This window comes from Aurantibacter sp. UH7 (assembly GCF_056839165.1).
Genome location: NZ_CM166388.1, coordinates 2,306,858 through 2,364,528, shown reverse-complemented (window position 1 = coordinate 2,364,528; position 57,671 = coordinate 2,306,858). Strand labels below are relative to the sequence as shown.

Sequence of the window (57,671 nt, the reverse complement as noted above, 5' to 3'; positions counted from 1 at the left end):
CCTGCAATCACAATCACGAAATGATTGAATTAAAACCATTTTGCGATTTATGCGGATGCGCAACAAGCAGCGGGAGTTCTGGATTTGGCACACTTTCTAATTCCAATTTTATTGGATTACGATACACGCACCAAAGTTTTGATTCGAGAGATGGAATTTTCACAAACTCACCAAGTAGTCATGAATATTTGAACACCTATCAGCTTTGGGCACAAATACCATTATCTCAAAAATTTTATGCTACTGCAAGCTTACCATTTCAAGATTTAAATAGAACATTTGATAGTGGAGCTGCAGACGAAGCCTTAAATGGAATAGGCGATGCTAGTGTTGTCGGGTGGTTTAAATGGCAATTTTATAAGAAGGAAACCAACGACTCTATACCATACCCCGTTACAAAACCACTCTCTAAGCACTCCATACAAATTGGAATAGGCGCAAAATTACCTACTGGCGAATTTGAAGAAAGACTAACAGATCGCGTTAATCCCGGATTCCAAGTAGGCACTGGAAGTCTCGATGGTATTTTCTCATTAGGTTATAATTATGGTGGAGAAAAAATAGGCTTTAGTTCAATTTTTACATATTACCTAAAAGGTGAAAATAAAAATGATTACCGTTATGGAAATCAGTTTAACTATTCGGGTAATGCCTATTTTAGAATACCGTTTACGCGCTCAGCGCTAATGCCATTTATTGGTTTTTCAGGGGATATTTATGAAGAAATAGAACAATATGGTGAAGCTCAAATAGATACCGACGGTCGCATTTTAAATGGAACTTTTGGAGCCGAATATGCAATAGGCAAATTCATTTTAGGTGCAAATGCTGCCATACCAATTTCTCAAGATTTATTTGGTGGCAATGTAAATGCAAACAAGCGCTATGGCTTATATGTCAATTTTGCTTTGTGATAATTATAAACTAAAGATTTTATAATCTAACAGCTTTTGGCTGAAGTTCTATTTTCTGTTTCTTTCTAAAAACCTTAGGAGTTATGCCAACTGCTTTTTTAAAGGTTTTTGTAAAATAGGAATTGTCATAGAAATTAAAGAAGTGAGCTATTTCTTCACTACTCATATCAGTATATACTAAATACCGTTTTATTTCAATAATAAGCTTTTCATGAATAAGCTCACTAACACTTTTGCCAATAGCCTTTTTTGTAATACGATTTAGGTGTTGTGGTGTCATATAAAGTTGTGATGCATACTCAACAACACTTCTATTATTTTTATACTGCTTGTTAATTAAAGACTCTAAATTTTGTATATGCTGAGCATCCACACTAATTTTCTCTCCTTTGGATTTTTCATAAAGCCTAGATAGCTTAACTAACATAATAGTTAAATACGCCTCTAAAGCATCATATTTTAAAATAGCATCGCTATGATATTCGTTATCCATTTCGTTTAATAATCCGTATAATAAAGGCTTATCTTTTTCCAAAATATCGACCATTGGTATACTATGAAACCGGTGAAAAACAGGCAATGACTGTATCCATTGCTGCGCACCTAGTTTTAACATAAAATCCTTCTGAAAAACAATACCAAAACCTTTTTCAAAATCACCCTTCGCAGAAACAACTTGCCCAGGACTTAGAAAATAAACAGCATTCCCACTAGGCTTGTAGGTGTTAAAATCAACGCTTATTTCGCCATCACCCTCTGTAAAAAAACAAATGCCATAATCCAGATTCCTAAATGGGTTTCCGCTTTTCATATAATCAGAGACATTTTCTGCTTTAAAAATTGAAAATCCAGGATGACCTTGTCCTTCCTTAATCCCAGTTTCTTTATGAAGCTCAGGTAATCCAAAAAGTGGTATGTTTTCCATATATTTATGGTATATTTTTATTAAAAATACTATTTTTTTGAATAAATATCATCATATATAAGTAAAATGTTCAAATTATACCATAATTAAACAGATTCATACCATTATTAAGCTTCCCTACTGACTTAGTTTTGCACTCTTAAAATTGAACAACCTAAATATGATACTTAAATCTAAATCAATTATGAAAGATAAACACCTGTGGTTTACACTAAAAAGTGTTTCTGTTGTTTTGCTATTTCTTGTTGCCGTTAGCTGTGGTGGTGGTGAGAAGACTACCGCCCCAAAAGTAATTAAGGTACGCGTTATGAATGTTGGTAGCAGTACCACTAATTCTGATGCAAATATAGAGTACAACGGTACTATAGAATCTGATGTATCTATCAATGCCAGTTTTCAGGTTTCGGGAACGGTTTTGAATATCCCTGTACAAATAGGAGATTTTGTAAAGAAAAATCAATTGATCGCTCAAATAGACGGCACTGTTTACTCTAGTCAATATGAACAGCAATTGGCGCAAGAACGTTTGGCTAAAGAAAACTTTGAACGTATTAACAAGGTGTTTCAAAAGGGAAGTATTGCTGAAATTAGAATGTTAGAAGCACGTTCGCAATATGAGCAAGCTCAGGCAGCGGCAAAAATGACCTACCAGAATGTACGTCATGCCAAGATTTATGCGCCAATGGATGGTTACATCAGTAACAAGATGATGGATGCTGGCGATTTAGCACAACCGGGTCAGCCTGTAGTTGAGTTGGTAAATATCAATACAGTAAAAGCTGCACTTCCTATTCCAGATAGTGAAATCAATAATATTACTAAAGGCGATACTGCAACGGTAAATATTCCTGCCTTAAGAGATATGAATATTTCTGGTACTGTTGATGAGGTTTCAATTCAATCTAATCAGGGATCACCAGTGTACACTGCATATGTGAAACTGGGTAATTCGGATAAGAAAATAAAGCCGGGAATGACTTGTGTTGTAAACTTTAAACAGACTGTTGTTGGCACTACCAATGACGTCCAAACTATCATTATTCCTTCAGAAAGTGTTGCCGTTATGGAAGATGGAAAACATTTTGTGTACATCGTTAATGGTACCAATGCCGAAAGACGCTATGTAGATATAGGGCAGCTTTTTGATAATGGTATTGCTATTACAAAAGGATTGAGTAAAGGAGACCAACTCATTGTTTCTGGCTACCATAAGCTTACGCAGAGTACAGCGGTTGAAGTAATTAATGATTCCAAATAGCACAGTAGATGAAGAACAAAAAAAGCGGAATCATAAATTGGGCATTTAAACATGCTACCTTTCCTTTTGTACTTGTAATGTCGTTAGTTTTGATGGGTATTTATGGGCTTTTGAATATGCCCAGAAACGAATTCCCAGACTTTACCATACGTCAAGGCTTAATTATTGGGTCGTACCCAGGGGCTTCTTCTGAAAAGGTGGCTCATGAATTGACCTCAAAAGTAGAGGAGTTTCTATTTGGTTATAACGAAGTAGATAAAACAAAAACCTACTCGTATTCAAAAGATGGACTCATGTTCATCTATGTAGAGGTATCTGATAAGATTAGCCATGATGCAACAGAGCAGTTCTGGAACAAATTAAAAGCTGAAATCTTAATCTTTCAGCAGTTAAGTTTACCTCGCGATGTACAAGGGGTAATGGTAAATAGTGATTTTGGCAGTACTGCTGCTTTAGTGTTAGGTGTAGAGTCGGCAACAAGACCCTATAAAGACATTCAGCGTCATGTAGAAGATATTGAAGACGCGTTTAGACAGATAGATAATTTGGCTAAAATATCGCACTCTGGCGGACTTACAGAGCAGATTGCCGTATATGTAAATCAAGATAAATTGGCTAGTTATGGTATAACGCCACAGGCTATTACCATGAGCTTACAAAACCAAGGTGCTGTAGTTGGTTCTGGAACCTTGGAAAGCGACAAGAAGGAAAGACCTATATATCTTGAAACTACTTTAAAGTCTGAAGCTGATATCGCTCGTCAAGTAATTAAAACAGATACAAACGGTAACATTATTAGAGTTAGAGATGTTGCCCGTGTAGTTCGTGAATATGATGATCCAGACTCTTATTTGACCATTAATGGTACCAAGGGTATGATCATTACCCTAGAAATGGCTAAAAAGGGAAATATTGTTCAGTTTGGTGATGAGATAGATGAACGTTTGGATAAGATCATTAGCGAAATGCCTGCTGATATTAAAATCACCAAAATTGCAAATCAGCCAGAAGTAGTAGACCATTCCATAAGTCACTTCATGAAAGAATTCGGCTTTGCCCTAATTGGGGTTATTCTGGTTACGTTGCTATTGTTGCCATTTAGGGTAGCGTCTGTAGCCGCCGCAACGATACCAATTACAATTGCTTCTACTTTATGTGTTATGTTCTTTTTGGGTATAGAATTGAACACAGTAACCTTGGCTGCTTTAATTGTAGTATTGGGTATTGTGGTAGATGATCCTATTGTAATTATAGATAACTATGTAGAGAAGTTAGATGAAGGTATGTCTATACCTGAGGCAGCAGTAAGTAGTGCCAAAGAACTGTTCCCATCTGTATTTACGGCTACCTTGGCTATTTCCGCTACTTTTTATCCGTTGTTGTTCTTTATGGAAGGTGTAGCATCAGATTTTATTAGTGCATTCCCATATGTAATTATCATAGCATTGACTTTATCATTATTGATATCGATTCTTATTGTTCCGATGATCAATTCCATATTTATAAAAAAGGGTCTTCATGACGATCCTGCGAATAAAAACAAGGATGGAAAAAAATCGATGTTGGATCGCTTGCAAACGTTCTTTAATAAGTCGGTGAACAAAGCCATGGCTCATTATAAGATTACCATATTTTCTGGTGTTGCTGCGATAGTTATTGGCGTATTGTTGTTTAGCGGTGTTAGTCAGCAGTTGTTTCCGAAGGTAGAACGTAATCAGTTCGCCATAGAAATAAGTGTAGCTCCGGGCAATAGCTTAAAAGAAACAGCGAAAATTGTTACTGAGTTTGAAAAGATCTTGAGTGTTGATGAGCGCATAGAAAACTATACTAGCTTTATTGGTACAAGCTCGCCACGTTTTCATACGTTATATGCACCAAATCTTCCTGCTAAAAATTATGCTCAGATTTTAGTAACAACTATTGATGATGATACCACCGTTGAGGTTTTGAAAGAGTATGATGAGAAGTATGCAGATATGTATCCGCAGGCATACCTTAGAATGAAGCAATTAGACATGGCTGGTGTTAAAGCGCCCATAGAGGTTCGCTTATACGGTACCAATGTTGATGAATTAAAGAAATACGGAGATTCCATTATCAATTTTGCCCGCGCTACACCAAAAACTATTTGGAGTAGAACCGATTACGGTGATATGAAAGAGGCAGTAACCATGGACATTAAGTTTAATGAAGCTGCTCGTTTAGGTTTAAACAATAGAGCTATTGCAAATGCCGTAGCGGTTAATACTACAGGTTTAAAAGCTACCGAGATATGGGATAAAGATTATGCTATTGATGTGAAAATTTTGAGTGAGAACCAAAACCATCAAAATGTATCTGACCTTCAGCAATTATCAATTATCTCTCCGCAGAAAGGTGCTGTAATTCCGTTACGTCAAGTAGCCAATATTGCATCAGAATGGTCACAAGAAACGATTGTGAACAGAAATGGATTACGTTGTCTAACCGTACGTGTAGATATTACCAAAGATGCAGTTGCTAATGAAGTACTTGCCGAAATCATTCCTAAAATTGAAAACATTCAGTTTCCAGAGAATATACGAATTGAGTATGGAGGAGAATTTGAACTTCAAGAGGAGAACAACAAACCAATGGGGCTTTCTTTAATGCTAAGCGTAGCCCTTATTTTCTTAATCTTATTATGGCACTTTAAGAGTTTCATGCATGCCGTGTTAAGTTTCATTACTATGCCATTAAGTATTTTTGGTGCGGCTGTTGGGTTGTTGTTAATGCAGTATCCGTTCGGGTTTACGTCTTTCTTAGGTCTTTTGGCTTTATGTGGAATTGTAGTACGAAACGGAATTATATTAATCGATTATGCCGATGAACTTCGCCACTTACACCATTATAGTGTGAAGAAAGCAGCTATTCTTGCTGCAGAAAGACGTATGCGTCCTATTTTCTTGACATCTTCTGCCGCTGCAGTTGGGGTAATACCTATGATTGCAAGTCGCTCTAGTCTTTGGGGACCTTTGGGAACTGTTATCGCATTCGGATTAATGTTTTCCATGGTGCTTACCCTTTTCGTATTGCCCGTATTGTATTGGTTGTTCTTTAGAAAAGAAGATGATGAGAATTCGATTAAAGACCCCGTTAATGCTGAATTTTAATAGAAGAATAGTAGTAATGAAATATATAAAATCACATCATATAGTCATAAATAAATTCCAGTTGTTGTCCGTAATCGGGATGATGCTTCTGGGATTGAATATCTCTTTTGCGCAACAAATAACTTTAGAAGAAAGTCAAGAGGCCGCACTTAAACATAGCAATGCGATTAAGAATGGTTTATTGACCATTGAAAAGTCTGAAGCTTTTAAGCGTGAAATGGTTGCCAATTATTTTCCTAATGTTGAGGCAAGCGCCATAGGACTTTATGCTCCGAACGACTTAATTAGTCCTATTGAAGGAATCTTACCTAACGGAATAGATAATCTATATAGCGCCAGTGCCATGGCAACTGAGGTTATTTATGCCGGAGGAAAAATTAGAACCGCGAATGCGCTTGCAGATATACAGATGGAAACCTCAACAATTAGAACAGAGCAAGCGGTAGATTCGGTTTTGTTAGTGACAGAAAAAAAGTTCTGGCAATTGGTGCAATTGCAAGAACAACAGAAAGTTATAGAAACGAACGAAGCCTATTTAGATGAGCTTTTAAAGCAACAACAAGATTTATTGGAAGCTGGTTTAATTGCAAAAAATCAATTGTTGCAGGTAAAAGTAAACCGTAGCGAATTGCTTTTAAATAAGAGCAAGCTAGAGAATATGCGAAAACTGGCACTGTTAGATTTTTCTCTGTATGTAGGTGTTGCTTATGCCTCAGATATGATAGCTAGCGCTGATTTTAAAAATATTGCGCCGCCAGAATTGAAGTATAGCGAACCAGATTTAGATTTAAATGGAAACAGCAATTACCAGCTTCTTGAAAAATCGATTTCTGCAAGTAGCCTACAAACAAAAATGGCAAAGGCATATTTATTACCCTCTTTTGCTATTGGTGTAAGTGCTTTAGAATTTGGTTCTTTTGATAATTCTATTAACAGTCAATTTACTGGATTAGCTTTTGGCACATTAAGTATACCTATTTCAGATTGGTGGGGTAGTGGTAAGCAAAGAGTAAAGCAAGAAAAAATACAGGAAGAGATTACCAAAAACAATAGAGAAGACGGTATTGACCAGTTAAAAGTCGCAATAACACAAAGCTGGTACGATTTGGTCAATGCTCATGAGCAAATAACCTATGCGTTAGAAAACAAGCAACTGGCAGAAGAAAATTTAAAGGTAAACCGTGATAATTATGATAACGGGTTAAGCGGACTTACAGATTTGTTAGATGCTCAGGCAATGGCACAAAATGCACAGTCCAACCTAATAAATGCCTATACCAATTTTGAAAACAAAGAGATTACATTTTTGTACAGAACAGATCAATTGGTAGCACCTTCATTAGAGAGTTTAAAAGAGTAATATTCTATAATAGGAATTTTATAAATTTATTAATGTAATAAGATGACCGCATTGGTTAAGTCTTACAGCTTCATATGAAGAAAAAGCAGATTTTTAGAATATTGACGCTGGCTTTAATGTGGTTTATTGCTATTATCGCATTTGACGCAGTATTGAACATAAAGGTTTTTCAAAGTGGAGATTGGCTTCCTTATTTTGAATATACGTTTAAAACTGTTTTACCAATTATCATTTTTTATTGTTTTTTAATAAGCATTAGCGAAGTGTATTTCTTAAGCTCAATGCTTCGCGATTACCCATTTGCGGTAATGGTATTGATTAAGGCTGTTTTGCAATTTGTGGTTATATATGCCATTCATTTAATAGGGACTTATGTAATTACTGAAATAATGCCGTTGAGTAGCAATGCTGCCGTTAATTCACATTATGCCTATTTAGGAGCATCACTTAACGGTTTCTATATTGCCTATTTCTTTGTTGTTAGTTTTCACTTTAGCCTGTATGCCCAGATTTCTCGAAAATTTGGGTCTACCAATCTTTATGATATTATAATGGGTACGTATTTTAGACCAAAAGAAGCACAGCGAATTTTTATGTTTCTAGATCTAAACCAATCTACCACAATAGCGGAAGAGATTGGTCATTTAAAATATAGTAGGCTTATTCAAAAATGCTTTACAAAACTAACCCATCATATTGATAATTATGATGCGGAGGTTTATCAATATGTAGGTGATGAAGCAGTTCTTACTTGGCAAGTTTCTGATGACAAAGCGGCAAATAAATGTTTAGATCTTTATCTTAATTTTAGAGATACTTTAATCAATTCAGCTCCAGAATTTGAAAAGGAATTTGGTTTGGTGCCTAAATTTAAAACAGGTATTAGCTTTGGCACTGTTGCCGTTGCTGAGGTTGGAGACTACAAGAGGGACATTGCCTACCACGGTACGGTTCTAAATACCGGAGCGCGTTTATGTCAACTGTGTAAAGAGATACAAGAAGATATACTTTTCTCTTCTGAGTTTTATGCTCTGCTGAATACTAAAGGCCATTTATTGGACTATGTAGGCGATTACATGCTTACCGGAAGAAGAACCTTGGAAAAAGTCTACCGACACCACTAAAAGATATAATCTTGTTTAAAAAAGTATGAAATTAACTCTATTAGAACATTTAGTATTATAATCCATAAGCATCTGTAGTTGTGCTTTTCATGTACGCTTTTGCAGCATGACCAATGTCATTTTTTCTAAGTATCGAGCAAAATATATTTGAAGAATGTAAAGAACAAAGAATGTACTTGTTGTACTTCTTATTACTGTTTTTTTATAGTCTAGAAATAAAATCTCTTTATCATGAAAAACATTCTACTACCCACCGACTTTTCTGAAAATGCGTCAAATGCCATAGAATATGCAGTACACCTTTTTAAAAATGAAGCTTGTACTTTTTACGTACTTCATGCATATACATTTGCTCCATCATCGGCTTATACTAAAATTACTGCTGAAGAAGATTTAAATAAAATTGTTACTTCGTTACAGGCGAAAAATGTCAAACATGAACACCGTTTTGAAACTATTATGGTGACAGATACACTACTTAGTATTTTTAATAAAACAATTAACGATTATGACATAGATTGCGTAGTAATGGGAACGAAAGGTACTTCTGCGGTTAAAGAAATATTCTTGGGCAGCAACACTATGGATATCATTAGATATATGCACACCTGTCCGGTAATCGCCATACCCCCAAAATATGTGAATAATGAACTATTGGAAATCGTTCTTGCAACGGACTTAAAACATACTTTCAATAATTTTGAACTCGCACCATTAAAAAGAATTACGCAATTAAGCAATGCCACATTAAATATAGCACACATTAAAACTAAAGAAACATTAACCAACATTCAGAGTTCGAATAAAGTGCTCTTACGAAAAGCATTAAAAAATATAAGACACCAGTTTTTTGAAGTTGAACCACAAGGTTCTATTGCCACAACAATATATAAACTTGAAAAAGAAAATAGCAACATCGGCATGGTAGCTTTATTGAAAACGAAACATGGTTTTTTTGAAACTCTTACAAAAGAAGCCGTTCTAAAAAATATGGTTTATAAAACAGAAGTTCCTCTATTGGTGCTTCCAGTAATCGAATAAAATTAGTGTAGATTTACTTTTTTAGCACCATAAAATACCCCACGCTACACTTTATCAAACTGACTTAAAGATTAAATTAAGTTAAAGGTTTATATGACTAAAATCATATTTTTACTGCGTGATTTTAGATATTTTTATATTATTAATTCAACGAATTTTATAAAACTATTATCATGAATAAAGAAGTAATTTACAACGTCGATTTACATTTTGAACATGAATTATGGAACTCAGAACTTGCATTTTGGCAAGATGAATTAAAATCATTTAACAATAGGTTAGGTGAACTTGTAAATCGCTGGACAGACAAAGATGTGCTTGCGCAACTTGAACACTACCAAAATGAGTTTATTTTGCATGGTAATGTTATTTCTAACATACAAGAAACCATAGATGAACACGAAATAAATATTGCTGGTCATTCATCAAATGGATCTGAATCAATTGATATACCATTGGTTAAAAAACATTTAGAATTGCGCAATAAAATGGAAACACAACGAGAAATTTATGCTGCGCTAAAAAAAGACTTCTTTCGGTTTCTATCAAAATATATGTAACGAATTATATTTAACATGTCTGTATTTAAAATACCCAAGCAAAAAGAACTAAAAAGGTACGCTAGCTTATTTAACGTCCTCGCCAAATATGGTTTTGAGGACGTTTTGGTAAGTAGTGGTATTCATAAGGCTATTCCGAAAAGTTATTTGAACGGACACCCAGCTACAGAAAAAAATCTTTCTTTTTCCACATACGAGCGCATTCGTATGGTACTTGAAGAACTCGGACCCAGTTATGTAAAGCTTGGGCAAATCTTTAGTAATAGAGAAGATATGCTTCCCCCAGAACTTATAAAAGAACTGGAAAAATTACAAGATCATGTGCCGCAATTAAAGAATTTTAATGTACAGAAAACTATAGAAGATGAACTGAAAATTAATTTATCCGATTACTTCATAAATATCAATCCAGAACCGCTGGCAGCAGCTTCTTTAGCTCAAGTACACAGAGCTCAACTTATTAATGGAGATGAAGTAGTACTCAAAATTCAACGCCCCAATATTAAGGAAGTTATAGAATCTGACCTTCTTGTTATGAAGCAGGTTGCTAGCAACTTAGAAAAATATAGCAGTCAGGCTAAAGCCTTTCAACCAATACGCATTGTAGCCTCTTTTGAACAAAGTATTCGTGAAGAACTCCATTTTTTACGAGAGATGGACAATACAGAAAGGTTTGCCAAAAATTTTGAGGGTAATGAAATGATTCATGTTCCACTAGTTTACAGGCAGCTATCTACAGACAATATTATTTGCATGGAGTATATGGAGGGTATTAAAGTGTCTGAAATCAATACTTTAATATCGGCAAATATCGACCCAACCGCTGTAGCAAAGGTTGGTGTTGATTTGTATATAGAACAAGTTTTAGAACACGGTTTCTTTCATGCGGACCCTCATCCTGGAAACATTCTTGTGTTGCCGCATACGGGTCAAATTTGTTTTTTAGATTTTGGAATGATGGGTACCGTTCTACCTAATGATAAAGAATCGCTTAACAATCTTTTGCTCTATTTTATTCGAAAAGATGTCAAAAAAATGATAAAACTGCTTGAAAAAATTGCAGTTAAAACTGACATTCAAGATTATAAAAAATTAGAGCAAGAGCTTTACGATCTTGTTTCAGGCATTAGCGACACAGCCATTCAAAGTGTGAAAATCGGAACTATTCTCACTCAATTCAAAACTGTTCTGTATGAGAATAACATTATTTTACCTCATTATCTTTATATGTTGATTAGGGGCTTAATTATCATTGAAGGTGTTGGACGTAAACTAGATCCCAATTTCAACATTACTGAAAACCTCAAACCATATACTTCAAAAATTGTAAGAAAGAGATTTGGCCTTAAGCGATTGTTTAAAAAGAATCTTGGTCGCCTACAAGATATTAGTGACCTCGCAGACACTTTACCAGATGATATTAATGCTATCTTAAAGAAAATAAAAGATGGCAAACTGGTGGTAATACACGAACACAAAGGACTTAAAGAATTTCAGAAAGCAACTAGCAAATCAGTTAACCGATTAGTTTTCGCAGTTATTATTGCTGCCCTTTCAATAGGCTCTTCAATTTTAGTTATGGCGCAAATGCCACCATTGGTTTACGGCATTCCACTATTGGGTGCAATTGGATTTTCACTATCTGCCATTTTGGGTTTCTACATTATTATATCCATATTTAGAAATAGTCAATTTTAAATTGTGATATGATAAAATTCGAAAGTGTATATCAATTTATGGATAGTTACATTTTAGGTGTACTCATTAGTATGGGTATTGGATTGATTATAGGCTTAGAAAGAGAGTATGACAAAATAAAAGATCAAGGGTTTGCTGGTATTCGCACTTTCCCTATTGTTGCTATTCTTGGTTTTACAGTAGAAAATCTAACCGATAAATTTACTGATTGGTTTTTAATCATTGGTTTCGCTTCTTTTATTCTGTTTTTAGCATTCAATCATATTTCCCAAAAACAAGAAGAATATGATAAAGGTTTAACTACAAACTTGGCCTTAATTGCCACATTTGTTTTAGGGGTTATGGTATCTGCAGAATATTTTAGAGATGCTGTAGCCACTTCAGTTATTATAGTTACACTACTATCCTTAAAAACCAGATTCAGAATTGTTATCAGTAATATAACCTCTGAAGAGCTTTTTGCCTTCATCAAATTCTCTATTATAGCACTGTTAATTTTACCTTTTTTACCCAATAAAAACTACGGAGCTAATGAATTATTAAATCCATTTGAAATAGGATCTATAGTCGTTATCGTATCATTTTTAAATTTTATAGGCTACTTTTTAGTTAAATACATAGGTTCTAAAAGAGGTATTTTATTAACAGCAATACTTGGAGGCTTAATATCGAGCACTGCTGTTACCTGGAGTTATGCTTCGCGCAGTCAAGAATCTCCTGAATTATCAGAAAAATATGCTGCCGGTATAATTATTGCCTCGGCAATCATGTTCCCAAGATTAGCCTTTTTGGTATATATTTTTAATAGTTCTCTATTGATGTATTTAGCTATTCCATTCTCAATACTAACTTTAATATGCATTGTGGTATCGGTTATATTGGTTAAGAGAGACACCAAAAAACCAGACACCAATCTTAAGTTAGGAAATCCGCCTAATGTACTTAACGCAATAGGCTTCGGTGCTATTTATGTTATAATTCTATTTGCAGTTTTCTATAGCAATCAGTTTTTTGGCGAAAGTGGATTATATTATTCCGCTTTAATTTCTGGCCTTGCAGATACCGATGCAATAACAATAAGCATGGCCAAATTTTCTTTGGACTCAGAGAAATTAAAGTTAGGAGCCTCTGTTATTACCGCTGCAATTTTAAGTAATATGCTGGTAAAATTAGGCATTAGTCTCTTTAAAGGTTCGAAGGTAACAGGAAAGCTTATTACTTACACCTTTGGTTCTATAATTTTAGTTGGGGTTATATACATTCTCGTTAATCACAACTAATTGCCAAAAATAACAACACCACTATTTACAATCAAACAGCTTTTAGGACCTTTTGATTATTTCCGTTTAAATGCAAAATAAGAACAAGTCTCATCACTTGCATTACGAACATCATGAAATAATTAAGAATACAAAAGATATCAATCTAACTATAAAGATCAAGCAATATAGCAGCCGGATATAAGGTCTTATAAAAACTGTACTAAAACCACCTTTTACTTATATCCAATAAAAAAGCCTCTCAGTTTCCTGAAAGGCTTCTCTTTGTACAGGCGGAGAGACTCGAACTCTCACACCTTGCGGCACTAGATCCTAAGTCTAGCGTGTCTACCAATTCCACCACGCCTGCATATTTCAAAATCATTCTTTTGCAACAATTCTGCAAAAGGAGTGCAAATATATAGTAAAAATCTTATTCACTAAATATTAGAGAAGTAAAAAAACTTCTTTTTTGTAACTTTGATTCCAATTTAAAACATAATAAATGCAAGATATATCAGCATATATCAGTCAAAACAAAGATCGTTTTATAACTGAACTCATTGAACTTTTAAAAATACCCTCTATTAGCGCTGATCCAGCATATGCTAAAGATGTAGTTAGAACAGCAGAAGAAGTAAAAAATAGTCTTGTTGTCGCGGGTTGCGATACTGTTGAAATTTGCGAAACTGCAGGATACCCTATCGTTTACGCAGAAAAAATTATTGACCCTAATTTACCAACAATACTTGTTTATGGTCATTATGATGTGCAACCGCCAGACCCTATAGAATTATGGGATTCACCACCATTTGAGCCTGTTATTAAAAAAACAGCAATACACCCAGATGGTGCTATTTTTGCTCGAGGTGCCTGCGATGACAAAGGACAAATGTACATGCATGTTAAGGCTTTTGAATATATGATTAAGTCCAACAACCTGCCTTGCAATGTAAAATTCATGATTGAAGGTGAAGAAGAAGTAGGTAGCGATAACCTCGGACTTTTTGTTGCAGCAAATCGTGAGAAATTAGCTAACGATATTATTCTAATATCGGATACTAGTATGATTGCAAACGACGTGCCTAGTATTAGTACTGGTCTTCGTGGATTAAGTTATGTAGAAGTTGAAGTTACAGGCCCCAACAAAGACTTACACAGTGGTGTTTATGGTGGTGCTGTTGCTAACCCGATTAATATTCTAGCCAAAATGATTGCATCATTACAAGATGATCAGAATAGAATTACTATTCCAGGATTTTACGATAAAGTTCAAGATCTATCGGATGCCGAACGCGCTAAAATGGCTGAAGCTCCTTTTTCATTAGAAGACTACAAAAAAGATTTAGATATCGATGCCGTTTATGGTGAAGAAGGCTATACAACTAACGAGCGAAATTCTATTCGACCAACCTTAGATGTCAATGGAATATGGGGAGGGTATATTGGTGAAGGTGCTAAAACAGTTTTACCTAGTAAAGCCTTCGCAAAAATATCGATGCGTCTGGTACCAAACCAAGATTGGGTAGCCATTACCGAGCTTTTTAAAAAACATTTTCTTTCTATTGCGCCAAAAGGAGTGCGTGTAAAAGTTACGCCACATCATGGTGGTCAGGGCTATGTAACACCAATTGATAGTCTTGGTTATGCGGCGGCTGAAAAAGCATATGAAAAAACATTTAACAAAAAACCACTTCCGCAACGTGGTGGTGGTAGTATTCCTATTGTTGCACTTTTTGAAGAAGAATTAAAAAGCAAAACAATTTTAATGGGCTTTGGTCTAGACAGTGATGTTATTCACTCACCCAATGAACATTTTGGCGTATGGAATTATTTAAAAGGAATTGAGACAATACCATATTTCTATAAGTACTATACAGAAATGACAAAAGCTCAATAAATAGAATTAGGTGTTTTAATTAGCGGTTACACTTTAATTAATACACCTAATTTATCTTATAACTTCTTAACGTACTTCGTAATAATCACAATTTGAGTTGGTCCTACTTTGCCTTCAATAAATTCGGCATTTTCACGATCCAATGATATTCTTCTTACAGCAGTACCCTGTTTTGCAACCAAACTACTTCCTTTAACCTTTAGGTCTTTAACTAGAACTACACTATCACCGTTCTCCAAAATCACTCCGTTTACATCGCGGTGAATAATCTTTTCGCTTTCAGCCAAACCTTCACCGGTAGCCTTAGCCCAAAGTAGTGTTTCATCTTCTAGGTAAAGCATATCTAACAAATCTTTTGGCCAACCTTCTCCTTTTAATCGAGAAAGCATACGCCAGGCAATAACTTTTACGGCCTCGTGCTCACTCCACATACTATCATTTAAACACCTCCAATGATTAGCATCGGTAGTATCGGCATATTCAATTTGTCCAATACATGTTTTACACCCTAAAAGACTACCATCTAAACCCCCGGTAGATTTAGGTTGCACTTCATATACATCTAAATTTTCTGTGGCCGCACAAAGCTCACAAACATTGCCGCTTCTATTCTGTAATTCTTCTAATAAACTCATTGATTAAATTTTTGACGGTATAAACTTATGGCTTTATTAGGAATCACATCGATTGTTATGCATCAAATTTAGACAGATCGTACTATTATTCACTTTTTTTCGTTCTTAAATGACTGTAAATAGCCTACTTCCCATGATAATTTCAGAACAAAAAACCTCCTTATTTTTTAAGCTAAGTATTTCTATTACCGTATTAGGTGCTCTTTTAAAATATGCGTCTTGGCCTTTGATTTTGTTTGGAGCAATAGGAATGGTCTTATTTCATGGCATTGAATTTTTTCAAAAACAACAGCGCTTACCACTAGATTACTCTAGATACATACTAATTATAGTGTTTTTGTGTAATTATTTATTCAGTGTATTAAGTCTTCCCTATAGCAATGTTCTAAGCACACTTACCAAAGTATCCCTTATTGCCTTTCTATTACTTTATATTAAAAAAATAGTATCCGACAATCGGGAGGATTCTGAAAACAACGATTTACTAGCCAATTTAAGTACAGAAAAATTATCTTATATGCTAGCTGATTTAGCCACGGTTTACATCGTATTAGCCTCTTTATTTAAAATACTTCATTGGGGCTTTGGAATGATCAATAGTAATTTTTTATTAGTCATTGGTCTGTTAACTGCCTTAGTCTCAATTTTAACGAGCTCTAAGAACTTCAGTAAATAAGCAAACATTACCCTACCATTCCATAATATTAAAAGTAAAATCATATTTTTTTAATTCTACATTTGTAGAATTAGAATATTTATTCTATGTTTGTAGAACAACATTGCCTACAGTACAAAAACATAGCATATGCAATTATCTAAATCTGAAGAAGAACTAATGAATATTTTATGGAAGCAGAAAAAAGCTTTTATGAAAGATTTAATTGAAGTATATCCAGATCCAAAACCAGCCACCACAACTATTGCTACACTTCTAAAACGTATGACCGATAAAGGTTTCATAGCCTATAATAGCTTTGGACGTTCGAGAGAATACTACCCATTAGTAAAAAAGAAAGCCTACTTCTCGAAACATGTAAACGGACTTATTAAAAATTTCTTTGATGATAGTCCTACCCAATTTGCTTCCTTCTTTACACAAGAAACTAATCTTTCGAAAAAAGAATTAGAAGACTTAAAGAAGTTGATAGACAACGAAATTAAAAACAAATAGTCATGCTTATCTATATCTTAAAATCGGCTGCATGCCTGGCTATATTACTCCTATTCTACAAGGTCTTTTTGGAGAATGAAAACATGCATGTATTTAAGCGTTTTTATTTATTGGGCGCATTACTTTTTGCATTTATTGCGCCAGCTATTGTTTTTACAGAATACATAGAAGTTGCTCCAATAAACTATGAGAATTTAAATGTTTCGCCAATTTCTTATGGTAATACGCCTTTAAAAGAAACACCCGAAACTGTCGACTTTTTCACAATATTTTGGGTAGTATATAGTGCGGGAGTTCTTTTCTTCGGTATAATATTCTTAAAAAACCTAACCCATATATTAAAACGAATTCAACGAAATCCGAACTATCGAGAATCAAGTTTTATTCATGTTTTATTACATGAAAAACTACCACCACATACCTTTTTAAAATACATATTTCTGAATAAAAAGAAGTTCGAAGAAAACACAATTCCTAAGGAAGTGTTACTACACGAAGAAACGCATGCACGCGAAAAACACAGTTTAGATGTGCTTTTTATTGAAATACTTCAAGTTCTTTTTTGGTTTAATCCAATGTTCTATTTCTATAAAAAAGCCATTAAGCTTAATCACGAATTTTTAGCAGATCAAGCTGTTCTTAATACAAAAATCGACACTGTTACGTATCAGAACACCCTTTTATCGTTTTTGTCATCCAAAAACGATAGAAGACAACAATCAATTTTGTCGAGTGCCATCAATTATTCATCAATCAAAAAACGATTTACAATCATGAAAACAAAAACATCAAAAAAATCAGTATTTATTCGAAGTTTATTATTGTTACCCTTATTGGCAATAATGCTTTATGGGTTTAGCAATAAGGAAATAATACAAGTAGAGAAAAGTACGACAGTAGAAAATCAAATTTTAAAACTGCAAGAAAAGGCCACGCCCGAAATGGTATTTAACTTCAACAAATTGGCGAAAAAATATAATGCTATTCCAATAGAAATTAGGGCAATACCAATTAATGATTTAAAAACCCTCGAACAGATTTATCGAAAGATGTCGCAGAATCAAAAGCAAAGTGCACAACCTTTTCCTGAATGCGCACAGCTAGATGCTACCAAAGAAGAAATCAATGAATATAATGCCTTAGCAAAAAAATATAATGCTATGCTCGAGGGTGACCATTTTACCATTCACATGCCCGATGTAGAACGAATAAAAGAGCTCTACAACTCAATGACAGAAACCCAGCGTAAGAATGCAGAGCCATTTCCCGATTTTCCAGAACCTCCTGCTATGCCTGCTCCTCCAACACCTCCTAACACTGTGAAAGAAGTAGCGTCAGAAATTAAAAATTCACATGATTCAATATCAGTTCAAGATCACTTCATAACTGAACAGTACTTTCAAACGGATTATCCCGCTGCTCCTAACTTAGCCTTTAGAGAAAATGATAAACCATTATCAAATAAAGTTCAGAAAGCTATTAACATCTTTGTAAAACAGAAAAAAAAGTATCACGCATTAATTGACAAGCAACTCAAGATCAAAAAAGTAGATAGAACTAAAATTGAAACTAGCTACAATAAACTTTTAGAAGCTTATGACGATTATAAAGTGCTAGCAATTGAAGAAGGCGTTTTTGCACAGGCATCACCTGCTTTTGGGAGAAAAATAAAACTACAGGCGCCAAAAGCTCCTAATAAATCACCCCACCCCCCTGTTTCGCCAGAAATTGGAGATAAAGCATTTGCAGAAAAGCAAATTAAAGAGATTGTAGAAACTCAAGATCCTTATGATAATGTAAGCATGCAGATTGATTCTAGAGCTAATAAGCTTAGTTCAAATATTAATAGTCATTATACTCCACCAAAACCACAAACACCCCCCAAGGCAAAAAGCTATGTAAATATTCCGGCTACACCCGAACAAACGACTAATCTATTGCGTGATAAACTGAGAAGCAATAGAACAAATGGTGATATTATTGCTGTCGAAACTCTAGGCAATAAGTTTTACTTGAATACACCACCTCCTCCAACCCCACCTAACCCAGTAGATTTAGCCATCGAACTAGCAAAAAAAGATGCTACCTTCTATTACAAAAAGAAGAAGATTTCATCTGATGAAGCTATAGAAATATTAAAGAAAAATGAAGATTTAAGTATGCAAGTTTCTAAAGCTAAAAACGGAAAACATATTGTAAAAATTGATACACATTTTTAAAATCAAAATTGTAGGAAAATTTAAGCCTCGATTTTCGAGGCTTTTTTTTGTAACATTTTGTTTCATCTTTAGTCTAACAAACAAAATGCTTTTGTTTCTAATCAAAACAAGTATATAAAAGCATACCAAATAAGCACTTCATTTTAAATTAAATGAGGTAGCTGTTTGGGTTTCATCATTCAAAAAAATCAATATGTTACAGCAATTCTTCATTCGCTGCTCAGGTGCAGATTCTAAAATTTTAGAAACGTGTTCTGAAGGGGAACAAAACAAATTTGCCGGCATCGGTGCTACTGTATTTTTCACTGCAATAATGGCTTTTATAGCTAGTTCTTATGCATTATTCACTGTTTTCGATAATATCTATTATGCTATATTCTTTGGGTTAGTATGGGGCTTACTAATTTTTAACCTTGATCGCTTTATTGTATCTACAATTAAAAAGAGCAACAGTTTTAAAAGTGAATTTTTACAAGCTAGCCCAAGAATAATCCTCGCCGTTATAATTGCTATCGTTATTTCTAAACCGTTAGAAATGAAGCTCTTTGAAAAGGAAATTAACCAAGTACTTTTAGAACAGAAAAATGAAATGACCTTAGCTAACAAACAGCAATTGGCTTTACAATACACTCCTGCTATTGAAAAGTTAAATCAAGATATTGCTGCATTAAAATCGGAAATTACTTTAAAAGAAAACGAAACGAATGCACTGTACGACACCTATATTTCGGAGGCAGAAGGTAAGGCTGGCACTATGCTATTGGGTAAAGGTCCAGTATATGAAGAAAAGAGAGAGAAACATGATGCAGCGCTCGCAGATCTAAGCATCCTAAAAGAATCAAACACGAATAAAATAGCATTACTGGAATCTGAAATTACTTCATTGAATATCCAATATGCTGAGGTTGTAAAAAGTTCGCAGCCAACAATTGATGGTTTTGACGGACTTATGGCACGTGTAAATGCCCTAAATAAATTACCCTGGATACCATCATTTTTTATCTTCCTTTTATTCTTAGCTATAGAAACTTCCCCGATTATTGCGAAATTACTAGCACCGAAAGGAGAATATGATTTAAGGCTTGAAGATGAGGAAAGTACAATAGCAAGTTGGATATCACAAAAAGTAGCCCAACGTGAAAAAATACTATCCACAGACACGACTCTAAACGATAAAATATATTCTGAATTAACTGAAGAAGAAGCAGTATATGCCTATAAAAAACAAAAGACCATAGCGCTTATGCAAAAACAAGCGGATGCTTTTTATGATATTCAAATTAAAAGTTTGTAAATCAGAAAAAAATCTATTCTTCAAGAGTTTTGAGAAACTCATTGATTTTTCGAAGGCATTTTTTGAAATCTTCGTCAAGCGCCATATCACCAACATGTAATTGCTCTTCATAATATTCAGAAAAGGCAAATGCGTGATTCATTCCTAAGACGCTAAATTTAAACTTTATTTTATGCACCACTTCTGCTGCAGCTCTTGGCTCATCTTTCTTAATATGATACAGGTAATTACCTAATTGCCAAGTAAACTCTTTTTTGAGAATAGCTATGAATTTTCGTTCAAAATCGAAATCAGTTCCTCCAAGATGGATTACATAGTCCATATTAGGAAATTCTTCAATATAATTCACTGTATCCTCCATTACTATCAGCAGCTTTTAAGGTGGCTTTTTCCATTAAGAATGAGCACTTAAATCTCTTGATAACAAAAGTAAGAATATTACTACTCAATAAAATTATTTTTGTTGTGAAATAACCCATTTTGTAGGGTTAAGATGCAAACTTTGTTGTTAAGTCATTCGTGTTTAACTTATCTGTATTCTATTCAGATATTAAAACTACCTTTCTAGTCCTTCTTTTTTTGAATTAGGGCCACCCAATCTTGTGAAATTGTTGTGCTTGGAGGTACACCCATACTTTGTATAGCACCTGATTTTATTGACGTAATAGACCCATCTTGTAGAGCACCACCCATTAAAGGGTCGAACCATTTTATAGAAAAAACACCTTCTGCTTCTGTTATATTAATGGTATATTCCTCTGAGTCAGGAACATAGACAGCATATACTTCTCCAGCTTTGCTTAAACAATAGGCATCGTTTTTGTTTATCAATGTGTGTGTTGAAGTCATTTCCCAATATGGAATATAATCATTGAAAAAATTAAGTCCAAAATCGGTAATTTCCCACAACCTATCTCTACTCCGCCAATCTTCAGTATTTAAATCGTGATATTTATTTTTAGCACCAAAATACCATTCTACTCCTGCAGCACCTGACAATAAAGAACCCCACAAAACATATCGCCTTAACGAATCATGATTACCATCTAAAGAATCAGAACGAGCGCCCGTATGCCACATGCCTATCTCATCCATAGTAATCATCCAATCATGTCCAGCTTCATGCGCTTTATGCTTCCAATCTGTAATTACCTCAGCTACTTCTTCTCGCTTATCAACTTGTAATGAAAGTCCGTCTAAATCTTTAAAGCCAACAATTGAATCTAAAATATCACCTCTGGCTGGTTCGTGTGAATGCGTATGTAATAATACAGGATGATTAAAAGGATCAATTTTCTTGATATAACCAGTCATAGCCCTTCTTTGCCTATCATTCTGAGATATAGGCGTAAATTCTGCATAACCATTTTCTTCGCCCAAATTAAAATTCATCCCTAAATGATGTCCAAAACGAGCGACTAGTTCCTGTAAGTACAATTGCCGCATTGGCCCAGTATCACCACCATCGAGCATTGTTTCATTCTCGGTTTCTTGTAGTACCATATGCAATAGAATTCCCTTAGACTGCATATACTCAAAAACTATCTCCCACTGCGCTAACTTACTAACATCAAACCTGGTGAAGTCATCCGGACTTACATATGGCCAAACATCTTTGCCGTCACCATTAATGTTGTTGGTCAAAAAATACACAACATTCATATTTTTTGAAGCCAAATAATGAAGTCCTCCTATTAAACCCTTACCCTTCCCATTTTTCCATGTTGGGTCACCTGCTTTCCAATCCTTTAAATGAGGTAAATAACGGTGTAGCGTATCATTCGTTTTAGCTTCTCCATCATCACTAGAACTTTGCATACGATAGGTACCATCAAAATCTTCATATCCTAATAAATTCTCAGGACTATCAGCGCCTCCTTTTATCCAATACTTTCCAGATTCTTTAAATTTAAAATATCCGTTATCGTTTACTAGTCTTCCGTTTGCTCTAAAATCATTTCCACTTTTATCTGATGCTATTACATTAAAACTACCAGTACCATTTGTTATCGCTATTTCTTCACCAACAGCATTAGCATCAGCTATTGCAATAGCATCTTCTTTCTGTAATTGGGCAGTATAACTCCATTCACCCATCGCTTCAGGATTGAAACGAACTCGCCAAACTTTACCAGTTTCAGCACTAGATTCGGCCGCGTTACCATCTGCAGCATAAAAACCTCGAACGGTATATTCACTATCCTCATTTTTAAAATTAACCGTCAATCTATAATTCAAAAAAGGATTATCATCGGCATCTTCAGAAGTTTCTGGCCCCTCAAAATCTAACGTTACCGTATGGTATTGCTTATATTCAGCTAAGGCAACAGTCTTTTTCTCGGTATTACAGGATAATACACTTAGTAGTATAATGAGATAAAACTTTTTTAAAATATGCATGTTCTAAAAATTATTAGATTAATTACCACCAATACGAAGAAACAATGCTGAAAACAGCTTTTTTGCATCTGTTTTAAATTTAGGCATTTCTGTTACTTCAATACTATTATTTATCTCACTGATTTGATACGTAAATGCAAATTTCTCTTCATCTTTATTAAGACTCATCAAACCAAATCTTAAATCATTAAAATACAGCGCTCCCTCTTTTTCAGTTATGGTGTACCAGCCTTCTGTTATAGCGATAAGCCGTTCGATTTTGTCATTATCTTTTAACCTACCTAGTAATTCATGATTTTTTGGATAGGATGTAAACTCAATTTCTTTGGTATCGAAAAACGAATAGTCTCCGATTAAATAAGAATCGCCAGCATCAATATTAGCTGTCCACAAAATAGTGTTGAAAGGCGTAGGTCTGGTGTCGATAGCATTATATGAAATACCCTGCTCAGCAAGACTTTTCGTAAATTTCTGATATGATATTGCTTTTAAAATTAAACTTAAAACCAGATACGAACTACTGAGTATTAAACCCAAGCGATTATATTTTCTTCGTTTTTCAGAAGTTCTATTTTGAGTCATGGCTAAAATCAGACAAACCAAAAACGGAATAGTATACAAAGGGTCTATTACAAATATATTCTGAAATGCTAAACGAGTTTTAAACGGCCAAAATAATTGCGTACCCCAAGTGGTAAAGGCATCTAAAATTGGATGTGTAAACATACCCCAGAAAAATAACCAGGACCAATCTTTAAATATAGCTGTCTGCTTTTTATTTAATTTCCATACCAGCCAACCAAAAACCGGAGCAAATACAATCGAAAAAAATATCGAATGACTGAAACCTCTATGCCATTCTATTGCCGTTACTGTATCTGCAAAAAAACGTGTTATTACATCTAAATCTGGTATCGTACCAGCTACTGCTCCCCAAAGAATTGCCCTATTGCCAACTTTTTTACCAAGAACAGCTTCGCCAACTGCAGCACCAAGAACAATTTGAGTTAACGAATCCATATAATTTAATGGTGTATTATTCTACTATTTGCATCTTCTTTAATAAAAAAGAAGCATTCATATTCTGACAAATTCCTTCTTTAAATTTGTAATCGAAATGAAGTTCGTTATCAATAATTTCAGCATCGAAATAATGATTCTCAATTTGCGGAAGTACATCCACCACCTCGCACAAACTTAAATCGTGTGTAGCTATAATTCCGGTGGACTTTGATTTTACCAAACGCTCAACAAACTTTCGAGAGCCTTTCGCTTTATCTGTACTATTAGTTCCCTTTAAAATTTCATCTAAAATGATAAAGTACTTATCGGCCTGAATTTCATCAACAATATATTTCAAACGTTTTAACTCAGAGAAAAAGTAGGACTCGTCATCAGTTAACGAATCTGTAGTTCGCATACTCGTAATAAGCTTTATAGGATTATAAGAGACCTCTTTTGCAAAAACAGGTAAACCAACATTGGCCATCATTATCTGCAAAGACACTGTTCTTAAAAAGGTGCTTTTGCCAGCCATATTTGCACCAGTAATAATAAAAAACTGCTCATTATCGATATGAAAATCATTCAGCACACATTTTTTTGGATCTAAGAGTGGGTGCCCCGATTCTTTAGCATGGAGTACTATATTTTCTTTAGATAATTTTGGAAAAGTGTATTCAGGCTGATTGAAAGTGAAATTCGCCAAACTATTATAAGCATCGAAAAACGCTATAGTTTCAAACCAAACTTCAACCGAGGACCCATTCGCGGCTATCCACTTTTCTACATGAAATACATGTGTAAGCGACCGTAAAAATAAACCATTTGCGAGAACGGCATATAACATATTATTGTTCTTGTCTAAACTATTGAGTTGGTTAGAGAATTGCTTAATTACCGCTGAAGTTTTTCTACCATCACCTAAAATCTGTTTTTTCTTAGCAATTAATAAAGCTGACTTAAAATCGTAATCTTCAATCTGCAGAAGCAATTCATTATATTGACGAAAAGTACTTTGAATTCTAGATGCAAACCCAGCAAGATTCATGATTTTTTTCATAAAAGTAGCCGATATACCTAGGCCTACAAACAACCATATAATTAAGGCTGACTCAGGTAAATAATCGAAAAAATACAATAAAAATATAGCAATAGAACCAACTGAAAAAACCATTGGAAACCATTGCATCATTTTTGGAATAAATGGCTTGTAGCTATTTAACCAATCAATTATTTTCTTTGTTCCCGTTTCAGTTTTGGTTAAAGATGCAGTAGCAGAGAAATCTTGTCGCCATTCTGGCATCTTAGAGAGTTCAGCAATTGCCTCTTGCTTTTCTAAAATACCATCTATAACATTCGCTTTAAAAATATTTGAAAGTGCTTCAGCACCTTGTACTAAACCTGTTCTATTTACATATTGAAAGAAAGAACCTCTACCGAACAGGTCTATATCCTGACTAAAATAATGCAACGAATCTTTAAATTCGTCACCAGCTGTCAAATCATGAAAATCGCGATTTAAAACTTTAATTTCAGTTTCATTTATTTTTAACAGAGCTTTTGTTTTATCTCTTTTATGCTGTATGTCCGAATGTCTAGATACCAAGAAAAGAAAGGCAATTATTGTAACCAATAGTAGACCCACTATCCATTTAGTATCGCCTGAGAAAAAATAAATTGCAAACCCAGCAACACAAAATATTACTAAGCGAATCATACTTGAAGCAAACAAAAGTTGTTTAAATTTTGCTAAGGCTTCTGTATGTTTTTTAATTTGATTTTGATAAAAGGAAATTAAATCCTGCATTCGAAATTCTATATTTTAGGATAAATTTTATTAATCTAAGTTTTCCAGTTCGGAGCGTAACTTCTTCGTCATCTTAGCAACTACCAACGCATACGAATGATCAATTAATGCTAGTATTAATTGAGGAGGTAAATTTTGAAGAATAAGTGTGTTCCAATGAACTTTACTCATATGATATCCCGGAAAAATATCACCATCATATTCTTCACGAAGTTCAATAGCCCGTTCTGGGTCGCATTTTAAATTTACTTGCGGCGGGAGTCTTTGCAAACCGGTTAAAGCAAACATTTTACCCATTACCTTAAACACTAAAGTATGCTCATCGAAAGGAAGTTCTTCCGTCACCCCCTTCTTACTTATACAATATTGTCTTAATTCTTCAATGTTCATTTTAACCTTTTTCAATAGTCTTTAAATCGGACCAATGGAATCTAGTTTTTGTAATTTCACGATCACCGATATCAAAGTCATCTAAGGTCTCAAGAGCTGTACCTTTCATTCGTTCATAAAACCTTATGGCCCCTTTATTTTGCGCCAACACCCATAAATACATAGCCTGCTTCACATCTACATTCGTAATTACATGAGCTGCTTTACGAAGTAAAGCCTCACCTATTCCTTGACCAGAATACGCTGAATTTACATGTAAATTATCTATCAATGTACCGTAAGTAGTATCATTATCAAAGTAGACACAAACAAATCCTACCAAAATATCTTCATCCATTACTACAAGAACAGATTGATTTTCTGGTGGATTTTTCATTCGCTGACGCCAAACCGATAATCGCTCATCAACAACTTCAGTATCTAAAAAACTGTCGCTAAAAATACCACGATAATTCTGTTGCCAACTTAAAGCATGAAGCGCTGAAATGCTTTCAGCATCATTATAATTTGCTTTTCGATAGGATAGCATATTCTAAATACTCTTAGAATCGTATACAATCACCTTAGACCAAAGCGCACTAGATTCCTCTATAAAAACTTTATGTGGCGCCTCATCTTGATAAGCCTGCTGTGCTTCCGCAGATTCGAAAGTAACTATTAACGAATAGGTAAAGGATCCATCTACAACATCACGGCTAGCTTTTGGTGGTTTGCCGATAAAACTAGTTTTTGCATACGCTGAATTATCTAAAAACTTCTGCAGAGAAACTTCAAAGGTTTTTTGAGCTTCAGCACTATCTGGATTGTGAAACCAAAAATAAACAGTGTGTGCATAATTAGGATCAAATTCTCTCATATCATCTGTTGTTTGACTATAACCAGTAAAGGCCAATGTTAGTAATAGTAAAGTTGTTATCGTTTTCATATTATATTTTCTTATTTTTCTAAAAGCTCTTTTTGCTTATCGGTTAACTCGATAGCAGAATAATCTAGTTTCCAACCAATAGTTTCCACTATTTTTTCAATTAACAAAACGGTTTGTAAAGCTTCTTTTCTAGCCGTCTCCATCAGCCCGCTCTCCGGTATTTTTTCAAGAATGTGTTTTTTAGCTTCAGCATTCAAACTCGTTAAATCGTTAGGAGTAAACGAGTTAAAAAGACCATTTTTTATATCGTAAAAATCTAATTCGGGTTCTACGGACAAGACTTCTGGCTGCGGAAAATTTGTTAGAATAATTTTCTTCTTACCTTCATCGGCATGCATTAATATCTTTTTTAAATCATAACCAATTTGTGCTTTCGCCTTTATTACAATAAGCGCTTTCTTTTTACTTACTACCAAGCTCATAAAGTGCTCCTTGGTATTCTCATACTTATAAATTTCGGCAAAATCTCCTTCAACAGAAATCAACTTACAAACACTTTTAATCCGCTCTAACAACACTGTAGATTGGTGTGTTGTTAATTCTTTGCTTTGCTTTTTTCTAAAAAAAGAGTACACCCAATAAGTCGCAATAGCACCTAATACTAAACCCAGAAAAACCTCTAAAATACCATCCATGATTCTGCTAAATTAACTATTTCATGATGAAGTCATTTAAACTTTTTCCCCCGAAGCCTCGGCGCTAAATCCCATAGGGGTCGGGAGCACTTTTTTTTCTTAAAAACAATAAGTTTAAATCACTCCAATTCACCTAAATGGGTAAACTTAAAACCCTTGTTATATTTTAACCCATACCCAAAAATTCGATCCATAGCAATGTGCGAAAATAGAATAACCCCTATTAATTGCAGTATGGGTTCTGATAGGTAAATTCCGATGAGATAAAAAATTACAGCTATTGCTCTATGATGAAATAAATTATAGCTAATTGCCCCAACTTTAGCATTTATAAGATAACCCAACATGCCTATATCAGGAGTTAACAGCAATACTAGAAACCACCACCATTGATAATCTAATAGATTAAAAAGGTATATACCGAGCACAAAAAGCAGCAATTCTTCAAGCTTAATTAGTGTTTGCATTATTCTTCTATTTTGTACAATACAGGGCGACTGGGACTAGCATCATTTTCGAATGGTGCCATTTGAATATTTATAAAATACGTGCCATCTTTTACTTTATTCGGCACAAAAACAAACTCTGTAATCGTTGCATTTTTTCTAACCTTACCTTTTGTGTTCCAAAAAGCATGATGTGCCAATAATGCGCCACTATCTTTTTCTTTATCTACCGATGGCAAGTCAATTAACAAATGTTCAATATTTTTATCAACCAGCAATTCAGCCGCCTGCTCTAATAAATAAGCTGGGTTAGTATTCGAATATTGAACAGATTTTTTTTCTTTTAAATTCGGAAGCGTTCTTATCACAACAGCCTCCCTTTTTTTATTACCCAAGGCATATTGCAACTGTTTTCTAGAGACTACAAAATCGTCTTGGTATTTTTCAGGTGCAATAGTAACAACCTCAGCTAAAAAGAAAAAACTCTTTAATTTCTTATTTACCGATTGAAATTCTTCAGTAATATGGCCCACACACTCGGTATGCGTACCGTGCGCATGCGGATTAAACCAGATGTCATTAAAATTTGTAGCAGCACCCTCCGATACTTTACCAACAAATTTACCCTCAGTATGTGGTTCAATTGTAGCGTGATCAATATACCAGGCATTTACATCGGTACTATCACCGCTAATGGGTATAGAAATATCCAAAGGTTTCGATAAATCAATTTTGTAATTTCTACTATTGTATTTTATTGTGGCAATCATATTATTCAAATTTACTTCTATTATACCATAAACAAATCGGCAGCCAAACCATCTGCTAAAAACTTACCTTTTTTAGTGACTTTTAGAATGTCATTTTCCAAAACCAATAAGTTTTGTCTTATAGATTTTGTTGTTTGCTTAATTAAGTAAAATGAATAGTCCTCACCAAACTCTTTGGCAATTTTTTCTACAGAAACACCCCAGATTGTTCGCAATCCCGTCATAACATATTCATTATAGCGGTCGGCCGTTGTTAGAACTTCTATTTCTATAGGAAGTTTATTCGACTGAATCGACTTTATATATTTTGTATTATTCTTAATATTCCACCCTCTTTGTTTCCCATCAAAAGAATGTGCAGACGGACCGATACCGATATATTTTTTTCCTTGCCAATACGCCGTATTGTTTCTAGAAAAATAACCTTCCTTACCAAAATTGGAAATCTCATAATGCACAAAATCGTTCTCTTCTAATTCATCAACCAACATATGGAATTGGCGTTCAGCAGCCTCATCATCAACATTTGAAAGTTCGCCCTTTGCAATCATATGTGCCAATGCAGTTTTTGGTTCAACCGTTAACGCATAAGTAGAAATATGCGGTATATTATATGACAAGGCCTTTGCAATATTCTTTTTCCATTGTGCATCAGTCGCACCAGGAATTCCATATATCAAATCGATAGATATATTATCAAACAGGCGAGTCGCCAGAGATAATGACTCTTTTGCCTCAGTAGCTGAATGGGCTCGGTTCATCAATTTTAAATCTTCTTCAAAAAAAGATTGCACCCCAATACTCAGTCTGTTTACCGGACTATTTGCTAGCTCTAGTATTCGATTATGCGATAAATCATCGGGATTCGCCTCAAGCGTAATTTCAGGATTTTCAGAAACTCGATAATAATCATAAACCGAATCAATTATCGCTTTAATTTCAATGGAAGTAAGCACCGATGGAGTTCCTCCACCAAAATATATAGTCTCGACTAATTCATCCTCAAATTCTTCTTTTCTAAGTTTCAATTCTTGCCGCAATGCAGCAACCATTTCATCTCTTTTCGCCATCGAGGTTGAAAAGTGAAAGTCGCAATAAAAACACGCTTGCTTACAAAATGGTATGTGGATGTATATTCCAGCCATTTACAAGTAGAAAGTAATTAGTAAAAAGTACATTGTTGTAACGAAAAGTCTCATATTTCTTTTGAACCAAATTTTGCTGGATTACGAATCATAAAGTGAATCAATTTTGCAATCTGTATACTTTGCTCCAACAGTGTACTAAACTTTTCAGAGTCTATGTACTTACATTCTCTTGCAAATTCTAACCAGGTTTGAGTTTCTAAATTCTCACCTGCACTGTCTGTAAGTTTTGAATTAAAATGCTTTGGATAACGGCGCTTTGCATAGGATTCATCAATATTAGCAGCTATACTTCGCGACGACCTTCTAATTTGGTCAGTTAAAGAATATTTCTCTTCACTGGGAAAACATTTAGAGGCTTCAAAAATCTCCATAGCAAGAATAAATGCTTTTTGATATGCTAAAAGATCCTGATACTTCATACTTCTTACTTTTCACTTTTCACTTTTGACATTTACTTCTTACTTCTTAACCCGTGACTCGTTTTGTTTTACAAACGCATCCCAACCACTATAACTCTTACCAACCTCAACGCGACCTGAATTGTAAAAATGACAAACGGCTGCTGCGAGTCCATCGGTGCTATCGAGATTCTTAGGTAAGGATTTTAAGCCAAGCGTACTTTGTAACATTTTAGCAACTTGTTCTTTACTGGCATTTCCACTACCGGTTATAGCCATTTTTATTTTCTTAGGAAGATATTCTGTTATTGGGACTTCACGCGAGAGTCCAGCCGCCATTGCTACGCCTTGTGCACGACCCAATTTAAGCATCGATTGTACATTCTTACCAAAGAAAGGAGCTTCAATTGCAATTTCGTCGGGGTGATACGTGTCTATAAGTTCGATGGTACGTTCAAAAATAAGTTTGAGTTTTACATAAGGGTCTTTGTACTTACTCAACAGCAATTCGTTCATTTGAACAAATTCCATTTTTTTACCCACCACTTTTATGATACCAAAACCCATAATGGTTGTGCCAGGGTCAATGCCTAATATTATTCTTTCTGTTTTCAATTCTTTATTCGGCATTATTTAAAACTATTGGAATACGAAATTTAGCTTTAACAGGAATACCCCTTTTTAAAGCTGGGGCCAAAGGTGGTAATTCTTCCAGACCCTGCGTAATTAATTGATTAAATTCTGGCATTAAATCATCAATTGTTGGGTCTTTTTGAATTTTTAAAACAGAAACCTTTCCATGCTGATCTACCAAAAAATCGACTAGGACGTTTTTATTGGTATTTGCCTTTAGAACAAAACGATATTGCTTTAAGATTTTAGCACAATTGGATAATACTTCTTGTTCAAAGCAAAGGCGTTGTCCACTTTTGGTTTGCGTTTCATCACAATTTTCAAACAAAGGATAGGTATCGACTTCATTAAAGTCGATTTCAAGCAATTCTTGCTGAACGAGTTCTTGCGTTTTTTTCTCAGTAGACGTTAGCCATCCACAAGAAGACATCAAACACAAAACAAGAAAAATGAAAATCTTTCGCACTACCCAATTTTAAAAGACTGTTTGGAAATCTCTAAGGGAAAATTACGAATTTTTAAGGACATCATTCTGCATTCAAATGTATTTCCTCTTTGAGTTGAGAGATTCGTTTGGCAACCATCGTCGAATAATAGGAAGCATATCGTGTTTTTAGTTGCCCATATTTCTCAAGATACTTTTCGTAATACTCTAATTTCACTTTGGGATCTTTAGTTGTACGATCCACCAATGTGCAAACATTATGAAACAAAGTAGGATCACTAGGATTTTCTTTATGCGCCCGATTGTAAAAATCAAGAGCTGTTTTATAATCCTCACGTTCCCGCGCCATACTACCCAGTCTGGCATAACCCTCTGCAAAAACCGGTTTTTGAATATTCATGGCTTCTTTAATATATATCTCAGCACTATCTACAACCTTGTCTTTCCGGTAGGCTTCAGCTAGTTTAAAATAAGTATCAGAATTACCATCGTCTATTTCTAGCATTTTTCTGTAATTAGCTCTTGCTTTTTCAAACTCCCAATTTTTATAATAGCAATAGGCCAATTTATCATAAACGTATTCTTTTGTTTCACCTAACTCCAAAACCTTTTCAAAAAGGGGCATTGCCTTGTCATAAGCATTATCATTAAAAAGTGTAAGTGCTTTTAAATTGATAAACGAAACATCTTCTGGATAAAAACTCAAACCCTTATCTATATACGCTAAAGCCTGATTCTTTTCATTTTTAACCATAAAATATTTCGCAAGTTTAAACAAACTACGCAAGTGAGTACTATCATATTCCACAGCTTTTTTATAGGCAATTAAACTACTTGCAGGCTGATCTAGCTCGCTATAAACCTCACCCAAATAATATTGATATTCAGGATTGTCTTGTGCTTGTTTTACTAGTTTAGAAAAGAGTTTTCGGGCATCGTCCAATGCTTTCGTTTTAAACAATAATTTTCCCAATTCAAAACTTGCAATTTGTAAATCTGGGTTCTCGGTTACTACACTTTGGTACTGTACAATGGCTTTCTCATAATTACCAATTACATTGTAGGCTCTAGCAATTTGCAATGACGAATTTAGAGTACCATCTTCAGCATAATAATTAATTGCCTTGGCATAATTACCTGTCCCATACAGACTATCTGCAATTGCTGAATTCGATTGCGTTTGCGAATTCACTTTTACAAAAAGCAAAATGAATATGACTAATAACCTTTTTCTCAATCTTTCTTTTTCAATGTAATAACTATTGCTCCATTTTTAGCTTCTTCTCCATAAACAGCCTTAGCCGACTCCCCTTTTAATACATTCATTGAGGCTATGTCGTTGGGTAAAATTAATTCTATTTCTTCCTTAGTCTTTTTTACACCATCCACATAGTACAGAGGATCAACACCAGTATTAAAATTAAGTGTTGGCCCATTCGAAGTCTTAACAATTTTATTTTCACCAAGAACAAACGAAAGAGGAATTGAAAAAGGCACATTTACTACTTTGCCATCTTGTTTACCGGGTATCATTTTGGGTAATAAGCTAATAATTCGAGCAGCTTCGTCTTCTAACAATTTATCGGGCCCACGTAATTTTACATTTTGTATAGACCCATCAGTACTAATTGTAAACATAATACTTACCCTACCTTGAACTCCTTTTTTCTGTGCTTCTTCGGGGTATCTGAAGTTATTACCAATGTGCTTTTGCATCATTTTTTGAAAGCATTCTCTTATATCTGTTTCATTTTCGCAACCTGGAAAAACTGGAACTTCTTCAACGACTGCAAATGGAACCAAAACAGAGTCTTGCTGGATTACTCGATTCTTAACTTTTTTAGCTTCTAAACCCTTTTTTAATGCAATTATTTGTTCATCTAGATTCACTATAATAGGATTGCTCTCATCGGCGCTTTTTAATAATCGGTTACGTTCGGCTACTAATTTATTATAACGCTCCATTTGAGATAATTTACTTTCATTCGCTTTGAAAGTAATTTCTCCTCTTTCACCAGAAATCCCTTCAACACCATCAGGGTATAACTCATAAATCATTTGAGCTAATTGTCCTTTATCTTGCTGCGTTAGTGAATCCTTAGATTCTATCTCTTTCTTTAATTCATTTATTCTATCAGATAAAGCATCGGAGATAATCGTCATGGTAGCATTAATCTTCTTACCATTGTACAAATCTAAATATGATCCATTTTTAGCTTTTTTATACTCTATTGATGAATTTCCATCTTTTAGCACAAACTCCCAATATTCCCCCGTAAGAGATAACTGCTCCAGTTTATCAAATAATTTCTGATCTTGATCTGATGACAGATTATTAATATCATTCACTACCATCACCTGATTTGTTAATGACGTATTTTCGCCCACACAAGATGTATAAAAAAGCATTCCTAAAATTATTGGCACTAATAACAAATACTTTAATTGCCAAATGTTCTTCGATTTTGATTTTTGTAACATGACGATTCGTTTTTTGATTAATGATGATTTAAAAAATTGATTGATGAAAGAAATATGTTGCGTTTGAAAAACCTGAGACAGCAAAAATTCGTACTGCTCTTTTTTATTATGTTTCGCAACTTTTGCATCGGCGATGAACTCGTGTAATTCAGAAATTCTACTTTGATATACATAAACTAACGGGTTGAACCATGCCGCAATTCGCATGAATTCAAAAAACAACAAATCCCAAGAATGCTTTTGCTCTATATGTACCATTTCGTGTTCTAAAATGGATTTATGATCTCTTGCTATTACTTTGTCACCCAAGAAAATGGACTTGAAAAACGAGAATGCTAGTTCACTATTTTCCACCACAATTCTTGTGAATTTTGGAAAAATTTGAACGCTTCCGACTTTACGTAATTTCTGTATTTGAATCAGTTTAATTGCAAAATAAACCGCGGCCAAAATCATACCGCCAAATAACACTCCTGCTTCCCAAGAAATAGTAAAACTCTGTGTTTCACTTGCAGCAACTGCGGTCACAGCATTATTTGCATTCCATAAATACTCAGGATATGCATAATATGCTTCCGGAACTGTAGTTTTTAAAGCCTCGATTTTTACCCATGGCAAAACCATAGATATAACGTAAGTACCAATTAAATACACACGATTCCACTGAAAAAAAGTTTCTTTTTTTAGAAAAAAATCATAAATAATTAAAAACACCAATTGAAAGGCTATACACTCTACTAAATACTGTATCATCAGAACAAGTTTTAATTATCTTTTTTGTTATTATCCTCTGAAGCCTCAGCTTTTTTAATTTCAGTTAAAACCGATTCTAATTCTGAAAGACTCATATCGTTCTTTTTCATAAAAAATGAAACCATACTTTTAAAAGAACCTTGAAAATAGCCATCAACTAATTTATTAATGCTCTGATTGCTATAATCTGACTTCTTAATCAAAGGAAAATACAGGTAGCCACGACCTTCTTTCTCATGGCCTACAAAGCCTTTATCTTCCAGAATGCGCACAATAGTCGACACTGTATTGTACGCCGGTTTTGGAACAGGCAACTCTTCTATAATGCTAGCAACATTACACTTTTCTAATTTCCAAAGTTGCTGCATTACCTCTTCTTCTGCTTTCGTTAGCTGTTTCATATTTAAAAATTTCTTTTGTCTATTTTGAATACCCTCGAAAACTATTTGAGATTACATTTTTCAAACAAGCTTTCTATTGCACTCAAGGGGGACTAATTATTCAATTAACTAATGTTTTAGTTCAATCTTTAGAACAAATATAACTAAATATTTAGTTTAAACTAATGTTTTAGTTAAAATTTCAACACAGACCCCGTAAAATCATGATTGTAACAAATCATAACTATCTTCGTCAAATAGAAAAATATTGAAATGGATATTGCTTTATTAATAGTAGGTTTTATTTTAATGCTCGTTGGCATTATAGGTAGTTTTCTACCCATTTTACCAGGACCACCAGTAAGTTGGGTTGGTTTACTCTTACTACACTTAACCGATGCAGTACCAGATGATTGGTTGTTTTTAAGCATTACAGGAGTAATAGCCCTTATCATTTTTGCATTAGATTATGTAATTCCCGCGATCGGCACCAAAAAATTTGGCGGCACAAGAGCTGGAATGATTGGTACAACTATCGGATTGATTGTAGGTCTTATAGCACCTATTCCCGGCGGAATAATAATAGGACCTTTTGTTGGAGCCTTTATTGGTGAGCTATCCGCAAAGGCAGATAACAAAACAGCATTAAAGGCTGCATTTGGTTCATTTTTGGGCTTCTTAACTGGTGCTTTTATGAAATTTGTAGTCTCGATTATATTTATAGGCCTATTTATTGGAAAGGCTTGGGATTACAAAGATGCCTTGTTTGCATTTTAACCCCAAACAACTTTATCTTCTATAGCTCCTCTGGTTGCCTCAGGAATGTCACCGTGATAATAACCCATATAAAAGAACCCTAAACATTTTTCGCCTGGCGCTAATTCGAAGAATTCATCCATGTATTTTACAAGCCCCGGTGAACTCCAATAACTACCTATTCCTAATTCCGTAGCACACAACCACATGTTCTGCACTGCCATTGCAGTTGCTGCAATTTCTTCCCATTCTGGCACACTTTCGTTTGGGTCTCGCTGCATACAAATAGCAATTACAGCACCAGCGCTTTTAGGATTCTCAATGAGTTTTTTAATCTTCATTTCTTTTGGTTTGCTTTCCGTTTCCATATACTTTAAAGACAGAAACAAACCTAATTTCTCTTGAGATTCCCCTTGTAAAACCTTAAAACGCCAAGGTTCTGTTTTTCTATGACTGGGTGCCCAATTTGCAGCCTCTAATATTCTTTCTATATCAGCCTTTGCTATTTCTTTATCTATATACTGTGCCGGAAAAACCGAACGTCTCTTTTTAATTAATTCTAATATCATAATCCAAAAATTTGCAACTATAAAGTTAGCACATTCCTTTCGCTATATTTCTGAGGAATCAATACTTTTATGAAATATTTAGGTTCTAAAATAACATCCATGAAACTTATTGGCCCTTTTAAACAACTTTTACCAATGACTGGTTTACCCTTGAATGGGCCAATCTTAGACGAGCAATTAATTATTTTAGAGGAGGTGGGAATTTTAATTGACAATGACATAATTGTAACTATTGGCAACTTTGAAGAATTAAAAACACATCACTCCACTGCTGAGATTCATATATTAAAAGGGGACCATACTTGCTTACCCGGTTTTATAGACTCTAATACACAACTTTGTTTCGGCGGTTCTGGCATTAATAAAAATGAAGGGGAAATTATTACCGAAACAAGAAACACTAGCAAAGAAGCCTTGGCAAAAAAGACTGCCAAACTAGCTAACAGACATTTAAAAAACGGAACAACAACAATAGAAGTCAAAAGCGGTTACGGACTATCGGTAGGGGAAGAACTAAAAATATTACAAGCCATAAAAGATGCACAATTACAAACCACAGTAGATTTAATTGCTACCTGTAATATTGCGCACAGTCTACCTAAAGATTATAATGATGATATAGCAACTTACTTAGCAACATTAAGTACAGAACTTTTTCCTATTTTAAAAGATGATAATTTAACTAATCGCATTTCGGGAACTTTAAAGGATTCAGGATTTTCCAAAGAACAACTTCTGCCTTATTTTAAGAAAGCTGAAGAAATAGGATTTGAACTTAGTATTTCTGATAATGTAATTTCAAAAAGTGGTGACAATACTACTATTTTACATACTGATGACACCCTTATTACGGCGTTGCCAGGAACTTCAATCGGTTTAGGAAAAGAGTTCGCTCCGGCCAGAAAAATATTAGATAATGGGAATTCTTTAGCAATAGCTAGTAATCATAATCCGATTACAGCACCTATGGGTGACCTTTTAACTCAGGCTTCAATTTTAGGTGCTTTTGAAAACCTAACGAATGCCGAAGTTATCGCAGGAATCACTGTAAGAGCAGCTGCGGCCCTAAATCTTACTAATTGCGGCAAACTAGCCGCAGGTAATTTGGCCGATTTTGTTTTATTCCACACTAGTGATTATAAAGAAATTCTTTATAACCAAGGATCCTTTAAACCCTGTGTGGTTTATAAAAAAGGTGAAGTCGTTTTTGACAAACACAATTAATCAACCTAGAATTTACTCTTCTACAAATTTTTCTGCATACCTTTTACCTAATGTACGTATACTTTGTGCGCTAAAATGAACTTCATCTCCTTTATGCTTTAAATCGGCTGTAGAAACAACTTTTACATGCGGATCCAATTTAGAATATTTAGCGATTTCAATATTTATACTATTCCAACCAATAGGATTTTTTGAATATGAACCCAACTCACCTATTACTATTGGTAAATTAATATCTCCTGCCTCACTGCGAAATTTAGCAAAGAGTATACTCAGATTGTTACTGTAATTTTTGATGTTTTCTTCTGAGTTAGTATCGCTTTCACCTTGATGCCATAAAATTCCCTTTACTAGGCCATACTTTTTACCTAACCGCATTTTCTCTTGGAAGTTCGAAAAAAGCTGAACACCTCTATGCTCTTCATTTTCTATCCACTGCGATATCGAACTACCACCTACAGCGGTTGGCACTACTAACACTGATATTGAATCCGGTATATTTTTTATCATTGTTCTTCCAAAAGACATTCCAACATCTAGTCCAGTCATCGTTGGCTCATAAAAATGCAATGGTTCTTTCGCATATATTACTTGACCTTCTTTATTTATGGTCAATATTCTATTAGAAGAAATGGTATCTTTTGCTTCAACAAATCCCCTACCCGCCATATTTGACTGACCCGCCAAAAGAAAAACCCAAATATTTTCTTGGCTAGGAATTTGCTTGACCTGTGTTTGAGATTTAGGAAAATTCTTAGTACGATTGTCTTTCTTGTGACTTCCACAAGAAAGAACTAATCCAAGAAAAAACAGCAGTATATATTTATTCATATTCAATTTTGAACCTAAACTACAATTTTACTATTACATAATTATATGTCAATTCCATTTCATAGTCAGATTACCCTGTATTTTATACATTAATTTAAGCATTTAAAACACCAATAATCACAATTATATATCACTTCAACTACTAACCTTTCATTTCACCAAGAATACTTTTTAGAATAACACACAATAGATTGAAAATTAATACTAAAATCATCGCGTTTTAACCTTATAATTAATTTTCATAATTATTGATTGCACTGAACACCATTATTTATAAAAAATAATACAATTAGCAGCAAATGTTTGTTGTTTACTATGCGCAATATATCGACAACGATATGATATAAAGGGGATTATATTCATTACTTTTGCGCAACTTATCTACATAACTATTTTTTTGATACCTAGAAAGCAAACGTCAAGGTCGAAAAAAAATGTTAAGAAAAGTTACCGTTCATCGGATGTTTTAACAACTTAGCGATGAAAATTCAAGGAACACCAAATAGTTTATATTTTGCTCATAAGTTATATGAAGTTTGTTTTTGACCTAACCAATTTCACTTGATTATTAAGCCAAATAACACTTAGAAATGAAAATTCCTGATTACAAAAAAAGAGCGGCTTTGGCTGCTGAAAACTGGAAACGTCTGCAAGCTCAAAAAAAAATAGATTCGAAAGAATTTAGTGACCCTCTAAAGGTTGAAGACCAAAGTCGCGAACCCACTTTTGAAGAACTTATTGATAACTTTGTTATCCCAAGAACAAGTGTCAAAGGTATACGTATCGTGAAAGACAAAAAAGAACTTCGAGATATTGCCTAAATAATTCATTAGAACATATACGGCTTTTAAAAGACCATAGGTTTTGGTGAGATTTAACATGTCTCATGCTCAAATAATAGCGTTATTTTATCAAGCAAAAAAAGCCTTCCAACACGGAAAGCCTTTCATTGGCCCATACCAATCTTTTGGTAAGGGTTACAACACAACACCACAAAGATAGCAAAGCTTTTTAAATATTTGACTCCTTAATGAAGTTTAAGGGTATTTAACTCCTATTTCTAATTTTAAAATCAAGAACATTTAATTAAAGGCGAATGGACATTTAATTAGAAATCAAAAAATCTGTACCTTTCTTCTAGCAATTGAATTAAGTAAGGATGAAATCAATAAAAAAGGCCAGCTCAAGAAGAAACTTCATTAAAAAAGCAACATTAGGTTCAACAGTATTAACTGCCGCCCCTGCAATTTTCGCATCAACATATGAGCAAAAATTAGTTCTTAATAAAGTATATAACGATGATTCATATTCTCCAAACGATAAAATAAATTTAGCACTTATTGGTACCGGTATTCAAGGTATTTATGACACTCAAAGTGCGTTAAAAATAGCTGGAGTACAACTAGTAGCTGCTTGTGATTTGTACTTAGGCAGATTAGACCGTGCCAAAGAACTTTGGGGTGAAGATATATTTGTAACCCGAGACTATAGACAAATTTTAGAACGTGAAGATATCGATGCTGTAATAATAGCTACACCAGACCATTGGCATAAAAAAATTACCATAGATGCCCTTAACGCTGGTAAACATGTTTACTGCGAAAAACCAATGGTTCAAAAATGGGAAGATGGCCAAGCAATAATTTCAGCACAAAAATCTTCTGGTAAAATTTGCCAAATTGGTAGTCAAGGTATGTCATCTTTAGGAAATGAAAAAGCAAAAGAATTATATGAAGATGGGGCTATAGGAGATATTGTAATGCTTGACTTTTATAATGATCGTTATTCTGCAGAAGGAGCTTGGCAATACCCAATCCCTCCAGATGCAAATAAAAACACTGTTGATTTTGATACTTTTCTGGGTACAGCACCCGAAACACCGTTCGAACTTAAGCGTTTTTTTAGATGGCGTAATTATCAAGATTATGGTACTGGAGTTGCCGGTGATCTTTTTGTTCATGCATTTTCAACCTTAAACTATGTAATAAGTTCTCATGGCCCAAACAGAGCACAGGCAACGGGTGGCCTCCGATTTTGGAATGATGGACGTGATGTGCCTGATGTAAGCATAACGCTTTACGATTACCCAAAAACAGATACCCATGCTGCTTTTAATGCTGCTTTCAGAATCAATTTTATCGCAGGTAGTGGCGGTGGGGGTGGATTTAAATTAATAGGCACTGAAGGTGAAATGGAAATTGGACAGAACTCAGTTAAGTTGAAAAGGTCGAAATTAAATTTAGTGCCACAAGGCTACTCATTGATATCCTTTACTGAAGAAACTCAGAAAAAGATAAAAGCAGATTATGATTTGCAAAATTTAGAAAGTAGAAGTTCACAACTAAATACTGGCGAAACAACATGGCAGGCTCCTAAAAATTACAAAGGCGGTCATTACGATCACTTTTATAATTTCTTCCAGTCCATAAGAGGAAAAGGAAAAATTGTTCAAGACCCCACATTCGGATTAAGAGCAGCTGGTGCTGCCTTATTAGCCAATGAAAGTTATTATGGAAAAAAGGCAGTTCACTGGGATCCTAAACATATGAAAATGCTTTAATTACTTAATTATGAGAAAACTAATATTTTTATACTGTGCATGTTTTATGATAAACTCCTTGAATGCCCAAGAAAATAAGCCACTAAACATAATAGTTTTTGGAGCGCACCCCGATGACTGCGATATTGATGCTGGAGGTACAGCAATTCTATTTTCCAAACTCGGCCATAATGTAAAATTCGTTGCTTTAACCAATGGAGATGCCGGACATTTTGAAAAAGGCGGTGGTGAACTCGCTAAAATTAGAATCGCAGAAGCGCAAGAAGCTGGTAAAAGATTTGGAGTTACATATACCGTTTTAGATAATCACGATGGTGAATTAATGCCCACATTAGAAAATAGATTAAAGGTAATTCGTGAAATTAGAAATTGGAAAGCAGATGTAGTCATTGCTCCAAGAACTAATGATTACCACCCCGACCACAGATATACAGGTGTTCTACTACAAGATGCTGCTTTTATGGTAATTGTACCCAATATAGCACCAGACACCCCTGCACTTAAAAAGAACCCCGTATTTTTATATTCCGAAGATAGATTCCAAAAACCTAGTCCATTTGAACCAGACATTGCAGTAATAATTGATGAAGTCTTCGACCAAAAAGTTTATGCAATGGCTGCTCATGAGTCGCAATTTTTCGAATGGCTTCCTTGGCTATCAGGTAATTTAGACGATGTGCCAAAAGACGAAAAGGGCCGATTAGAAATGTTAGCCAATTGGCGACCTTCTAACACAAATGAGCTTGCCAAAAAACTACTTCATAAATGGTATGGAATAGAGGCAATAAATGCAAAACACATAGAAACATTTGAGATTTGCGAATACGGTAAACAACCAACGGAAGAAGAAATAAAAGAACTATTTCCGATGTTTAAAAAACAAAAATAACCGCTATTTGAAATCCTAAACTGTCATTGAAAACAACCTAGTTTCAGGTTGTTTTTGATGTAAAAGCACATCAAAAGCCATACATATATTTCGAATGAAGGGCTGCCCTTTTTCATTCACCTTAATTCCATTCTCCGACAATTCTAACAACCCATCTGCCTCAAACTCAACGAGCCTTTCTTTAATTGCCTCTATCGCTGATAATTGCAATCCGGAATCCGCCCAATTAGTTTCGAATTGACACATTAGATTTAAAATATGTCGGCGTATTGTTTGGTCTTCTTCAGTTAATATATGGCCTCTATAAATTGGAATAATATTATTCTCTACCAAATGCTGATATTCTTCAAGATTCTTTACATTTTGGGCAAAACTGTACCAGCTATCACTTATACTCGAAGCTCCTAACCCAACCATAACTTGTGTTTTAGAAGCTGTGTAACCCATAAAATTACGATGTAATTCTCCTGAATGCATTGAAGAATATAGTCCATCCTCTTTCAGCGCAAAATGATCCATCCCAATTTCATAATAACCCACCTCTGCTAAAAGTTTTTTTCCAGTTTCATATTGTCTTCTTTTTTCATTTCCACCTGGTAAATCAGCTTCATTATAACCCCTTTGACCATTACCTTTCAGCCAAGGCACATGTGCATAACTGTAAAATGCCAAACGGTCTGGCATTAACTCTTTAGTTTTTAAAATAGTTGTTTTAACATGTTCTAAATTCTGATGTGGAAGACCAAAGATAATATCGTGCCCAACAGATGTATAGCCAATGTCGCGTGCCAATTCAGTAACAAGTTTTACGTTTTCAAAAGACTGAATTCTATGAATAGCTTTTTGAATTGTTGGATTATAATCTTGAACGCCGTAGCTAACACGTCTAAAACCTACATCGTATAAAGCCTGCAAATGTTCTCGTGTAGTATTGTTCGGATGCCCTTCAAAACTAAATTCATAATCTTTAGCCTTGTCAGCTGTTTTAAAAATTCCTTTTATAAGAAATTTTAGATTTTCAGCGGAAAAAAATGTTGGTGTACCACCACCTAAGTGTAATTCTTTTATAATTGGTTTTTGCCCAAATAGCTCGCAATAAAGGGCCCACTCTTTTAATACCGTATTAATATAAGGCTGCTCAACATCATGCCTTTTTGTTATACGCTTATGGCATCCGCAAAAAGTACACATACTTTCACAAAATGGGAGATGAATATAAAGACTTATACCCTCTGTTGCATTACTCTCAATAAAACTATGCTTTAAAGTAGTTTTCCATTTATTTCCAGAGAAAGTCTCCTTATTCCAATATGGGACGGTCGGATAACTAGTATAACGAGGACCTGGGATATTATACTTCTGAACTAAGGTACACATAGCATGCAATTAAATTGATTGCAAATTTAAGTGCATCACAGAGCACAAAATATGATAAAAATCAGTTACGAATTACACACTAGTCTTTCGGCAGGTTAGAAGGTTTCAATTCATTACCATCGCCATCAATAATACTAGTTTCAAAATCGCTATCATTTACCCAATCGGCCTTTTGTTTATTTCCACTAATGAAATCATCATAAAAACCCCTACCTCTTCCTTTAATAAATGGTGCACTTTCATACAAGTGACCATAACCCGTCATTCGTAAATCACCTTGTGCCAAAAGTTTTGCTTCCATTTCAGTTTCTAACGATTGCTTTAATTCAGTATAATTAGAATCATTAGCTAAATTATTAATACAAAAAGGGTCATTCGAAATATCATATAATTCTTCTGCCATTCTTTTACCAAAATTCATTTTCCAAAACTCTTTTTCACCAGCTCTACGTAAATTCAGAATTTCTGTTTTAACAGGACTTCCATCTGTATTCAAATATCCGGTCTCAGGGTTTCCTTTTGGCCATCTGTCTATTTCATAGTTTTTTACATAAAGCATGTTGTTTTTATGAATACCTCGGATGGGGTAACCCTCATCATTTGGTCTCCCAGTATCGTGCCGTTCTTTACCTACTAACACAAAATCGCGCGCTGGTTCTATTTGACCAGATTTCTCTGAAGTAATAATACTCATTAGACTTTTTCCTGCAGTAGGATGCATTCCGGAAGATTGCCAATTGACACCAGCAGCATCTAAAAAAGTAGGGGCTAAATCTACAAAACTAACATAATCGTCTACCGCCCTGCCTTTGGTTTTCATCTTATCCTTCCATAACATGGCCATTGGCACATGATTGGAATTTTCGTATTGATCGCCTTTAACTCTTGGAAAAGGCATACCATGATCTGAAGTAGCAATAATTAGTGTGTTCTCTAACAGACCCTTATCAGCCAAAGTCTTCATTATTTTTTGAATATGCTTGTCAAAATCTTCAATTTCATAAGCATAATCAAGCAAATCGTTACGAGTAACCTCATTATCTGGCCAATATGGAGGAAAGTTGGTAATCATATCTTCCGTTTTTCCTCCCAATTTTTTACCTGAACCATATTCATATGCTCGGTGGGGTTCTATACTACCCACCCAAAAACTCCAAGGTTTTCCTTTAGGAGCTTTCTCCAAAAAATCCTTAAAATTAGCACTATAATCATTTGGAGAAATATATTTTGTTGCTGGTTTTAACGTCTTTTCATTATATGCTGGCCCAACTACCTGACGCTGTGTGCCATCTTCTCGCAATGTAATTGCTGGCCCATAGCCTTTCTGCGTATGTCCTGTTGTATAACCATTCTCCAACAGCACTTCTTGATAGGTTTTAAATTTTGGAGGGAAGTAGATCACATGATTTGATGCAGCATCTAACTGCCATGAATTTCTACCAGTTATTAAAGCTGCTCTAGAAGGTGCACATTTTGCATTTGGCGTATAAGCTCTGTTGAACAAAACTCCTTGGCTTGCTATAGCATCAAAACCTGGAGTTTTAACATAAGTACTACCATATATACTCATATCTAAACCAGCATCGTCAAAAATAATCATCAAAATATTAGGCTTTTCTTGAGCCATTGAAATACTACTCGATAATAATACTATCCAAAGAAAAAATCTGTTATTCATATCATATATTCATTGCCTTCCTAATTTATTCAAAAAAATAGGACAATTGTCAAGAAAAATTAGAAATTTTAAAATGAAACTAATAATTAAGCCTTTCAAATTGTCTTCAATATCTTATTTTTACATTTCATAAAAAACCACAGATGACTTTACTTTTAATGGCCGCAGGTAGCGGTAGCCGATATGGAAAACTAAAACAATTCGATGATCTTGGTCCTAATGGTGAATTCTTAATGGAATTCGGTATTTATGATGCAATTAAAAATGGTTTCGAACAAATTGTTGTAATTACAAAAAAAGACCATGTTGCATTTGTAGAAGAGCATTTAAGTTCTCGATTACCAGACAACATTGAACTTAATGTACTTGCCCAAGAAGTAACAGATTTACCACACGGATGTGTTTTTGATGGTGAAAGACCTAAGCCATGGGGTACTGCTCATGCTGTTTGGACGGCTAGAAATGTCATTGACGGACCTTTCGTAGTACTAAACGCTGATGACTTTTACGGACAACCTGCATATGAAAATGCAGCTAATTTCATGAGAGAACATTATGAAGATAATGCCTATGCACTTGTTGGTTACACCTTAAAGGATACTCTTTCAGAACATGGTTCTGTTTCTAGAGGAGTTTGCAAAGTTGAAGGTGATAATTTAATTTCTGTAGACGAACGCCTAAAGTTAATACCCAAAGATGGTGCAGTTTATGATGAGGATTCTGGAAATACGTATACCGGAGAAGAGCATGTAAGTATGAATTTTTGGGTTTGTAAACCATCGATATTTGAAAAAATAGAAAGTGATTTTAGAACTTTTCTTGACGATGACAAACTCGCTAAAACTAGTGAACTTTATATTCCGAAAACGATTCAAGAAATGCTACAGGCAGGTGAAATAGAAGTGAAAGTTGTTCCTTCTGGTGGAGAATGGTTTGGTGTAACATACGCTTCTGACCGAGAAGTAGCAGTTAAAAGCCTTCAAAGCAAAACTGATGCTGGCAAATATATTGCTCCTCTTTGGCCGTAAAAATGAGCAAATTTACAGACGACATATTGACCAGCCTTTTGGCTAACTTTACTATTGCTGAAAAAGAATATATTTTTCAACCATTAACTGATGGGTATATTAACGATACTTTTTTGGTTTTAGAGAACGACACCCCACTATACATACTTCAAAGGGTAAATCATCTGGTCTTTAAAAATATCTATGGACTCATGAACAATGTTCACAAAGCCTTAGAAAATCTTGAAGATGATGATTACCACAAAATTACTTTGGTAAAAACACATGGTGGCAAGAGCTTTTTTGAAACCAGCGAAGGCGATAAAGCCTATTGGAGGTTAATGACCTACATAGACCAAAGTACTGCTCATAATACTACTGAAGACCCTGAAATTGCTTTCGAAGCTGGAAGAATTATTGGTAAATTTCATCTACTGCTGAATAATGTAAAAGTTGATGACTACGTTGATACAATACCGAGATTTCACGATTTAGATTTACGTAAAGGTGAATTTGAAGAAGCTTTGCAGCATGCGGATGCTAACAAAAAGGAGATTGCAGCGAAAGACATTAGTTTTGCTACAGAAACATTGGCAATGCTTACTACAATGAATCAATCTGATTTGCCGATACGGATATGTCATAACGATACCAAACTCAACAACATACTTTTTTCTAAAGAAGCTAGCAAAGCACTTTGTTTGATAGATTTGGACACGATTATGAAGGGGCATTTTCATTTCGATTTTGGCGATGCTGTACGTACCATTGTCAACACAGCTCCGGAAGACGAACAGCAACATGAGAAAATTACGTTTAAAAAACCTTTGTTTGAAGCCTTTGTTAGTGGTATTGCTTCCAATGGTAGTTTTTTATCTACCGCTGAAATAGAAGCACTACCCTATGGAGCAATTTTACTTCCTTTTTTACATGGACTGAGAGCACTAACGGACTACCTAAACAACAATGTTTACTATAAGGTAGCCTATGAAAATCAAAATCTAGACCGCGGTAAAAGTCTTTTTGATTTCACTAAAAAAGCGTTATCAAATCTTGAATTCATGAAAGAGGTTACTACCGAAAAACTTGGTGCTTAATTATTTAGCAACTCCAAATTTATATATACAGGTAGAATGATATTTTTGACCGGGCTCCAATACTGTACTTGGAAAATCTGAATTATTTGGCGAATCTGGAAAGTGTTGCGTTTCCAAACAAAAGCTTCCTCTAGCCTCATAAGCCTTTTTAGACTTCCCAATAAAAGTGCCGTTTAAAAAGTTGCCAGAGTAAAATTGAACTCCAGGTTCATTGGTATAAACTTCTAAAGTTATTCCACTTTCTGGCTCTAAAACTTTGGCTGCCAAAACATTGCCTTCACTATCTAAAGGCTCCTTATTTAAAACATAATTATGATCATACCCCTTACCATAATTTAATTGCTCAGTATCAGAATTAATATCTTGTCCAATAGGCTTTGGGGTTCTAAAATCAAACGCTGTATTCTGCACATTTCTAATTTCTCCGGTAGGTATTAAACCTTCATCTACTGGAGTAAAAGCATCTGCATTAATCATCATAATATGCTTATTAACATCACCTGAAGCCTCACCAGCCAAATTAAAAAATGAATGATGGGTTAGGTTTACAATTGTAGCCTTATCAGTAGTTGCCTTATAATCTATTTTAAGTTCATTGTCATCCGTTAACTCATAACTTACAATTACCTTTAAATTACCAGGGTAACCTTCTTCCATATCTGGAGATGTTCTTGAAAATACAATAGAATTATCTGAATGCTCATCCACATCCCAAACAACAGCATTATACCCCTTTGTACCCCCATGCAAATGATTGCCATTATTATTCCCAACCAAAGCATATTTTTCGCCTTTTAATTCGAATTGACCTTTAGCTATTCTATTACCATAACGCCCAATTGTAGCGCCGAAAAACGCTCCACCAGGCTCCATAAAACCTTCTAATTTATCTGGCCCTAAAACAACATCAACAAAATCCCCATTTTTATCAGGCACATAAAGCGTAATAAGACGTTGCCCATAGTTAGTAAAAGTAACTTCAACCCCATTAGCATTCTTTAAAGTGAAGAACTTAGTCATCTTGCCATCTATTTCCTTTTCAAAATCAGAAGGATTTAAGCTATGTAAAGTTTTAGTCGGTATAGGTTGCGTACTATCTTGCATATGTGTTGTTTTTTTATCCTCCTTACAAGAAGAGAATAATACCATTATTAAAAGTAAAGAAACGATTTTTTTCATTTTACTGAATTGAATAATATTTACGGAATACATAAATTAATTTAAGGACTTTAACCAAAATGGACTACCTCAAAAGAAATAAGTTAAACATGTGATAACTCAACTCATTTGAAATTCTTTCATGATACAGGGGATTCATTAAAAATAAGAACAATTTAAATACTAAATCCTAACAAATTAAAAATTCAACATAATTGTTTGATGATCGGAATTTTTATAATTTGTTACAATTCTAAAAAGCTTTTAAAATGTCACAAAACTTTAAAATACTATTTTCATTAACGATTTGTTGTTTATTTCTAAACACTAGTTTTGCTCAAGAGAATGACGGTTGGATTTCTTTATTTAATGGTAAAGATTTCGATGGTTGGAAAGTTGGCGAAAATGCAGAAACTTTTTCTATTGCCGACGGAACTATTAAAGTAGCCGGACCTAAAGCACATTTATATTATGTTGGTGCAATTGAAAATCACGAATTTAAAGACTTTGAATTTAAAGCTTCCGTAATGACCAAGCCAGGTTCTAATTCTGGAATATATATTCATACGCAATACGAAGAATCAAGTTGGCCTATACATGGCTATGAAGTACAGGTAAACAACACACAAAGTGATTGGCGAAGATCAGGCAGTTTATACCAGATTGTTGACGTAAAAGAGAATTATGTAAACGACAATGAATGGTATACTGAGTATATTAAAGTAGAAGGAAAAAGAATCATTATAAAAATTAATGATATTGTAGTGGTAGACTACACCGAACCAGAAGAACCATTACGCGAAGGTGAACGCATTTATAGAGTACTAAGCAGTGGGACATTTGCGCTACAGGGCCACGACCCCAATAGTATAATCTTCTATAAAGACATTATGGTGAAACCCCTAAAAGACAAATAAAAAATATTTTAGCTTATTTTAAAGAAAATTGTTTGCGCAATTGAATAAGCACCGTATATTTGCACACGCTTTGCAAAAAGCATTTGAACAAGATTTGAATTTGACTGTTGTCAAAGTCAGCCTTAGGCAGATAAAATCATTGGTCTGGTAGTTCAGTTGGTTAGAATACCTGCCTGTCACGCAGGGGGTCGCGGGTTCGAGTCCCGTCCAGACCGCAGAAAGCTCTCAAGAAATTGGGGGCTTTTTTCGTTTATACTATTTCTTGAAAATTTAAATAAAATTGGTGCGGGTTCCCCCGAAGCGTCGGGGCCGTCCAGACCGCAGAAAGCTCTCAAGAAATTGGGGGCTTTTTTCGTTTATACTATTGCCTGAATATTTAAATAAAATTGGTGCGGGTTCCCCCGAAGCGTCGGGGCCGTCCAGACCGCAGAAGGCTCTCAAGAAATTGGGGGCTTTTTTCGTTTATACTATTGCCTGAATATTTAAATAAAATTGGTGCGGGTTCCCCCGAAGCGTCGGGGCCGTCCAGAAAGCAGAAAGCTCTTAATTGACCATAAGCAGTCCTCTAAGTTTATAGAATTCATAATTCATTTGCGTCAGTAAAAAAACGTATTACGATAATCAGCCCCTCACTTGTCAAGTATTTTTGTTTCAGAATATAAATAGAATCAGATTCCCCATGAGTAGAAGTTCGTAAATAATTAATAGTGGGAATCATAAAAAATACAATTATATGAAACAAATAGGAATGGCGCTGATGGCCACAATTTTAATGACTACGCCTTTGATGGCACAGGAAAAAGACATCACTATGAATCTTGACAATTTTGACGAGTTGAAAGCTTTTGACCAAATAAATGTCAATTTGGTAAAAAGTGATAAAAACTGGGCAAGTATATCTGGAGACGATACCGATGAGGTCAAAATTGTAAATAATGATGGCCGATTGAAAATTCGTATGGAACTAGATAATTTTATGGATGGAAACGAAACCACTGTTACTCTTTATCACACCGAAGACTTACAATTGGTAGATGCCAATGAAGGTGCAAAGATTACTTCTTCCGATAAACTTGTGGCTAAGTATTTGACACTACGCACTCAAGAGCGTGGCGAAATACAAACAGAAGTGAACACCCGAAATTTGGATAGTAAAGCAGTTTCCGGTGGAATTATAAAATTATCAGGAAACGCAGAAAATCAAGACGTGAACATTCGTAGTGGCGGTCAATACAACGCAAAAGATTTACAATCGAATCAAACTGATATCACAATTTTCGCAGGTGGTAATGCAACCGTTACAACTGAAGAATTTGTAGCTGCCAATGTTACCGCAGGTGGAACCATTGAAATCTATGGAAACCCTGGAACAGTAAAAGAAGATAAAACGCTAGGTGGTTCGATTATTATGAGATAATAAGCGAGAAACCAAACAATATTGAAAAGGGGATGGGGTCATACTCTATCCCTTTTTTTGTTCCAATAATTAATCCAAATTAAATTTTGATAAAACACAAATCACATAACAATATCTGGACTGCTATTGCAGTAATACTTTTTACTACGCTATTGACAGGATGCGCTACTCACAAACTACAATATGAGGAAAACTTAACTATCGTGTCTTCTCAAAAGAAAAAATCGCACACTATATTTCTGGCTAGCGGTTTAGGTAACGAAAATGAAAAATCAAACAAAAAAATAACCCATATTTTAAAAAATCGATTAGAGAAGGCCAATGCAAATAGCACACTTTTATTTGTGGGTGATAATATTTCAGGTAAGAAGAATTCTTGGCAAAGTAACCAAGAGTTAATCGACAGACAATTGGCTTTGACTGAAGGTTTTAATGGCTCAGTTACTTTTTTACCCGGAAACAATGAATGGAAGAGTCGACATATTGATTCCATTCAACGGGTGGAAGAATATTTAGACGAAGTAGAAACGCAAGATGACTACGTACTACCAAAAAATGGCTGTCCTCTAGAATTTAAGGTTATTAACGATTCCCTCGATATATTGTTCGTAGATTCACAATGGTTTATTTCAAACTGGTCGCGCGTAAAAGGTATTAATAAAAAATGTACCGATATTGTAACACGAAGACGATTTACCGAAGAGTTGGAAGGTTACATTAATGATGCTCAAGGCAAAAACCTCTTGATTGCCATGCACCATCCAATATTTAGTAATGGGGAAAATGCAGGGCACAAGAGCTTCGGAAACCATATGACTCCTGTTCCTGTTCTAGGTACGCTCATAAACGGGATTAACGATTTGGGAGCTTTTTCACCCGAAAACCTACTTTCTAGGCGTTATAACTATTTGCGCATTCTGGTGAGTTCATTAGCTAAAGCTTCTGACCGTGTTACCATTGTTTCTGGTCATGAGGAAAGTCTGCAATATCTTTCTGGTGGTGATATCCATCAGATTATAAGTGGTTCGCTGGGTAGCAAAGCAACTACTAAGCGAACAACAAGTAGTATTAATACTGTTGGTGGGAGATTGCCATATAAAGGACATTTCACCTATGGTGAGCAGGGTTTTGCGCAATTGGATTATTTTGAAGACGGATCTTCACAAGTTTCCTTTATCACTGCGGATAAAATATTTGAGCCCATTCAAGTATTACCTGAATTTTCCGAAAAATCATTCAAAGAGTCTTATAAGAAGGTTTCTTCTAATTTAGTAATAGATTCCGTTTATGGATCGGAAAAAAAAATGAAACGCAGCAAATTTTTTAAATTCCTTTGGGGAGAACGCTATCGAGATTATTTTCATACAGCTGTCACTGCTCCGGTAGCCTACTTGGAGACCTTACATAGCGGGCTAAAATTTACGAAGAAAGGCGGGGGACACCAATCGTATTCTATTCGATTGGAAGATCAAAACCAGCGAGAATTCGCCATGCGTTCATTGCGAAAAGACCCCCTAAAGTATTTAAAATTCAGCGTTCGTGGAGTGGCATATACAGAAGACGATTATATGGGCACACTTCCCGAAAAATTGATTTCTGATTTTTTCACTACTGCGCATCCATATATGCAACTAATTATAAATCCTTTAGCCAAGGCTATAGATGTCAATCACGCAAATACGCAACTTTTTTATATCCCTAAACAATCTGAATTAAAACGGTTGAATGATGAATTCGGAGATGAACTTTATTTTATCGAACAACGGCCATCGGATGAGCAACTGAATTTTAAAGGCTATCGAAGAACAATTGATGAAAAAGGAAAAATAACTGAATTCGAAAGTACAACCGACATGCTTGAGAAAATTAAGAGTGATGAATCGTATTCTGTAGATCAACAGAGTTACGTTCGCGCCCGCGTTTTTGATATGCTACTTGGAGATTGGGATCGCCATCAAGACCAATGGCGTTGGGCAGAATATGAAACCACTGATGGGGAAAAGGAATTTATGCCGGTACCTCGAGATAGGGATAATGCCTTTCCAAAATTCGATGGGACTGCTGTTGATATTATTCAATGGTTTATCCCAATTACAAGACAATGGCAATCCTACGGACCGACCATAAAAAATACAAAATGGCTCAATTACAATGGCAGCCGATTAGATAAGGCTTTGCTTACTAAATACGATGCCGACGGCTGGGAACAAGAAGCAATATATATTCAAGAGAATTTATCTGAAGAACAAATTGACAAGGCATTTTTACGTTTACCGAAAGAAGTACAGGACAGTACCGCCAACTACATAAAATACAGTCTAAAACAACGGTTAAAAAACTTACATGTTTATGCTAAGGAATACGGAGCCTATCTCGATAAACGAATTGCTCTGTATGCCTCAGAAAAAGATGATGAAATTAAAATAATCCGACAAGAAGATGGGAGAACCAAAGTCGTAATAAGGAGATTATTGTCAGACGAAAAAAACGAAAAATTCTTTGAGCGAACTTTTGATGCTAAGCATACCAAAGAGCTATGGATATATGGCTTAGGAGATAATGACAATTTTATTGTTGAAGGCGATGGAAATGCTAAAATATTCGTTCGTCTAATTGGCGGATACGGTAAGGATGACTTTGACATTAAAAACCGTAAGGCTTTAAAAGTTTATGACTGGAAACAAGAAGAAAGCGAGTTTGAAGGTAAAAATCCAGCAAAACAATTAACCGACGTCTATACTACAAATACCTTTCATTGGCGCTATTTTAAACCCAATCGAAATATTTTAGTTCCTAATTTTGATTTTAGGACCGATGATGGTTTTTCAATAGGTGTTAAAAATACATATATAAAAAATGGTCTAAATGGGAATCCATTTCGCCAGAAGCATACGTTGGCGGCTAAATATTTTTTTAATTTTCAAGCAACGGAGCTTAATTATAGCGGTATTTTCGCCAACATTATACCGAAATGGAACTTTGAAGTTGACGGGTATTATTCTACGCAGCGCTATGCTCAGAACTTTTTTGGATATGGAAATGAAAGTATCAATGAGCAAGATCTTCTTTCCAAAGATTTCTATCGGGCCCGAACAGAACAACTAAAATTACAGGCAGGCGTGGCTTATCACACGCTACGTCTCAAAGCTCTTTATGAATCTTTTCAGGTGGAAGAAATGGGAGACCGTTTCTTTACTAAATCGAATTTCGACACTCCAATTTTTGAACGGCAAAACTATGTAGGCGCAGAAACATCAGCATATTATTATAATGATAATGCCGATGATTTTCCAACCAAGGGATTGTACTTTGGATTAACTACTGGCTATAAAACCAATACAACTTTGAAGAATAACAGCTTTGGATATTTTAAATTCCGAACCGAGATTATTCATAAATTAATTCCCTCAGGAAATTTAGTTCTCAGTACAAAAGCCGAATATAAAACCAATTTCGGGAATGATTATTTTTTCTACCATGCACCATCCATTGGTGGAAATAATGGATTAAGAGGTTTTCGTGATGAACGATTTGTAGGTAAATCGTATTTCTACCATTCCTCCGATTTAAGGGTTCGACTTAAACGGTATGTAACTGCACTTACACCTGTTACGGTCGGAGCTTATGGGGGCTTTGACTATGGTCGGGTATGGCAACCGAATGAAGATTCCAAAAACTGGCATACTTCCCAAGGAATCGGAGTATGGGCGAGCGCTGGAAATTATTTAGCATTCAACTTAGGATATTTTAATTCTGTTGAGGGCAACCTCTTCCAATTCGGATTTGGATTTGGGTTTTAGAAGCCATTTTAATTATTAACCCATAAAAGACTATAGATATGATACTAACACTTGAGAGAGCAGAACAAAGGGTTACCGACTTACTTTCCAAAAAACTCCCTGCGGAATATATGTTCCATAATCTAAGACATACCCAGCAGGTTGTCGCCAATGCCGAAGAGATTTTGGAAGCCATGGAAATTCCCGAAGTGCAGCAAAAAAATATTTTATTAGCCGCTTGGTTTCATGATACTGGATACATTCACGGAGCAGAAAACCACGAAGAGAAAAGCTGTGTTTATGCACGAAAATTTCTTGAAGATGAAAAACTTTCAACTACTGAAATAGAAAATATTTGTTCAATTATTCTAGCGACCAAAAGAAATCACTCCCCTAATAACGATCTGGAAAAAATCATTCGCGATGCGGACTCGGGTCATCTAGCCAAAAAAAACTTTCGTTCAATTTCGGAAATGTTACGAGTTGAACTACAAAAAACAAAGAAGGCTCAATATAAGCCAAGTGAATGGCGTACCATGAATATTGAAATGTTTCGAATTGAACATCAATTTTATACTGCTTACGCAAAAAATAATTGGCAAGAAGAAAAAGACAAGAATTTAAGGCGATTGGCTAAGGATGGCAAAAAGGAAAGGAGGCTTATCAAAAAAGAAAAATTGAAAGCAAAATATAAAAGTGAGATTCCTGACAGGGGCGTACAAACCTTATACCGAACAACCCTTAGAAACCATATTAAACTCAGCGATATTGCCGATACCAAATCGAATATTCTGTTATCGGTTAATGCCATTATTATCTCGTTGGCATTATCGAATTTGATTCCGAAATTGGATAACCCCTCGAATGACTATCTGATTATCCCAACCTTGATTTTTATTCTTTTTAGTATTATTTCAATGATACTATCCATTAGTGCTACCAGACCAAATGTAACGAGCGGCACCTTTACCAAAGAAGATGTTAAACAGAAAAAAGTGAACCTTTTATTCTTCGGAAATTTCCATAAAATGAAATTGGAAAATTATGAAGAAGCCATTTCAACTATGATAAAAGACAAGGACTACATCTATAGTTCGCTAACCAAAGACTTGTATTATTTAGGTGTCGTTTTAGAGCGGAAATATAGAATTTTACGGTGGACCTACACTGTATTTATGATTGGCATAATTCTTTCGGTCATCGCTTTTGGAGTTGGATTTCACTATTTTGGTCCTGAACGGGTATTAGAAAATGTGGTACTCCAAAATCACTAAACGTTGAACCTGTAAAAAGCACACTATGAACGAATTATTCACTAGCTCTAATGCATCTCTATTTTATGTCTTGGGAAGTATACTTGCAATTTTATTGTTTTATCTGCTGCTGCAGTGGATCTTGAAAAGACTTGGAAAAAACCCGAAATATCTGATACCTATAAATGCAGTGCGTCGAATTAGCGACCCCATTTTGGTAATGCTTCTATCACTTTTAATTCGTATTCCAGCATTACGAACATTATTGGGTTTTGCCGAAGAGTCTTATTGGTTTAAAAAAGTAAGTTCACTAATCTTCATTTTTGCCACCACTTGGTTAATTTTAAATCTTATAAAAATTGTTAAGCATCATGTTTTACGAAAATATGATATTGATGCCGCCGATAACCTAAAGGCACGCCAAGTCACCACTCAGTTTAACATTTTAGAACGAATTATCATTTTTTTAGTCATTTTTTTGGCCGTAGGTGTTGCATTAATAAGTTTTGAAGAAATTCGTGAAATAGGTGTTAGTATTTTTGCCTCAGCAGGAGTTGCAGGAATTATTATTGGTTTTTCCGCACAGAAAATGATTGCAACTTTTCTTGCGGGAATTCAAATTGCTGTTGCACAACCAATAAAATTAGACGATGTAGTCATTGTTGAAGGAGAGTGGGGAAGAATAGAAGAAATTACACTTACTTATGTGGTTGTAAAAATCTGGGATAAACGACGGTTGATTGTTCCGACCACCTATTTTATAGAGCAGCCTTTTCAGAATTGGACCAAGACTTCAGCGGACTTACTTGGCACTGTATTTATGTATACGGATTATCAAGTACCTATTGATGTTCTACGTAACGAATTGACACGTATACTTAAAAAAACAGACCTATGGGATGGCGAAGTAAATAATATACAAGTAACGGATTCAAAAGCTGATCATGTAGAACTAAGGGCTTTGATGAGCGCCAAGGATTCTTCTACCGCTTGGGATTTAAGAGTACATGTTAGAGAACAATTATTGGGTTTCTTACAAAGGGAATATCCACAAAGCATTGCGCATACACGATTGTTAGTGAAGAACAGCGAATTTGGAAAAAATAAAGAGCACAGCTAGTAATTATATCTCACCATTATCTTCCAAAGCATTTAACATTGCTGGTGCTCCAGCATCATCACAGTCAGTTTCCATATCTGTTTCGTAAATTATTTTAAGTTAATCAAAACATGATAAACTTAAAATTTGAAAAAGATATAAAACAATGATTTTTACAGAAACCGAAGATGATGACATCCAATTAAATTTTAAAAATTTCTAACTAAAAACTAAGTGATTAGAGAAATCCAAATTATCCAAAATATAACATTTACACTGATTGTTCTTTGAAAGATGACATAATTTCTGGGACAATAAATCCTTATAAATTTACAAGTAAACAATGCTTCGATTTAGTATTTAGCAACTCGAATAATTTAGGTAATTTGTGAATTATTCTTTTACAAAATATTCGTCAACTTTATATTAAAGAACTTTTATGACACGCCTTATAATTCTCATCGTTCTATTATTAACAAATTTACTTTCTAATCCTCAATCAGAAATAGATCATTTGGCATATCAAAACATCCAACCTGATAAAATACTAGTTTATAAAACTATAGATACTACAAAACTAAAACTGCATGTTTTTAACCCAAAAGCGCATACCTCCGCAAATAAAAAACCTGCAATAGTATTTTTCTTTGGTGGTGGATGGACCGGTGGTACACCGAAGCAATTTTATGAGCAAGCCGATTATTTTGCCGATAAAGGTATTGTAGCAATTTCAGCTGATTATCGCGTTAAAAGCAGAAACAACACTTCTCCTTTTGAAAGTGTTAAAGATGCAAAATCTGCTATTCGCTGGGTTCGAAAACATGCAACCGAGCTTGGTATCGACCCTAATAAAATTATTGCTTCTGGCGGATCTGCCGGAGGTCATATTGCTGCATGTACGGGTACTATAGACGGATATGAAGAACCAGGCGAAGATTTATCCATTAGTTCCAAACCC

51 protein-coding genes and 2 tRNA genes (2 of these 53 running past the window's edge) are annotated in these 57,671 nt (G+C 34.8%); 28 read left to right on the top strand and 25 right to left on the bottom strand.

Translation table 11 applies throughout. From position 1 onward, the window contains the following. Positions 1-914 carry the 3' portion of a transporter family protein gene (locus UH7x_RS10035; RefSeq protein WP_482359802.1) on the top strand. The gene continues 79 nt to the left of window position 1, outside the view, so only the last 914 of its 993 coding nucleotides appear in the window; the start codon falls outside the window, past its left edge; it ends in the stop codon at positions 912-914. A 19-nt stretch (positions 915-933) separates the two neighbouring features. Here UH7x_RS10035 and UH7x_RS10030 read toward each other — a convergent pair whose 3' ends face one another. Beyond that, positions 934-1,839 carry a helix-turn-helix domain-containing protein gene (locus UH7x_RS10030; RefSeq protein ID WP_482359801.1) on the bottom strand — a complete coding sequence of 302 codons (906 nt, stop codon included), beginning with the start codon at positions 1,837-1,839 and terminating at the stop codon, positions 934-936. A 184-nt stretch (positions 1,840-2,023) separates the two neighbouring features. Between UH7x_RS10030 and UH7x_RS10025 the strand changes: the two genes are divergently transcribed. The 8 genes from UH7x_RS10025 to UH7x_RS09990 all read left to right on the top strand — a co-directional run bounded on the left by UH7x_RS10025 (position 2,024) and on the right by UH7x_RS09990 (position 13,291). Next, the gene (locus UH7x_RS10025; protein WP_482359800.1) at positions 2,024-3,097 is read left to right on the top strand and encodes an efflux RND transporter periplasmic adaptor subunit; all 1,074 of its coding nucleotides are present in this window, start codon (positions 2,024-2,026) and stop codon (positions 3,095-3,097) included. Between the two features lie 8 nt (positions 3,098-3,105). Next, the gene (locus tag UH7x_RS10020; RefSeq protein ID WP_482359799.1) at positions 3,106-6,228 is read left to right on the top strand and encodes an efflux RND transporter permease subunit; all 3,123 of its coding nucleotides are present in this window, start codon (positions 3,106-3,108) and stop codon (positions 6,226-6,228) included. A gap of 16 nt (positions 6,229-6,244) precedes the next feature. Continuing rightward, entirely contained in the window at positions 6,245-7,588 is a 1,344-nt protein-coding gene (locus tag UH7x_RS10015; RefSeq protein ID WP_482359798.1) for a TolC family protein, read from the top strand. Positions 7,589-7,662: 74 nt separating this feature from the next. After that, complete coding sequence (locus UH7x_RS10010; RefSeq protein WP_482359797.1) at positions 7,663-8,712, top strand: adenylate/guanylate cyclase domain-containing protein; 1,050 nt, start codon at positions 7,663-7,665, stop codon at positions 8,710-8,712. 231 nt (positions 8,713-8,943) lie between these two features. Beyond that, a complete protein-coding gene (locus UH7x_RS10005) occupies positions 8,944-9,753 on the top strand; it encodes a universal stress protein (protein ID WP_482359796.1) in 810 nt (269 codons plus the stop codon). 173 nt (positions 9,754-9,926) lie between these two features. Next, positions 9,927-10,313 carry a hypothetical protein gene (locus tag UH7x_RS10000; protein WP_482359795.1) on the top strand — a complete coding sequence of 129 codons (387 nt, stop codon included), beginning with the start codon at positions 9,927-9,929 and terminating at the stop codon, positions 10,311-10,313. A gap of 15 nt (positions 10,314-10,328) precedes the next feature. Continuing rightward, positions 10,329-12,011 carry an ABC1 kinase family protein gene (locus UH7x_RS09995; RefSeq protein ID WP_482359794.1) on the top strand — a complete coding sequence of 561 codons (1,683 nt, stop codon included), beginning with the start codon at positions 10,329-10,331 and terminating at the stop codon, positions 12,009-12,011. An 8-nt stretch (positions 12,012-12,019) separates the two neighbouring features. After that, positions 12,020-13,291, top strand: a complete 1,272-nt coding sequence (locus UH7x_RS09990) for an MgtC/SapB family protein (RefSeq protein WP_482359793.1) — start codon at positions 12,020-12,022, stop codon at positions 13,289-13,291. Positions 13,292-13,558: 267 nt separating this feature from the next. Here the strand turns inward: UH7x_RS09990 and UH7x_RS09985 are convergent. Further along, positions 13,559-13,640, bottom strand: a tRNA-Leu gene (locus UH7x_RS09985). Positions 13,641-13,775: 135 nt separating this feature from the next. On the opposite strand from UH7x_RS09985, the gene UH7x_RS09980 reads away from it, so the two are divergent. Further along, a complete protein-coding gene (locus UH7x_RS09980; protein WP_482359792.1) occupies positions 13,776-15,170 on the top strand; it encodes a dipeptidase in 1,395 nt (464 codons plus the stop codon). A 56-nt stretch (positions 15,171-15,226) separates the two neighbouring features. Here the strand turns inward: UH7x_RS09980 and UH7x_RS09975 are convergent, their stop codons facing one another. After that, positions 15,227-15,805 carry a PhnA domain-containing protein gene (locus UH7x_RS09975; protein WP_482359791.1) on the bottom strand — a complete coding sequence of 193 codons (579 nt, stop codon included), beginning with the start codon at positions 15,803-15,805 and terminating at the stop codon, positions 15,227-15,229. Positions 15,806-15,938: 133 nt separating this feature from the next. On the opposite strand from UH7x_RS09975, the gene UH7x_RS09970 reads away from it, so the two are divergent. The 4 genes from UH7x_RS09970 to UH7x_RS09955 all read left to right on the top strand — a co-directional run bounded on the left by UH7x_RS09970 (position 15,939) and on the right by UH7x_RS09955 (position 20,489). Further along, the gene (locus UH7x_RS09970) at positions 15,939-16,481 is read left to right on the top strand and encodes a hypothetical protein (RefSeq protein ID WP_482359790.1); all 543 of its coding nucleotides are present in this window, start codon (positions 15,939-15,941) and stop codon (positions 16,479-16,481) included. A 129-nt stretch (positions 16,482-16,610) separates the two neighbouring features. Then, the gene (locus tag UH7x_RS09965; RefSeq protein WP_482359789.1) at positions 16,611-16,976 is read left to right on the top strand and encodes a BlaI/MecI/CopY family transcriptional regulator; all 366 of its coding nucleotides are present in this window, start codon (positions 16,611-16,613) and stop codon (positions 16,974-16,976) included. A gap of 2 nt (positions 16,977-16,978) precedes the next feature. Then, on the top strand, positions 16,979-19,195 hold the full coding sequence (locus UH7x_RS09960; RefSeq protein WP_482359788.1) for a M56 family metallopeptidase: 2,217 nt from the start codon (positions 16,979-16,981) through the stop codon (positions 19,193-19,195). Between the two features lie 193 nt (positions 19,196-19,388). After that, entirely contained in the window at positions 19,389-20,489 is a 1,101-nt protein-coding gene (locus UH7x_RS09955; RefSeq protein ID WP_482359787.1) for a DUF4407 domain-containing protein, read from the top strand. Positions 20,490-20,502: 13 nt separating this feature from the next. Here UH7x_RS09955 and UH7x_RS09950 read toward each other — a convergent pair whose 3' ends face one another. The 17 genes from UH7x_RS09950 to UH7x_RS09870 form a co-directional block, all read right to left on the bottom strand. After that, a complete protein-coding gene (locus UH7x_RS09950; RefSeq protein ID WP_482359786.1) occupies positions 20,503-20,850 on the bottom strand; it encodes an Hpt domain-containing protein in 348 nt (115 codons plus the stop codon). Positions 20,851-21,053: 203 nt separating this feature from the next. Next, positions 21,054-22,889: a DUF5060 domain-containing protein gene (locus tag UH7x_RS09945; RefSeq protein ID WP_482359785.1), complete on the bottom strand. Its 1,836-nt coding sequence runs from the start codon at positions 22,887-22,889 to the stop codon at positions 21,054-21,056. An 18-nt stretch (positions 22,890-22,907) separates the two neighbouring features. Beyond that, positions 22,908-23,909 carry a metal-dependent hydrolase gene (locus UH7x_RS09940; RefSeq protein WP_482359784.1) on the bottom strand — a complete coding sequence of 334 codons (1,002 nt, stop codon included), beginning with the start codon at positions 23,907-23,909 and terminating at the stop codon, positions 22,908-22,910. Positions 23,910-23,925: 16 nt separating this feature from the next. Next, positions 23,926-25,698 carry a MutS-related protein gene (locus UH7x_RS09935; RefSeq protein ID WP_482359783.1) on the bottom strand — a complete coding sequence of 591 codons (1,773 nt, stop codon included), beginning with the start codon at positions 25,696-25,698 and terminating at the stop codon, positions 23,926-23,928. 30 nt (positions 25,699-25,728) lie between these two features. Then, complete coding sequence (locus UH7x_RS09930; RefSeq protein WP_482359782.1) at positions 25,729-26,088, bottom strand: MmcQ/YjbR family DNA-binding protein; 360 nt, start codon at positions 26,086-26,088, stop codon at positions 25,729-25,731. A gap of 1 nt (position 26,089) precedes the next feature. Continuing rightward, the gene (locus UH7x_RS09925; protein ID WP_482359781.1) at positions 26,090-26,617 is read right to left on the bottom strand and encodes a GNAT family N-acetyltransferase; all 528 of its coding nucleotides are present in this window, start codon (positions 26,615-26,617) and stop codon (positions 26,090-26,092) included. A 3-nt stretch (positions 26,618-26,620) separates the two neighbouring features. Next, positions 26,621-27,013, bottom strand: a complete 393-nt coding sequence (locus tag UH7x_RS09920) for a Dabb family protein (protein ID WP_482359780.1) — start codon at positions 27,011-27,013, stop codon at positions 26,621-26,623. 11 nt (positions 27,014-27,024) lie between these two features. Further along, positions 27,025-27,648, bottom strand: coding sequence for a DUF4230 domain-containing protein (locus UH7x_RS09915; RefSeq protein WP_482359779.1), 624 nt, complete (start codon positions 27,646-27,648; stop codon positions 27,025-27,027). A 119-nt stretch (positions 27,649-27,767) separates the two neighbouring features. After that, a complete protein-coding gene (locus UH7x_RS09910) occupies positions 27,768-28,115 on the bottom strand; it encodes a DUF4260 domain-containing protein (protein ID WP_482359778.1) in 348 nt (115 codons plus the stop codon). Next, positions 28,115-28,864, bottom strand: coding sequence for a cyclase family protein (locus UH7x_RS09905; RefSeq protein WP_482359777.1), 750 nt, complete (start codon positions 28,862-28,864; stop codon positions 28,115-28,117). The genes UH7x_RS09910 and UH7x_RS09905 overlap by 1 nt, the downstream gene beginning before the upstream one ends. Before the next feature lie 20 nt (positions 28,865-28,884). Continuing rightward, entirely contained in the window at positions 28,885-30,009 is a 1,125-nt protein-coding gene (hemW, locus tag UH7x_RS09900) for a radical SAM family heme chaperone HemW (protein ID WP_482359776.1), read from the bottom strand. A 50-nt stretch (positions 30,010-30,059) separates the two neighbouring features. Beyond that, a complete protein-coding gene (locus tag UH7x_RS09895) occupies positions 30,060-30,431 on the bottom strand; it encodes a four helix bundle protein (protein WP_482359775.1) in 372 nt (123 codons plus the stop codon). A 39-nt stretch (positions 30,432-30,470) separates the two neighbouring features. After that, positions 30,471-31,025: a crossover junction endodeoxyribonuclease RuvC gene (gene ruvC / locus UH7x_RS09890; RefSeq protein ID WP_482363597.1), complete on the bottom strand. Its 555-nt coding sequence runs from the start codon at positions 31,023-31,025 to the stop codon at positions 30,471-30,473. A 4-nt stretch (positions 31,026-31,029) separates the two neighbouring features. Then, on the bottom strand, positions 31,030-31,509 hold the full coding sequence (locus UH7x_RS09885; protein ID WP_482359774.1) for a hypothetical protein: 480 nt from the start codon (positions 31,507-31,509) through the stop codon (positions 31,030-31,032). 61 nt (positions 31,510-31,570) lie between these two features. Then, positions 31,571-32,725, bottom strand: a complete 1,155-nt coding sequence (locus tag UH7x_RS09880; protein ID WP_482359773.1) for a tetratricopeptide repeat protein — start codon at positions 32,723-32,725, stop codon at positions 31,571-31,573. Continuing rightward, positions 32,722-34,722, bottom strand: coding sequence for a TonB family protein (locus tag UH7x_RS09875; RefSeq protein ID WP_482363561.1), 2,001 nt, complete (start codon positions 34,720-34,722; stop codon positions 32,722-32,724). Before UH7x_RS09875 ends, UH7x_RS09880 begins: the two co-directional genes overlap by 4 nt. Positions 34,723-34,733: 11 nt before the next feature. Then, positions 34,734-35,123, bottom strand: a complete 390-nt coding sequence (locus tag UH7x_RS09870) for a BlaI/MecI/CopY family transcriptional regulator (protein WP_482363560.1) — start codon at positions 35,121-35,123, stop codon at positions 34,734-34,736. A 252-nt stretch (positions 35,124-35,375) separates the two neighbouring features. Between UH7x_RS09870 and UH7x_RS09865 the strand changes: the two genes are divergently transcribed. Further along, complete coding sequence (locus UH7x_RS09865; protein ID WP_482363559.1) at positions 35,376-35,879, top strand: DUF456 domain-containing protein; 504 nt, start codon at positions 35,376-35,378, stop codon at positions 35,877-35,879. Here the strand turns inward: UH7x_RS09865 and UH7x_RS09860 are convergent. Then, on the bottom strand, positions 35,876-36,427 hold the full coding sequence (locus tag UH7x_RS09860) for a nitroreductase family protein (protein WP_482363558.1): 552 nt from the start codon (positions 36,425-36,427) through the stop codon (positions 35,876-35,878). The genes UH7x_RS09865 and UH7x_RS09860 overlap by 4 nt on opposite strands. A gap of 99 nt (positions 36,428-36,526) precedes the next feature. Between UH7x_RS09860 and UH7x_RS09855 the strand changes: the two genes are divergently transcribed. After that, positions 36,527-37,651: an amidohydrolase family protein gene (locus UH7x_RS09855; protein WP_482363557.1), complete on the top strand. Its 1,125-nt coding sequence runs from the start codon at positions 36,527-36,529 to the stop codon at positions 37,649-37,651. 12 nt (positions 37,652-37,663) lie between these two features. Here the strand turns inward: UH7x_RS09855 and UH7x_RS09850 are convergent, their stop codons facing one another. Next, entirely contained in the window at positions 37,664-38,482 is an 819-nt protein-coding gene (locus tag UH7x_RS09850) for a sialate O-acetylesterase (protein WP_482363556.1), read from the bottom strand. Between the two features lie 590 nt (positions 38,483-39,072). On the opposite strand from UH7x_RS09850, the gene UH7x_RS09845 reads away from it, so the two are divergent. The 3 genes from UH7x_RS09845 (at position 39,073) to UH7x_RS09835 (ending at position 41,931) form a co-directional block, all read left to right on the top strand. Further along, complete coding sequence (locus tag UH7x_RS09845) at positions 39,073-39,303, top strand: hypothetical protein (RefSeq protein ID WP_482363555.1); 231 nt, start codon at positions 39,073-39,075, stop codon at positions 39,301-39,303. 338 nt (positions 39,304-39,641) lie between these two features. Then, a complete protein-coding gene (locus UH7x_RS09840) occupies positions 39,642-41,042 on the top strand; it encodes a Gfo/Idh/MocA family protein (protein WP_482363554.1) in 1,401 nt (466 codons plus the stop codon). Positions 41,043-41,052: 10 nt separating this feature from the next. Beyond that, positions 41,053-41,931 carry a PIG-L deacetylase family protein gene (locus UH7x_RS09835; protein ID WP_482363553.1) on the top strand — a complete coding sequence of 293 codons (879 nt, stop codon included), beginning with the start codon at positions 41,053-41,055 and terminating at the stop codon, positions 41,929-41,931. Positions 41,932-41,946: 15 nt separating this feature from the next. Here the strand turns inward: UH7x_RS09835 and hemN are convergent, their stop codons facing one another. After that, positions 41,947-43,308, bottom strand: coding sequence for an oxygen-independent coproporphyrinogen III oxidase (hemN, locus tag UH7x_RS09830; protein ID WP_482363552.1), 1,362 nt, complete (start codon positions 43,306-43,308; stop codon positions 41,947-41,949). Positions 43,309-43,387: 79 nt separating this feature from the next. Beyond that, positions 43,388-44,986, bottom strand: coding sequence for a sulfatase family protein (locus tag UH7x_RS09825; protein WP_482363551.1), 1,599 nt, complete (start codon positions 44,984-44,986; stop codon positions 43,388-43,390). A 143-nt stretch (positions 44,987-45,129) separates the two neighbouring features. Here UH7x_RS09825 and UH7x_RS09820 point away from each other — a divergent pair, with 143 nt between their 5' ends. Beyond that, positions 45,130-46,014: a nucleotidyltransferase family protein gene (locus tag UH7x_RS09820; protein ID WP_482363550.1), complete on the top strand. Its 885-nt coding sequence runs from the start codon at positions 45,130-45,132 to the stop codon at positions 46,012-46,014. A gap of 2 nt (positions 46,015-46,016) precedes the next feature. Further along, on the top strand, positions 46,017-47,090 hold the full coding sequence (locus tag UH7x_RS09815; protein ID WP_482363549.1) for a phosphotransferase enzyme family protein: 1,074 nt from the start codon (positions 46,017-46,019) through the stop codon (positions 47,088-47,090). Here UH7x_RS09815 and UH7x_RS09810 read toward each other — a convergent pair whose 3' ends face one another. Beyond that, positions 47,091-48,269 carry an aldose epimerase family protein gene (locus tag UH7x_RS09810; protein ID WP_482363548.1) on the bottom strand — a complete coding sequence of 393 codons (1,179 nt, stop codon included), beginning with the start codon at positions 48,267-48,269 and terminating at the stop codon, positions 47,091-47,093. A 248-nt stretch (positions 48,270-48,517) separates the two neighbouring features. On the opposite strand from UH7x_RS09810, the gene UH7x_RS09805 reads away from it, so the two are divergent. From UH7x_RS09805 to UH7x_RS09775, 7 genes are all read left to right on the top strand, one after another. Next, complete coding sequence (locus UH7x_RS09805) at positions 48,518-49,165, top strand: 3-keto-disaccharide hydrolase (protein ID WP_482363547.1); 648 nt, start codon at positions 48,518-48,520, stop codon at positions 49,163-49,165. A gap of 141 nt (positions 49,166-49,306) precedes the next feature. Next, positions 49,307-49,380: transfer RNA gene (locus UH7x_RS09800), tRNA-Asp, on the top strand. Positions 49,381-49,898: 518 nt separating this feature from the next. After that, entirely contained in the window at positions 49,899-50,582 is a 684-nt protein-coding gene (locus UH7x_RS09795) for a head GIN domain-containing protein (RefSeq protein ID WP_482363546.1), read from the top strand. A gap of 86 nt (positions 50,583-50,668) precedes the next feature. Beyond that, complete coding sequence (locus UH7x_RS09790) at positions 50,669-54,382, top strand: ShlB/FhaC/HecB family hemolysin secretion/activation protein (protein WP_482363545.1); 3,714 nt, start codon at positions 50,669-50,671, stop codon at positions 54,380-54,382. A gap of 38 nt (positions 54,383-54,420) precedes the next feature. Continuing rightward, a complete protein-coding gene (locus UH7x_RS09785; protein WP_482363544.1) occupies positions 54,421-55,635 on the top strand; it encodes a Pycsar system effector family protein in 1,215 nt (404 codons plus the stop codon). Between the two features lie 25 nt (positions 55,636-55,660). Further along, positions 55,661-56,734 carry a mechanosensitive ion channel family protein gene (locus tag UH7x_RS09780; protein WP_482363543.1) on the top strand — a complete coding sequence of 358 codons (1,074 nt, stop codon included), beginning with the start codon at positions 55,661-55,663 and terminating at the stop codon, positions 56,732-56,734. Between the two features lie 418 nt (positions 56,735-57,152). Continuing rightward, a protein-coding gene (locus UH7x_RS09775) for a sulfatase-like hydrolase/transferase (RefSeq protein ID WP_482363542.1) crosses the window boundary here: on the top strand, positions 57,153-57,671 show its beginning. Its footprint extends 1,893 nt past the window's final position; only the first 519 of its 2,412 coding nucleotides appear in the window; the start codon lies at positions 57,153-57,155; its stop codon lies off the right edge, out of view.

Coding starts and splice junctions, on each gene's coding strand:
- UH7x_RS09780 (WP_482363543.1), top strand. CDS start 55,661: ATGAACGAATTATTCACTAGCTCTAATGCATCTCTATTTTATGTCTTG.
- UH7x_RS09825 (WP_482363551.1), bottom strand. CDS start 44,986: ATGAATAACAGATTTTTTCTTTGGATAGTATTATTATCGAGTAGTATT.
- UH7x_RS10030 (WP_482359801.1), bottom strand. CDS start 1,839: ATGGAAAACATACCACTTTTTGGATTACCTGAGCTTCATAAAGAAACT.
- hemN (WP_482363552.1), bottom strand. CDS start 43,308: ATGTGTACCTTAGTTCAGAAGTATAATATCCCAGGTCCTCGTTATACT.
- UH7x_RS09915 (WP_482359779.1), bottom strand. CDS start 27,648: ATGGATGGTATTTTAGAGGTTTTTCTGGGTTTAGTATTAGGTGCTATT.
- UH7x_RS09960 (WP_482359788.1), top strand. CDS start 16,979: ATGCTTATCTATATCTTAAAATCGGCTGCATGCCTGGCTATATTACTC.
- UH7x_RS09935 (WP_482359783.1), bottom strand. CDS start 25,698: ATGCAGGATTTAATTTCCTTTTATCAAAATCAAATTAAAAAACATACA.
- UH7x_RS10025 (WP_482359800.1), top strand. CDS start 2,024: ATGAAAGATAAACACCTGTGGTTTACACTAAAAAGTGTTTCTGTTGTT.
- UH7x_RS09995 (WP_482359794.1), top strand. CDS start 10,329: ATGTCTGTATTTAAAATACCCAAGCAAAAAGAACTAAAAAGGTACGCT.
- UH7x_RS09940 (WP_482359784.1), bottom strand. CDS start 23,909: ATGGATTCGTTAACTCAAATTGTTCTTGGTGCTGCAGTTGGCGAAGCT.
- UH7x_RS10015 (WP_482359798.1), top strand. CDS start 6,245: ATGAAATATATAAAATCACATCATATAGTCATAAATAAATTCCAGTTG.
- UH7x_RS09925 (WP_482359781.1), bottom strand. CDS start 26,617: ATGCTATCCTATCGAAAAGCAAATTATAATGATGCTGAAAGCATTTCA.
- hemW (WP_482359776.1), bottom strand. CDS start 30,009: ATGGCTGGAATATACATCCACATACCATTTTGTAAGCAAGCGTGTTTT.
- UH7x_RS09905 (WP_482359777.1), bottom strand. CDS start 28,864: ATGATTGCCACAATAAAATACAATAGTAGAAATTACAAAATTGATTTA.
- UH7x_RS09840 (WP_482363554.1), top strand. CDS start 39,642: ATGAAATCAATAAAAAAGGCCAGCTCAAGAAGAAACTTCATTAAAAAA.
- UH7x_RS09820 (WP_482363550.1), top strand. CDS start 45,130: ATGACTTTACTTTTAATGGCCGCAGGTAGCGGTAGCCGATATGGAAAA.
- UH7x_RS09965 (WP_482359789.1), top strand. CDS start 16,611: ATGCAATTATCTAAATCTGAAGAAGAACTAATGAATATTTTATGGAAG.
- UH7x_RS09835 (WP_482363553.1), top strand. CDS start 41,053: ATGAGAAAACTAATATTTTTATACTGTGCATGTTTTATGATAAACTCC.
- UH7x_RS09945 (WP_482359785.1), bottom strand. CDS start 22,889: ATGCATATTTTAAAAAAGTTTTATCTCATTATACTACTAAGTGTATTA.
- UH7x_RS09810 (WP_482363548.1), bottom strand. CDS start 48,269: ATGAAAAAAATCGTTTCTTTACTTTTAATAATGGTATTATTCTCTTCT.
- UH7x_RS09930 (WP_482359782.1), bottom strand. CDS start 26,088: ATGAACATTGAAGAATTAAGACAATATTGTATAAGTAAGAAGGGGGTG.
- UH7x_RS10020 (WP_482359799.1), top strand. CDS start 3,106: ATGAAGAACAAAAAAAGCGGAATCATAAATTGGGCATTTAAACATGCT.
- UH7x_RS09990 (WP_482359793.1), top strand. CDS start 12,020: ATGATAAAATTCGAAAGTGTATATCAATTTATGGATAGTTACATTTTA.
- UH7x_RS09865 (WP_482363559.1), top strand. CDS start 35,376: ATGGATATTGCTTTATTAATAGTAGGTTTTATTTTAATGCTCGTTGGC.
- UH7x_RS10000 (WP_482359795.1), top strand. CDS start 9,927: ATGAATAAAGAAGTAATTTACAACGTCGATTTACATTTTGAACATGAA.
- UH7x_RS09860 (WP_482363558.1), bottom strand. CDS start 36,427: ATGATATTAGAATTAATTAAAAAGAGACGTTCGGTTTTTCCGGCACAG.
- UH7x_RS09980 (WP_482359792.1), top strand. CDS start 13,776: ATGCAAGATATATCAGCATATATCAGTCAAAACAAAGATCGTTTTATA.
- UH7x_RS09850 (WP_482363556.1), bottom strand. CDS start 38,482: ATGAATAAATATATACTGCTGTTTTTTCTTGGATTAGTTCTTTCTTGT.
- UH7x_RS09920 (WP_482359780.1), bottom strand. CDS start 27,013: ATGAAAACGATAACAACTTTACTATTACTAACATTGGCCTTTACTGGT.
- UH7x_RS09845 (WP_482363555.1), top strand. CDS start 39,073: ATGAAAATTCCTGATTACAAAAAAAGAGCGGCTTTGGCTGCTGAAAAC.
- UH7x_RS09815 (WP_482363549.1), top strand. CDS start 46,017: ATGAGCAAATTTACAGACGACATATTGACCAGCCTTTTGGCTAACTTT.
- UH7x_RS09910 (WP_482359778.1), bottom strand. CDS start 28,115: ATGCAAACACTAATTAAGCTTGAAGAATTGCTGCTTTTTGTGCTCGGT.
- UH7x_RS09875 (WP_482363561.1), bottom strand. CDS start 34,722: ATGATACAGTATTTAGTAGAGTGTATAGCCTTTCAATTGGTGTTTTTA.
- UH7x_RS09950 (WP_482359786.1), bottom strand. CDS start 20,850: ATGGAGGATACAGTGAATTATATTGAAGAATTTCCTAATATGGACTAT.
- UH7x_RS09975 (WP_482359791.1), bottom strand. CDS start 15,805: ATGAGTTTATTAGAAGAATTACAGAATAGAAGCGGCAATGTTTGTGAG.
- UH7x_RS09785 (WP_482363544.1), top strand. CDS start 54,421: ATGATACTAACACTTGAGAGAGCAGAACAAAGGGTTACCGACTTACTT.
- UH7x_RS10010 (WP_482359797.1), top strand. CDS start 7,663: ATGAAGAAAAAGCAGATTTTTAGAATATTGACGCTGGCTTTAATGTGG.
- UH7x_RS09805 (WP_482363547.1), top strand. CDS start 48,518: ATGTCACAAAACTTTAAAATACTATTTTCATTAACGATTTGTTGTTTA.
- UH7x_RS09895 (WP_482359775.1), bottom strand. CDS start 30,431: ATGAAGTATCAGGATCTTTTAGCATATCAAAAAGCATTTATTCTTGCT.
- UH7x_RS09970 (WP_482359790.1), top strand. CDS start 15,939: ATGATAATTTCAGAACAAAAAACCTCCTTATTTTTTAAGCTAAGTATT.
- UH7x_RS09855 (WP_482363557.1), top strand. CDS start 36,527: ATGAAACTTATTGGCCCTTTTAAACAACTTTTACCAATGACTGGTTTA.
- UH7x_RS09955 (WP_482359787.1), top strand. CDS start 19,389: ATGTTACAGCAATTCTTCATTCGCTGCTCAGGTGCAGATTCTAAAATT.
- UH7x_RS10005 (WP_482359796.1), top strand. CDS start 8,944: ATGAAAAACATTCTACTACCCACCGACTTTTCTGAAAATGCGTCAAAT.
- UH7x_RS09870 (WP_482363560.1), bottom strand. CDS start 35,123: ATGAAACAGCTAACGAAAGCAGAAGAAGAGGTAATGCAGCAACTTTGG.
- UH7x_RS09795 (WP_482363546.1), top strand. CDS start 49,899: ATGAAACAAATAGGAATGGCGCTGATGGCCACAATTTTAATGACTACG.